Consider the following 57671-nt stretch of genomic DNA (forward strand, 5'->3'; position numbering starts at 1 on the left):
CTGAAGCAGGTAACGGAAAAGATAAAGTTCCTTACGATAGCGTAGAATTTATCTATGCAGATTTCTTTAAATTATTAGACGAAGCAAATGCAACATTAACTTCTACTTCTGCAACTTCAGTTGCTTCTCTTGCCCCAAATGATAGAGTTTATTCAGGAAGTGTTGACAAATGGAGAATCTTTGGAAACAGTATGAGATTGCGTTTGGCTTTAAGAATTTCTGACAAAGAACCTGCAAATGCAAAAACTCAGGCTGAAGCTGCAGTTGCTGCTGGAGTAATGCAAACAAACGATCAAAGTGCATACTTTAAAGCAAGTAACATTACGCCAAACAATTTAAACATGATTGTAAACAGCTGGGGTTATGTAATGACAGCTTCTATGGAAAGTATTTTAGTTGGTTACAACGATCCTCGTTTAGCAAAATGGTTTGCTCCGCTTGATGCAAATGCTACTGTAAAAGTGTATAGAGGTAATCCTGTAGGAGGTTTAGAAGATCAATTTGGAACGACTAAATTCTCTGCTTTCAACAATGACGTTTTAGGAAACGGTGCTGCTAACACACTTAGTGAAACTAAAAATATCGAAATCTTTATGGCTTCTGAAAACTATTTAAGTAGAGCAGAAGGAGCTTTAAATGGATGGAACATGGGCGGAGATGCTAAAACTTTGTATGAAACAGGTATTAGACTATCTCTTGCACAATGGGGAATCACAGATGCTGCTGCAATTAGTGCTTACATCAATGGTTCTACATTACCTACATTGCCAAACATTTTGACTTTATACCCAACTTTAGATTTACAAGATATTCCTGTTAAATTACCAGTTGCATGGTCTGCATCTACTTCTGATCAAAGAACTCAAATTGCGGTTCAAAAATACTTAGCAATTTTCCCAGAATCTTGGGAAGCTTGGGCAGATTTAAGAAGAAGCGATGCTAAAGTAATTTATCCAGTTTTAAATACGGATAACCCAGATGCTGGCGTTGGTAAATCTTTGATGAAAAGAATTATTTACACGACAAATGAGTACTCATCAAACAAAGCAGGCGTAGATGAAGGAATCTCTAAATTAGGAGGTCCAGATTCTGGTGGAACAAGACTTTGGTGGGACACAAAATAATTAATTTGGTAAAGTAAAAGATCAATCGATTTGTTACTTGAGCAGAAGGAGAGGTAACTCTCCTTTTGTTTTTTATGAAGAACAATGAATTTTTGCCCCAACTTTAATTCATAACATACAATTATTAATTTTCATCAAAATAAAATGATTTTAAAGACAAAATATACTGTTGCAGCGCTATTGGCTTTATTTCTTTTTTCTAGTGAAATAAAAGCACAAATTAAAGCTGTTAATATCGAAAGCAGTTATATTGCCGATCCGCCTGTGACAACAAATAGTCATGCCTCAACTTTGGTTGAGCATAAACCAAATGAGATTTTAGCAGCTTGGTTTGGTGGAAAATATGAAGGTGCAAAAGATGTCGGAATTTATATTTCGGCTTATAAAGGCAAGAAATGGTCTGCACCAAAAGAATTAATTCAGCCATTGATTAAAAATGGAGATACACTTCCTTGTTGGAATCCGGTTTTGTTTAAAAGCAAAAATCAGAATTTATATTTGTTTTATAAAATTGGAAAAAATCCAAGAGAATGGTTTGGCGCTATGATGATTTCGAAAGATAACGGAACAACATGGGGAGAACCAAAATATCTTCCAGAAGGAATTTTAGGTCCAATTCGGAACAAACCAATCGAAACTACTCCTGGTGTAATTTTATGCGGAAGCAGCACAGAAAGTGTGAGTACAGACGAATGGCGCGTGCATGTTGAAGAATATACAGAAACTACAGATTCTTGGAAGAAAATAGCGGTAGAAAACAATCAGAATTTCGATATCATTCAGCCCACATTTTTAATTCATAGTAAGAGCGATATTCAGATGCTGTCTCGAAGCAAACACAATAAAGTAGTTTCGAGCTGGTCAGGAGACAATGGTAAAAGCTGGATTAGAACCAATACGATAAATGTTGTTAATTCAAATTCGGGTATCGATGCTTTAACAGTAAACAAAAATCTGTTTTTATTAGTAAATAATCCGCTTCCAATTGGAAAAGACTGGTTTAACGGACGTAATATTTTAGACGTAGAATATTCTAAAGATGGTTTAAAATGGACGAAACTATTCGATCTCGAAAAACAGGAAAAAGGAGAATTTAGTTATCCAGCCATAATTCAAACCACAGACAAGAGAATACACATTTTGTATACTTATGATCGAAAATATATTAAACATACTTCTTTTGATTTATAAGATAATAGTACGCTGATAAAACGGATTCACTTCGTGAAAACGCTGATTTTTACGGATTTTTTTATTCTATTTTTTATATAATATCTGTGTTTATCCGCGTCTTTGCAAAGCAAATCCGTTTCATCCGCGTCCAATCTATAGAAAAACAATTATGAAATTAAAACTTCTTTTTACGACCGCATTTTTTTGCTGTACTTTCGTGAATGCACAAATGGCTAAGACCTTTTATAAACATGACAAATATCTTTCATCAGATAAATTAGAAGGTCGTTTTGTGGGAACTAAAGGGAATAACGATGCAGCTGCATATATCAAAAAATATTTTAAGAAATATGGTTTACAGCAATTCAAAGATAGTTACTATCAGCCTTTCAAAGTATTTGTTAAAGAAGGAATCAATAAAATGAAATCGGATACAGTGACAACGCAAAATGTTGTTGGTTATATTGAAGGTTCAGATCCTACTTTAAAAAACGAATACATAGTAATCGGAGCGCATTACGATCACTGGGGCTGGGGCGGACAAGGTTCTGGAAGTAAAAAGAAAGAGGCTTTTGCCATTCATAACGGAGCAGATGATAATGCGTCTGGAGTTTCAGCTTTGTTGTGCATTTTAGAAGAAATTTCGAAACAAAAAGTAAAACCAAAAAGAAGCATCATTTTTATTTCGTTTAGTGGAGAAGAAGAAGGGGTGCTTGGTTCAAAGTATTTTATTAATCATTCTCCGGTTCCCAAAGAAGCCATAAAAGTAATGCTGAATATGGATATGGTCGGAAGATTAAATGATAAAAAAGAGCTTTATATGGGCGGAGCAGGAACTTTTCCGAACGGTGTAGAATTAATGAAAAAACTGCAAGAAAACTCAGGATTAAATCCTGTTATTCATGCAGGAGATGTCGGCGGTTCAGATCATGTTTCTTTTTACAAAGAATCCACTTCGGTAGTTGGTTTTCATACAGGCGGACATCCGCAATACCATACGCCATATGATGATATTGAGCTGATTAATTCAAATGGAGGAGCGTTAGTTGCTAAATATATTTATAACGCACTCATACAAATTGCCAATTATGAAGAAGCTTTGGTTTTTATCAAACAGAATTAAATAAAGCATTATTCAATACAATAAATTAAGTCGACTAGTGAAATTAAAGCCTGTTCAGTTTCACATAAAAAGTTAAGTTAATTAGTTTTTGTTTGTTAGAAAAGACGGTGTCTATTAAATATTATAGACACCGTCTTTCATTTTGAAAGCCCATGAAGCCATAGCATCAATAACAGGAAGTAAACCAGTTCCTGCATTGCTTAATTTATAAGTTACAAATGGAGGTACAACGGGTTTTGCTTCACGAATGACCAATCCATCTGCTTCCAGTTGTTTTAAGTGCTGAATAAGCATTTTTTCTGTTACAGCCGGAATTGCTCTTTTCAATTCGCTGTAACGTTTATCTCCAGTCGATAAGTGATATAAAATAATAGGTTTCCAGTAGCCTCCAATTTTCTCCATAACAAAAGTTACAGGACATTTTTCCAACGCATACTGCTTGTTTTCCTGAATAGTAGACGATTCTTTAATTGCTGTCATGATACATACTTTAGGGTAAGTACTTGTATAAAAGTAAGTACAAAGATACCTTTGTCTTGTTAAATAAAAAAACATTTTAAGATGAAAATTATAATCTCAGGTTCATTAGGAAACATAGGAAAGCCACTAACGGCACAATTAGTACAATCAGGTCACGATGTAACCGTTATAAGCAGTAATGCAGATAGAAAATCTGCTATTGAAGATTTAGGTGCAAAAGCCGCAATAGGATCAGTTAGCGATGCTGATTTTCTTTCTAAAACTTTTGCTGGTGCAGATGCTCTTTTTGCTATGACTCCTCCAAATATGGGTGGAGTAAATATTATTAAAAATACTACAGATGCTGGTACTGCTTTCGGGAAAGCAATCCAAACAACAAACATTAAAAGAGTGGTAATGTTAAGCAGCATTGGAGCCGATTTGCCAGCAGGAAACGGACCAATTGCAGGTTTGTATAATATTGAGAAGATTTACGAGAAATTAGACGTTTCTGTCACATTTTTAAGAGCAGGATATTTCTACATTAATTTCTATAATGACATCCCAATGATAAAAGGAGCAGGGATTATGGGAGCAAATTTCCCAGCATCAAATCGTATTCCGTTAGTGCATCCAGAAGATATTGCAAATGCTGCTGCCGAAGAATTACAGAAAACTACAGAAGGCAAAAACGTCCGCTACATTATAAGTGATGTTAAAACACCTTCAGAAATTGTAAAAGCATTTGGAACCACAATTGGTAAACCAGAACTTCCTTGGATTGAATTTACAGATGAGCAATATTTTGGAGGAATGACTCAAGCTGGAGTTCCAGAAGAAATGGCTGGTTTATATACCGAAATGGGATCTGGATTAAGAAACGAAACCATCGCCGCAGATTTCTTAAATAATGATGGAATTGCAAGTGGAAAAATCAAATTAGAGGATTTTGCAAAAGAATTTGCTTCAAAATTTTAATTATAAGCTGTTGGTTAAAATGATTTAATACATAGAAACATAGTTTTTGTTATTTGAAAAAAGTCGGTGTCTATTAAATGTAATAGATGCCGTTTTTTGTTTTAAAAAATTGATGTAGATGTAGAATTAAAAGCATTGGTATTATTTTAGTATTTGCTTAAATAAACAAATTAGTTATTTTTGTCTTATGGACAATAATTCTTGTATTAGGCAAAAGGCAGACATTAAACAAATTAATCGTTGTAAGGAACGAATTTCGGAGCTGCATAATTCTTTTGATTATTTATCGAATGGACTTGAATTAGCAGGAAATAATGTAAGATTGAGAATCTTATTTCTGCTTTATGAAGAAAAACGGCTTTGTGTTTGTGATTTAAGCGATATTCTAAATATGACAATTTCTGCTGTTTCTCAACATCTTCGAAAACTCAAAGATCGAAAGCTTATCATAACTGAAAGAGAAGCACAAACTATTTTTTATTCATTGACAGAAGAGTATGAAAAAATGCTGAATCCATTTTTTAAAATACTTAACGATAACAAAATTTTCGAAACAAATGAAAATGAATAAGAAACTAATCGGCACTGGACTTTTGACCGCGTTTGCAGCTTCATTATGCTGCATTACACCAATACTAGCTCTTATAGCAGGAACTGGCGGACTTGCTTCAACTTTTTCTTCGCTTGAACCTTTTCGTCCGTATTTTATTGGCTTAACAATTTTAGTGCTAGCTTTTGCTTGGTATCAAAAACTAAAACCACAAAAGAAAATAGATTGTAATTGCGAAACCGATGAGAAAACAAATTTTACGCAGACCAAATCATTTTTAGCAATTATCACTGTAGTAGCAGTTTTGCTTTTAGCATTTCCATCGTATGCTCATATCTTCTTTACAGATTCTGAAAACAAAATAATTGCTGTGGATGCGTCCAAAATTCAGAAAGTTGAGTTTACGATTAAAGGAATGACTTGTTCGGGTTGCGAGCATCATATTACAACGGAAATAAACAAACTCGAAGGCATTATCGAAGTGTTGGTTTCTTATGAGAAAGGAAAAGCGATTGTTAGATTTGACAATACAGAAGTCAGCATTGAAGAGATAGAAAAAGCAATCAACGCTACAGGTTACACAGCATTAGAAAATAAAATTATAATAGGATGAAAATCGAATTACAATCCATACTAACTTGTCCTAACTGCGGATACAAAAAAGAAGAGACAATGCCAACAAATGCTTGCCAGTATTTTTACGAATGCGAAAAGTGCAAGACAATTCTAAAACCTTTAGAAGGTGATTGTTGCGTTTATTGCAGTTTCGGTTCTGTAAAATGTCCTCCGATTCAAGAAAACAAGAAATGCTGTTAATAATGAAATGAAACTATCATAAAAAAACATTCCGCTTACTATAAATAGAAGCGGAATGTTCGATTAAAAAAAAACTCAAGTGATGAATTTTTCACAGACTGTTTTCACAGTCGTATATTTTTAGAATACCCCAATGTAGTGGTTTCCTGCTTTGTTTACTAATTTAGCACCTTTAGTAACTTTTCCAGTAGGAATATCAATTACATAAATGTTACCATCTTTTCCAACTGGAGTAACAGCGATGTAGAATTCATTTCCGTCTACAACAAAACCTTGATATTGACCAAAATTTAAGTCAGCATCGTAATCAATACCTTCTACTTTTGTAGCTGTTCTAGCGTTTAAGTCTAATCTTGCTACGAAACCTTGTTCAGTTCCTTCATAAGTGTAAACCGCATAAGCAATTCCGTTTCCAGCATATCTCCAAGCATCGATATAAGAACCTTTAATTCCTAAAGCAGTATCTAAACTAAATACATAAGAATTGTCATATTCGTTGCTTTGGTTAATTTTAAGGATATAAGAACCTTTTTTAGTATCTCTTTGAGTAGCTTGGTAGATGTTTCCATCGGTAGCTACGAAACTGTTAAAACTTCTGTATCCGCTTGTGTCACCAAAACCAACAGTTGAAGTAATTACTTTTGGATTCTGTAAAGAAGGATAATCAACTATAACTGATTTTGAACCTAAACGGTCAAAAGAACTTTCGTTAGCACCTGTTAACGGATTTGTTTTACGCATCCAAGTTCCAATAATTAATTTATCGCCCGCTTTGTTTAATGTTGGTGCATCTAAACGGAAAATATGGTGTCCTTGGATTTCTTCAGCTGTTGTTAAGGGAATTTCATATTGTCTGTAATTAGAAATCAATGATTTTTGTAAATCTAAGCTCAAAACTGTAGAAGAACCTCTTGTGTATTTATAAGTTTTTCCATCTTCTTCTGTTATAATAACAGGTGCAGTTACGTTTACAGCAACTCCAGTTTTATCACCATCAAAAAGTTTTACCCATCTTGGAGATGTTCCTGCATATTGAGAAATGTTTGCAGTAATATCAGATTTAACAAAGTTTTTTGCTCCATTGACCTTGTATGTCATGAATTCACCTCCGTTTGTTCCAGTGTAAGTAATATTAAAAAGTGTATTTCCGTCTACAGAAGATTGCAAACGAGCAGTTCTGTTAGATTGTACACCTTCACCATTATCAAAAACATTAACAGAAATGTTAGGGTTTATAGCATCTTCCTTAGAAATAGAATAAATTCTAGTTCCACCGTTTCCATCTCCAGGATCCGTTTGCATCAAAGCTCCTGCAACTGTAATCCAACGCCCGTCAGTTATTGGATTTACAGGTTCTGTTTCTTTATTATTATCATCACTGCTGCAGCTTGCTGTAAGTGCAAATGTGGTCAAAACTAGCCCACAAGCAAGTAATTTTAAAGTACCTTTTTTCATAGTTGTATTTATTAAAAAATTAATTAATCAGTTACTAAAATTTATTGAGTGTATAATTTATTTTCAAAAAGAAAGCTCTTCCAGGTTTTTGAACTGCAAAATTGTCGTAAACCTGCTGGTTCGTAATGTTTTTAGCATCAAAACTGGCAATAAACTTTTTGTTAGGGAAAGTGTAACTCAATCCTAAATCATGTGGAAACTGGACAGGCGTTCTGTCGTCTTCATTGTCAAGCCAATTTGTATAAAAAGCTCCTACATATCCAAAATTGTAAAAGAGACTTAATTGCGAGTCCTTTTGCAATACATCCTTAAAATTGTATTGAGCATTACCATTTATTGTAAAAAAGGGCTCGTTAGGAAATTGTTTGTTGTAATTTTCCAATTGCACTCCATTTTTATCAAATTGGTCTTTAGATCTCGAAGTAAACTGTGACATATTCATTGACAGGAACAACCTGTTTTTGTGTGAATATTCTACCGAAGCTTCATAACCAAGAGATTGTGCTTTTCCTAAATTTATAGATGGCGCGACTTCTAATGCTTCATTTAAACGAGGGCTAAATCGTCTTACAATTTTATCTTTCGTATTTCTCCAGAAACCAGATCCATTAAATCCGAATTTGTGATTATTGATGATATATGGACCAAATTGCAAACCAACATTTAAATTATTACTCTGTTCAGGGATTAGCGAACTATTACCGCTTTGATTTTCACCTGGATTTCCAAAAATTTCAATTTCAGAAGGAAGTCGTATTGCTTTTTCTGCAGAAAGCGAAAACATTAATTTTGGCATTATAAAGTAAGAAGTAGCTAGACCGTATCCGTAAAAAGTAGTATTGTTACTCTCCAGTTTTTCTTCAATCGCTGTGTTATTATTAATAAGCACAGGGGTTCTCTGTTCTGTTTTTTGATTATAGCGTTTCCCGAAAAGATTAGTTCTTAATCGAGAATTAAAAGCTTCTAGTTCATATGCAAATGAAAAAATGCTTTTTTGAAGTTCTCTTTTTTGTTGAAAATCTCTTTCTAACTGCGATTTCTTTTCGTCATAATCATCTCTGTCAAAAGAATAAAGCATACTGCTAAAAACAAATCGGTGATTTTCATTTAACGTATAATTTAAGCCGCTTCGAGTACTGAAAATCTTATTATTCAATTGTAGAATCATAGGGCGATCTTGCTGAGCGCCATAAGGAGTTAGAACATATTCGCCGTGAAGACCAATTACTTTTTCTCCAAACCAGTTGTAATTATATTTAACGGTATCATTTACAACTTCACCTCTTTGGCTGAAAACAGAATTCACTGTAAATTCAAGACCTTTTACAATAAAGTCTTTTTTAGTATAATTAATACTTACCACCTGCGCATCAGATTCGGTAAATCTGCCTTTATAAGGTCTTGACATCGACTGTCCATGCTGGATTTCGTTATAGTCATCAGAAGCGTTAAAACCTATTAAAAAGGTATCTGCCCAATTTACATTTGTAAAACCTGCTTCAATTCTTCCACCAAATGAACGGTAAGCATCTTCAAAACGTTTTGCCTTGATATAAACTTTTTGTCCGTTAGGAAGAATGTTGTAAGCAAATTTTCCCCAGATTTCATAATCATTATCAGAATAATTATAGAAACCAGAACCTTTTAGAGTAAAGCCAGATTTATCTCTGTAAGTCGTATTAAAATTAGATTGAAATGTATTAAATGAACCATAAGAAGCAGAAGCATTTAAAGTGTTTTTTGCACCTTTTTTTAATATAACATTAATAGCGCCACCCAAAGCATCGTCGGCTAAATGAGCAGGAACGACTCCTTTGTAAACTTCGATTCGTTCTATTAACGCTGGAGGAATACTATTTAAGTTAAAAGAAGAACCGTAAGTTGAAATCGGAATTCCGTCTATAAACACTCTAATAGCATTCCCAGTCATTCCATTCAAATTATAAGTGACATTCGATCCTAATCCACCATTTTGTCTGATTCGAACACCAACAGATTGTCCTAACAATTCATTGGTCTGAATATTTCTTTTAGCGGCTTCCTGCGTGTCTATAACATTTACTGAAAATCCTTTTTCTGTAATCTCCTTCTTAACAGTTTTCTTTTGAAGCACAACTTCTTTTAGCGATCTTGCATCATTTCTTTCAATTGAAATATTTAGCTCAGTATTCGGTTTGTTGATCGTAATTTTTGTAGTTCTTGTTTGGCCTTCCATAGAAGAGGTTTCCAAGATATACTCTCCGTATTTTAAACCCTTAATATCGTAACGACCAAAATCATTAACAATAGCATATTTTTGAGTTCCTTTAATAATAATTGATGAACCATAAGCTAATTCATCGGTTCCAAAAGTCACTTTTCCTGTAAGATTTCCAGTTTGTGACCACGCTGAAATGGTAAATAAAAATAGTAGTAAAATTGTTCTCATATTGAGTCTGCGTGTAAAAGTGCTGCAAACTTATATGATAATTTAAATTTAATCTAAATAAAGTAATTAGAAGATTATTAGAATTGCAATGAAGGTTCTAATGTTATTTTAATATTGTTTTTTGAGTTATGAATTATGAGTTATGAATTATGAGTTGTGAGTTATGAGTTACGAATTGATGATTCGGTTGTCTTCCTGAGCGAAGTCGAAGGATATGCGCAAAGTATTTTTCTGATCATTGAAATGAAATAATCTCGCTAAATCGCGAAGACGAAAAGTTCATTTATGAGTTGCCTCCAGCTTTAGCTGGAGGTCATTTTTAAAAGAAATGAAAAAGGCTTTAGCCAAAATAAGTTTGACTAAAGCCTTTTATGTAGAATTTATTTATCCCCAACTAAAGCTAGAGGCAATTCATAACTCATACTTCATAACTTATAAGCGAAGTTCTTAGACTTAACAACTTTCCCTTTATCAGTAATCATTACACAACTATAATTAGGAAATTTTTGAAGTAAAAGCAAACCTTCTTTCTGTCCCAAAACCATCATAGAAGTGCTTAATCCGTTAGCGGTTTCTGCGTTCGGACCAAAAACCGTAACACTGCATAAACCAGTTGCAGGATAACCAGTTGCAGGATTTATAATGTGCGAGTAACGTTTTCCGTTAAAAACAACGAACTTTTCATAACTGCCAGAAGTAGTTACAGCACCGTCTATTAAAGGAACAGCTGCCAATATCTTCTCCGGTTTAAACGGATTTGTGATTCCGATTTTCCAATCTTTTCCGTTGGGTTGTTTTCCCCAAGTGCTCATGTCACCAGAACCGTTTACAATACCAGCTTGAACACCTTTTGCGATCATCATGGCGCGGCATTTATCAGTTGCATAACCCTCGCCTAAAGCACCAAAACCAATTTTCATTCCTTTTAGCTTTAAGAAAATAGTAGATGCTGTGCTGTCTAAAATGATGTTTTTATAGCCAACTTTCTCAACAGATTTTTTTATGGCTTCCGCCGAAGGCATTTCAGTCATCGAACCGTCAAATTTCCAAATACGGTCTAAAGCAGCAAAACTAACATCAAATCCGCCATTTGTAATTTCAGAAAGTTTAATCGCTCTTTGTGCTAGTTCAAAAACTTCGCGATCTACTTGTATGGGTTTTATTCCCGCATTCTGATTCACTTCAGAAACTTGAGAAGTGGGTTTCCAATCGGAGATTAAATTTTCAATTCGCGTAATTTCAGCGATAACTTCATCTATATTTTTTTCTGCAGAAAGAGAATCTTTGTCTACAATAGAAATATCAAAACGTCCGCCCATCAAAAGCGTAGTTCTTTTTCGTAATACTTGCGAATGTGCAGATACACAGCAAATAATTACAAAAAAGAATGAAATTTTATAGGATAATAATTTATGCATGAAAATGTATTAAAAAGTCGAAAGTCAAAAGTCGAAAGTCAAAAGTCAAAAGTCGAAAGTTGAAAATCAACAATCTAAAATCTAAAATTACTCTAATAACAATCCGTTAAAAATTGTTTATTCGCTTTATATTCTTCAAGTGTTTTTAGTCCTTTTGAAAGACACAATTCATTTAAAATTGATTCAACATCTTTCTGCATGGCAAGTGAACCACAAATCATAACGACACCACCTTTTTTAAATAGATTCGTAAAGAAAGAGGAATCTCTTTTAATCAAATCCATCACATAAATATGTTCTGCTTCACGCGATAAAGCGACATGAAAATTATCCAGATGTTCTTTCTGAATCATAATGTCAGCAAACTTTTTGTAAGCCATTAAAGTTGGCGTCTCCATTCTAAATCCGCTATACAAATGAAGTTCTTGTTTTGTTTTATTTTGTTCAATCATTCCTAAGAAAGGAGCAATTCCTGTTCCGTTAGAAATAAAAGCCACTTTTTGAACTTTTTTAGGAAGATGAAAAGCAGGATTTTTTACAATCTGTGCTTTTATTATATTTCCTGGTTCTAAAGCATTCAAAAAGCCAGACCCCAATCCGTTTGGATGTAATTTTACAACCAATTGAATATTTCCAGAATGATTTCCAATCGAGTAGAGGCGTTCTCTAGAATCGTTAGCAGGATAAATTGCCAATAAATCGCCCGAACTAAATTTAACTCTAGAACTAGCTCTTAAAGTCAGAATAAAAGTATGTTCGGTTTCAGAAATTGGTGTTTTATCCAAAACCATTAATTTTTGCAGACCTTTCGGAATATGGTTGTATAATGATGGAGTTGTAGCCAGCGGAATTCCTGTTTTCTCGCTCCATAATTTTATCCATTCTACAAACTCAACCGCCGATTTATCATTTACAGTTTGTAAATTCAAATAACGATCTGCCCATTTTTGTTTTTCTAAAAGTTGATCTATTTCAATAGCAAACTGGCAAAAATCTGGATATGATTTTGAGCCAAAACCAATCACAGAGAAATTAATATTTTGATCTTGATTTTGTTTCTCTAATAAAGTTTTGAATTGCGTTCCGTTAGAAGGAGCGTCTCCTAAACCATGAGTTGAAGTAAAAACAATAATGTGTTCTGCTTTCGGATATGCGGAAAATTTATTCAATTCACTGACAAAAACTTTCTGCCCGTGATCAATTAATTGTTTCTGAATTGAATTGGCGAATCGGAAAGTGCTTCCGTTTTCTGAGCCAACCAAAAGAATAAAAGTGCTTTCGCTAGCTTTAAATTTATTCTTAATTCGACTAGATCTTCTTTTTAAAGTAATTGCAAAACCAGAATAAATAAAGAAGAGAATGTTAATGCAGGCTATAGCCAAAATAATCGCCCAGATTCCGTTAATTCTTCCTGTATGAAGATCTAAGCTTAATGCCGCAAATTGAGTTCTCATTGGCGAAAGCTTTTCAGAAATTACAGCTCCTGTAACCTGATTGACTTCAATTTCTCGGTCTTTCAATTCAATAATATAAAATTCTTCAGGATCATCTGTAAAAGGAAATTCGATTTTCTTTACATCAGATAATAAAGTGGTATTAAAAATTGAACTTGTTTGGGTTTTCTCTGAGAGTTCTGTTTTTACAGGTTTTGATTTTTCTTCACCCATAAAAAAGTTGAATCTTTCTAGAGATAAATAAGTTCCTGTAAGCGAAATAATTAAAATCGGAATTAAAGCCAATCTTCCTAAAAGGACATGGTAATATTGTGCAAAATATTCTTTGATTATTTTAGAAAAGAAATTTCGGATGCCGCGCTGTCTTTTTAAAACCAGTACGAAACCCGAAATTGATATTAATAGCAAGCAAAAAGAAATTACGCCCACAAAAAAACGTCCTGTTTCATGAAGAAACAGTGAACGATGCAAACTCGTAATCCAATTTATGAATTCGCTTTTTTTTGCAGGAGTTCCTAATACTTTTCCAGTTTTTGGATCAATGTATGCTTTAACGTCATTTCCATCTGCGTCAATAGCTTGAAGCGTTACAAATTGATTGTAATCTACACTCAATTCTGTAATTTCAGAATACTTTTTCTTTAAAATTGGAAGCGTTTCGCCTAAAGTTATTTTATTAAAATCTTCTGCTTTGTACGGAAGTGTTTTTTCCTGAACCGCATCGACCGCCAGAATGATTCCTGTTACCGAAGCCAAAAGCAAAAAAATAGAAGAAAATAGGGCCAAAGCCAAGTGTGCGTAACGCCAAAAAGAAAGAGTCATTGAGTGTATTCTAGAAATGTAATGGTATTATATTTTACTTAATCTTACGTATTTGATGTAACCTTTACCATCTGTTTTTTCTGCAAGACCTTCAGTTGTAAGCGGAACTTCAAGATCGCTTACATAATATTTCTGATCTTCTACAGCAGATTCAAAACGTAATTTGTAACCTTTATTAATTTTAGAATTCTCAATTTCGATTGTAGTAACACTACGATCACCTCCCGTTACAGAAGCTCCAGTTTTAGCGCTTATGTCGTCTGATTTTTGAGCAGTGTGAAATTTATTCCATTCTTTTAAAGACTTGTACCATTTTTTATCATCGCCCATTACGTAAAGAGTTTTTTCGTATTCTCCTGCCGAATTCACTAGCGAAACAACGATATAAGCACCTTCTCCCATATAGTTATTCATTTGCAGCATAATCTTGTATTTGCTTGATTGCGCTTGAGATTGTAAAGAAACTAAAAAGATAAAAGCGCTTGTAAGAGCAATTTTTAATATTGATTTCATCTGAAATTATGTATTTGTGTGGATTTGTAATGTGAAATCCCAAATCCCAAATGTAAAGTTTGGAATTTGGAATTTCAAATATTGATTATTAATTAATTATTTATTTTAAGAATTCAACAGAAACATTGTTTTTGGTTAAAAGCTCATTCTCTTTCGCTAAAGCGTAAGCCGTTTCGTCAAATTCTGTACTGATATCTTTTTTAGCTCCAGCAGAAACTAAATATTTTAAAATAGCATCATCCTTAGAAGTCATTGCCGCTCTGTGTAAAGCCGTTAAACCATCTTTATTTTTAGCGTTGATGTCAACTTTTAAGTCAGTGATTTTTTTCAGAAGAGAAACATCATTTTTAGTAATAGCTAAATGATATAAAGTGTTTCCGTCTTTTTGTGGAGCTGCAAGATTTAAACCTTTTTCTTGAAGTAATTTTGCTTTTGCATCAAAAGGATCTGTTGCTGCTTTCTCTCTTCCTGCCGGACGATATGATTGTACTAAGTAAACACCTAAATTATTTCCGTCTTTATCTTTCACATTTACATCTGCACCTTTGGTCAAAAGTAAATTTACAGCTTCTGAAGTTCCATTTCTAACAGCAAAAGTCAAAGCAGATTCTCCTTTAAGATTTTGAGCATTTATGTTTTTAACAGAAGGAAGAAACAATTCTAAGACAGCAGTTTCTCTAGCCGCAGCAGCAACCATAACTGGCGTATTTCCTTCTTTATCAGCTTTGTTTACATCAACACCTTTACCTAAGAAATATTTAATGATTTCAGCCTGATTTGGTTTTCCAGCCAAAAAGTGCAATACATTTTGTCCTGCTTTATTTTGAGCAGTTGCTTTAATTTTTACTTCTTCAACCAAATATTTATAAGTTTCTAAAGTATTACTTTCTCTTCGACTTCCTTGTGCAGCAAATAAAAGCGCATCGCTAGTTGGTTTAATGCCTTTTTCTACAAGTTTTTTCAAAAGAGCAATATTTCCAGATCTTGCAGCATAAGTAAAAGCTGTGTTTCCGTCATTATCTACATCTTTTAAAGACATTCCTTTAGTAGAAAAATAGTCAGCAGCTTTTAAATCTTTATCAGATGCAATGGCCAAAAGCAAAAGGTTTGCTCCATTCGCATATTTTTTTGTCGGATTAAGTCCAGCTTTAAAGAAAGCATCGTACATCGCAGCATCTGACTGGCCGTTTGAAGCAGCGAAATCAGCAGGAGCGGTTCCGTGACTGTCTTCAAAATTTACGTCAGAACCTTTATCAATTAAATATTGAACCAATTCAGTATTTCCTCTATACGCTGCCCAATGCAGATAGATACGATTATCGTGAGTTAATTTTGTGATTGAATTTCCAGGTTGCTCAACCAAAAATTTGATTGTTGCAAAAGGCGCGTCATTATTAATGGCTAAGGTGGTAACATCAAATGCGTTTGCATTGGCTTCAGCTGGATTATTTCCTTTAGAGATTTCTGCCTGAACCGTTTCAACAGTTGGAGAAGTTTTCCAGAAAGCCGCATCTAGCAACGCATTTTTTTGCTGAGCACTTACAAATAGAGTAGCAGCAAATGCAAAAGAAACAAAAAGATTCTTTTTCATATTTCGATAATTTATGGTTATTGAATTGTACAAGATTAATTTATTTTTTTGGGAATATTTTATTCTATTTAGAATAAATAAAAATAAAAGCAAATGTAAAAATTAATATTCTTAAACCAAGAATAATTTACTGTAAAAAGGGAATTTGAAGGTATTTTTTCAAAAATTAAGAATCCCTTAAGTAAATTTTAATTTTGTTTTAATTCGACCTCTTTTTTGAAGTGGCACAATGATTTTTGAACGTTTTTTCTCTTTTATAGCTCTAATAAGATTAAATGGCAAGAATTGATGCAATAGTTCTTTTGTAAGGCGTTGATTTTAATAATATCTTTTGCTTTTTTACTATGGGTTTGAGTGTAAGTTTTTGTAATAAAGTATGTTATGATTTTTTTGTACGCGACAATTATTTGGAATTATTATAAATAACTGACGTTTTTTTTGCTGAAAAATTTACTTTCAAATTTCTCTTTCATCAAAACGAATGTTGATAACTGTTCTCGTTTTGACCTCAGAAAGTACTTTTTTTCATGTTAATAACTTAGTATTATTTTTAGGGAAACTGCTAGCTCATTGTAAATTACAGCGTATTATTTTCATGTTGATAAATTTGCTAAATCGTGATTTTTTGAAGTTTTAAAACTGTTGATAATTGAGCAGATTTTTAACATCAAAAATTGGACAATAGAATAACTGTGGGTTAAATTTGTAATTATAGAAATCACGCTAATACCTCCCCAAAATAAGCGCTCGGATTTCTATTTCAAAATAGTCACTTAAAACTCTATATATATGTCAATTTTTGATAAAAGAATCAATTATAAACCTTTTGAATATCCTGAGGTTCTGCAATTTACCGAAGCTATTAATAAGGCTTACTGGGTACACACTGAAGTAGATTTTACTGCCGATACGCAAGATTTTCATGCGCATTTGGATTTGGCAGAAAAAACAGCTATTAAAAATAGTTTATTGGCAATTGCGCAGATTGAGGTAGCTGTAAAAAGTTTTTGGGGTAATATATATGAGCATTTTCCAAAACCAGAATTCAACGGATTGGGAACTACTTTTGCAGAATGTGAATTTAGACATTCTGAAGCGTATTCTCGTTTGTTGGAAGTTTTAGGATATAATGATGAATTTGAAAGATTATTGGATGTTCCTGTAATTCGCAGACGTGTAGATTATCTTTCGAATGTATTAAAAGACACAAAATCTCAGGATAACAGAAAATACATGGTTTCCTTGATTTTGTTTAGTATTTTAATTGAAAACGTTTCTCTTTTCAGCCAGTTTGCTATTTTATTGTCATTCACAAGATTCAAAGGATATATGAAAAATGTGAGTAATATCATTGCTTGGACTTCAATCGATGAGCAGATTCATGCTAATGGCGGAATTTATATCATTAATAAAATCCGTGAAGAGTTTCCAGAATATTTCGACGCAGAAACTCTCGAATTAATTAGAGAAACTGTTAGAGAATCAATCACTGTGGAAGCCGATATTTTAGATTGGATTTTTGAAAATGGAGCGATTGAAACGATAAACAAGGAAGACTTGGTAAACTTCATGAAATTTAGAATTGATGAAAGTTTAAAGCAAATCAATATTGAAACGATTTTTAATGTTTCTCCAGAAGAGTATTCAAAAATGACTTGGTTTGAAGAAGAAGTTTTTGCAAATAGTTTAGATGATTTCTTTGCGAAACGTCCAGTAGAATATACAAAACACGATAAGAGTATCACAGCAAACGATCTTTTCTAATACAAGCCCATAATACATTATGAATACGATAGACACAAACCCAGCAAATAATAATTTTGAGCCACAAAATGATAGTAAAATGTGGTGGAAAAATTCTGAAAGTGAACAGATTTTAAACCGCGGTTATCTTTTAAAAGGAGAAACTGTAGAAGGAGCAATTGATAGAATTTGTACGGCTGCAGCAAAAAGGCTTTACAAACCAGAATTGAAAGAGTCTTTCATGGAAATGATCGAAAGAGGTTGGATGAGTATCAGTTCGCCAGTTTGGGCAAATATGGGAACAGAAAGAGGATTGCCAATTTCTTGTTTTAATGTGCACGTTCCAGATAAAATTGAGGGAATTACACATAAACTTGGAGAAGTAATTATGCAAACCAAAATTGGAGGTGGAACTTCTGGTTATTTTGGTGAATTACGCGAACGCGGAAGTGCTGTAACCGATAACGGAAAGAGTAGTGGAGCAGTGAGTTTTATGAAGCTTTTTGACACGGCTATGGATACCATTTCTCAAGGAGGAGTTCGTCGTGGTGCTTTTGCCGCTTATTTAGATGTAGATCATCCAGATATTGAAGAGTTCTTGAAAATTAAAAGTATTGGAAACCCAATTCAGAACTTGTTTACCGGAATCTGTGTGCCAGATTACTGGATGCAAGAAATGATTGATGGAGATGCTGAAAAAAGACAAGTTTGGGCAAAAGTATTAGAAAGCCGTCAGCAAAAAGGATTGCCTTATATTTTCTTTAGCGACAACGTAAATAAAAATAAACCGCAAGTTTATAAAGATCAGAATCTAAGAATCAACGCTAGTAATTTATGCAGCGAGATTATGCTTCCGTCTACGCATGACGAATCATTTATCTGCTGTTTATCTTCTATGAACTTAGAATTATATGAAGAATGGAAAGACACTGAAGCAGTAAAATTAGCGATCTTTTTCTTAGATGCTGTTTTACAAGAATTTATTGAAAAAACAGAAGGAAACTATTATCTTTCTGCAGCAAATAAATTTGCTAAAAGACACCGTGCACTTGGTTTAGGTGTTTTAGGATGGCATTCTTATTTACAGAAAAATATGATTCCGTTTGAAGGAATGGAAGCTAAAATGAAAACAACAGAGATTTTCAAACATATTAGTGATAAAGCAGATAAAGCTAGTCAGGAATTGGCTAGAATTTACGGTGAGCCAGAATTGTTAAAAGGTTACGGAAGACGTAATACTACAACAATGGCAATTGCTCCAACGACATCTTCTTCTGCAATTTTAGGACAGACTTCGCCAGGAATTGAACCTTTTAGCAGTAATTATTATAAAGCAGGATTAAGTAAAGGTAATTTTATGCGTAAAAATAAATACCTTAAAAAACTGCTTGAAGAAAAAGGCTTGGATAATGAAGAGGTTTGGAGAGGAATTATGCTGAACGGTGGTAGTGTGCAACATATGGAACAGTTGACACAAACTGAAAAAGATGTTTTCAAAACGTTTAAAGAAATTAGCCAATTAGAAATTGTACAGCAAGCAGGAATTCGTCAGAAATTTGTTGATCAAGGACAAAGTTTAAATCTTAATATTCCAGCAGAATTGGCGATTAAAGATGTAAACCGTTTGATGATTGAAGCTTGGCAGCAAGGAGTAAAAAGTTTATACTATCAAAGAAGCCAAAGCGTTTCTAAAGAACTAGTAACAAGTCTTGTTTCTTGCAGCAGCTGTGAATCATAAAAATTATAAAGCCGAATCTTTAGATTCGGCTTTTTTGTGAATTTTTACCGCTAAGATTTGTTAAGATTTACTCGTAAGAAACGCAAAGGGTTTCATGCAGATTTTAAAAGATTTAAGCTAATTAAGACAGATATGAATTGCCTCCAGCTTTAGCTGGAGGTTTTTGTTTTTATATTGTAAAAGGCTTTAGCCAAATTCAAAGTTTGGCTAAAGCCTTCTTACTTTCTTTTTTACCTCCAGCTAAAGCTGGAGGCAATTCATGTGAAAAAAAACTTAGAGTCTTAGCGTCTTAGTGGCAAAAAAAATAACTCTAAACCTTAGACTTCAACCTACTCAAAGTTTCCTGAGAAATATTAATATAAGAAGCCACAATTTTATTGGGCAATCTTTTCACAATCGCAGGATTTATCTTCAAAAGTTGATTATATCTCTCCAAAGCATCCATTGTGGTAAAAGACATTAACCGATTGGCATTATTCACATAAGCTTTTTCTAAATAATTGCTGTAGAACTCACGCCATTGAGGAATAATTTTCATTAAATGATTAAAATCTTCGTGTGAGATGCTTAGCAATTCGGATTTCTCTACAACTTGAATATTTTCTGCTGCTGGCATTTTGGTAATAAAACTAACTAAAGCTGTTGCAAATTGATTTTCGAAAGCAATATATCTTGTAACATCTTTTCCTTCTTCATTAATAAAAAAGATTCTCAAACAACCTTTTGCAACAAAAAATGTTTCTTGACTTATTTGTCCCTGAGCCAGCAAAATTTCATTTTTCCCTTTTTTGATAAATTTAAAATAGGAAAGAATGGTTTCTAAATCTTCATCAGAAACGTTAATGCTTTTTCGAATGGAATTACCAAGTTGTTCGTATATCATTTAATTATAATCTCTCACAAATTTGCGGTAATAAATAATATCTTCAATAGATAAAACCACCAAATCGTGTTCTTGTGCAAAGCTAACAATTTTGTCTAGTTTAGCCATGCTTCCGTCTTCGTTCATCAATTCGCAAAGAACGGCTTCGGGTTGTAAGCCAGCCAATTTCATTAAATCTACGCTTCCTTCTGTATGACCATTTCGTCCTAAAACACCATTTTCATTCGCTCTAAGCGGAAAAACATGCCCAGGTTTCGCTAAGTCTTCTGCCCTCGCATTCATTGCAATTGCAGTCTTTATAGTTGTAATTCTGTCTTTTGCAGAAACTCCTGTTGTTACTCCATTTTTAGCTTCAATCGTAATGGTAAATGGAGTTTGAAAACTGCTTGTGTTTTCTTTTACCATGTATGGAAGTTCCAATTCGTCTGCTTTATTGTTAGTCAAGCAAAGACAAACAATTCCGCTGCATTCACGAATCATTAAAGCCATATCTTGAGCACTCATATGATGTGCAGAAAATATAAGATCGCCTTCATTTTCTCGATTTTCATCATCGGTTACCAAAACACCTTTTCCGCTTTTAAGTTGCTCCAAGGCATTTTCAACACGTTCTTTACTCGAAATTCCAAATTGGGTTAACGGACTTAATTCTGTACTTATCATAAAAGTTTTTTTAGAAATAATAAGAGACAAATCTAAAATTGTTTGAAACTAAAAAGTTTGATATAAGTCAATAAATCGGCATTCTATTTTTTTAATGTTAATCTAATTAAGTTATCATAAAATCTTAATTTAGTACCCAGATTCCATAATCGAAAGTTTAATAAATACCATCTTAAATGGAGAATATCACCGTTATTATAATGCTGCTTTTCGGCGTTGCTTTTCTTAGTCTTGTTAGCAAAAGATATAACTTTCCCATTCCGATTGTTTTGGTTTTATGTGGCGTTGTTATTAGTATTGTTCCTGGACTTCCTGTAATTGCTTTAAGTCCTGAAATTGTATTTATTATATTTTTACCACCGCTTTTGTATCATGCTGCATGGCATACCAGCTGGTCAGACTTTAAGCAATCTATACGTCCAATAACTTTTGCTGCTGTTGGTTTGGTTTTCTTTACAACAGGATTAGTTGCTGTTTTTGCACATTGGCTTATAGATGATATGTCTTGGCCATTAGCTTTTTTACTTGGTGCAATTGTTTCGCCTCCCGATGCAGTTTCGGCAACTGCGATTACAAAAGGGTTAGGTCTTAATCCTAGATTGATTGCTATTCTAGAAGGAGAAAGTTTAGTAAATGATGCTAGTGGTCTTGTTGCATACAAATATGCCCTTACGGCAATTACAGCTGGAAATTTTGTTTTATGGCAAGCCGGATTAAATTTCGTCTTAATGTCAGCTTTGGGCATAGGAATTGGTTTGGCTGTTGGCTTTATCATGTATTATATCCATAAAAGATTTGTTTGCGACGATATTATCGAAGTAACGCTTACATTATTGACACCATTTGCTTCCTATCTTCTTGCCGAGCATTTTGAAGGATCGGGAGTTTTGGCTGTGGTAACAACAGGACTTTTTTTGGCAGCAAGATCAGGTACGATTTTTTCGCATGAAAGTCGAATAATGACCAATACCATTTGGGATGTGCTTAATAATATTTTGAATGGCTTGATTTTTATTTTAATCGGACTTCAGTTAAGACAAATTATTGCTGGAATTAGTAATTACTCTGGAAATTCATTATTTATCTGGGGAGCAGTTATTAGTATTGTAGTGATTCTAGTTCGTTTTTTATGGGTTATTCCAGCTACAATTTTACCAAGAATAATTAGTAAAAAGATTCGAGAAAAAGAACAATTTGATTATCGAAACATGATCATTTTTGGATGGTCAGGAATGCGTGGTGTGGTTTCTATGGCTGCGGCTTTGGCACTTCCGTTAATGTTGAATAAAACAGAAGAATTTCCGCTTCGAAATTTAATTATATACTTAGTTTTCTGTGTAATACTCTCAACTTTGGTTATACAAGGTCTTACGCTTCCGTGGTTGATTAAGAAGCTGAAAATTGAACGTTATTCGATACTTGCAGAAGAATATAATATTAGAAATGTAATTGTTTCAGAAACTATCGCTCATATTGAAGATAATTTCTCCTTGCTGAATGATGAATTGCTTCATAACATAAAAAGTAAATACGAAGTAAAATTTAATCGTCTGCAAAAGACTGAACTTCCTGCAAATTTCTTTGGAAATGGAAAACTTCTTGGAGGTGAAATTTTTAATGACTTTACTAAAATCCAAATTGATTTGCTAAATGTAGAAAGAGGAAAATTAGAATCAATGCATAAATTTGGCTCTGTAAACGAAGAAATCTTCCGCAAAATCGAAAAAGAACTAGATCTGGAAGAAACCCGTTTATGGATGGAAATGTATGAGGAAAACTAATTTCTAATTGTGAATTGTAAATGGTGAATTAAGTTTTTACGCAAAGAATAAATTAATAATTCACCATTTACAATTCACCATTAAATAACCCCCATTTTCTGCATTAAAAAGGTTGCACTTTTATTTTTGCAGATTCCGTTTCGGAGTTTGTAATCAAAATGTAAATCGTTGTTTTGGATCTCAACTTCGAAACATTGATTGGTTAAAATATCAGGATATTCATTTGTAGTCAAACAAACTTCTATGTCGTGCGTTGCGATGGCACCGATCGCTTTTTTAGAAATGATTTTCTTCACCACTTCAATTGTTCCGTTTCTTTTATCATCAGAGTTTGTACCTCTTAAAATCTCATCTAATAAAACAAAAGCAGGCTGATTTTCAAGTTCATCCATGATCTGTTTTAAACGTTTAATTTCAGCAAAAAAGTAAGATTCAGAATCAGATAAAGAATCTGATAATCGCATTGAAACTAATACTGGAAGTGGATGCACTTTAGCTTCTGATGCACAAATAACTGAACCAATTCCGCTAAGTACCATATTGATTCCTAAACTTCTTAAAAATGTACTTTTACCTGACATATTAGATCCAGTCAAAATCACAAAAGATTGTGGGTGAAATTGCGTATCGTTTCCAACTCTTGTTGCGGGGTTCAATAACGGATGACTTAGATTTTTGAACTCGATTTTATAATCAGAATTGATTTCGGGAAAAACGAAATCTTCATTGTTGTAAGCTAGATTAGCTAGACTATTTAACGCTTCAATTTCGCCAATAATAGAAACCCAATGATTCATTTCTGAAGCATAATCTTCTTTCCATTTTAAAAGTGCTTTTAAAACATGCAGATTGAATAAGAATGTTCCGTTAAATAAAGTGGCTGTTACAAAGTTATTTATTGTATCCATTCTTGAAAATAACTCAGAAAGCTGTTTTAAATGCTGGCTCGCTTTTGCATTTTTAAAGTTAAGCTGTTCTTGTAAGCGAATTAGTTTCTTAGATTGGAAAGATTCATGTTCAATTTTTTCAATCAATAAACTGTATTGCTTTATGATGTTAGCGACATTATCTGCTTTTGCTATTTCCGATTGAATTCTCTTTACGGCTCTTCCTAAAACAATTAAATTGGCAATAAAGACATACGTTAAATAAGAAAGCATAATGGTTTTTGATGTAATAAAGTACGCTGCCAGAAATCCAAAAAATGTTACTGGAAGAATGAATGATAATGCGACTAAAACTTTAGGTAAGGAGTTATTTGTAAAAGAAGTCCAAAGTTTTATTGCTTCATAAGATTGTTTGGAATCTTGACTTATGATTGCTAAAGCCTGAAATTCTTGCCTCCAATCAATTTTGTTTTTTAATTCATTTATAGCTTCCTGATTTTCTAAAATTTCAGCCTCAGGAAGAGTGTGAAGCAATAATTCTGCGAGTGTTTTTTTTCCGATAAAAGAAGCTGTTCTGTTTAGATTTTGAAATAAAGAATGTTCTCCAAAAATATCCAAATCGTAAGCATACGGATGATGGAAATCGATAAATTCAGCTCCATTTTCAAAAGGTGTTTTTTCCCTTTTCAGAAAAGCAATTTCGTTCTGATTAATTTTTAAAAGTGTTTCTGCAAGCAATCTTTGAAATGACACTCTCGAATGTATTCTCATAAAAAAAATAAAACCAGCAAAAGATAAAACAGCTAGAATGACATAAAGTATTTGATCTGTCTTGATGTAATAAAACATAAAAAACAAGAAAAGAAAAATACTTAATAGCCTCAAAAGACTTATGCTGTTGTATTTTTTGTTGGTTTTATTATAGAGTTCTGAGTATTTTGTAACGTTGTCTGGATATGCTTTCATTCTATTATTTTGGTTGAAATACAAATATAGCTTTTAAGTCACAAAATCATCACTATTGTTATTTAATCTTCATGCATAACCAAAATCGGAATGGTAACTTCTTTGGCTATTTTTTTTGAAAAACTAGAATCAAAAAGACTTTCAAAGAAAGAACGTTTATGTGTTATTGTGGTCAAAATATCGATGTCTTTGTAAAGTATAAAATCTAGAATAGTTTCTTTTACATCGTCACTTGGCAAAACTAGAAACTCCACATTTTCTTCAGAGAATTCTTTTTCCCATTCTTTTCGAACTTCTTCAGAAACATCAGAATTAGAAGTTTTAACGTATAAGCTTTTTACTTTAGCACCGGTTTTTTTAGCAATTTTCAGAATTTTTTTCAGTTCTTTTTTATCTTTTTCACGGTAGCGTGTCGTAAAACCAATCGTTTTTACTTTTTTGTATTTGGCATCGATAGGAATACACAAAACAGGAACTTCGACTCCAGAAATGACAGATTCGGTATTAGAACCTGTAAAGAATTTAGTCCAGTCAGAAGCACTGTTGGTTCCCATAATCACAAAATCGACTTGATCTTCTTCTACAGCGTTTTTTAAATTGTAGATAAGATCACCATCCATTAAACGGTGTTTGATTACAATATCTTCTAATTTACGTTCGGCAGCAATTTGGCGCAGTTTTGGAATTTCATCTTTAAACATTTCAAACTTTGCTAATTCAATTGAACTGTATATAGAAGCATAATTCTCTGGAAAGAACTGGCTGTCGTAAACAGGAATCTCGAATGTATGAAGTAAGATTAATTCGGCGTTTACAACTTTAGCAAATTCTAAAGCATGAACAAATGCATTGGTGGCAGCGTCAGAGAAATCGGTTGGAAATAATATCTTTTTCATAGTATTTAAGATTAAGGTTTGTCTCTCAAATTTACTCATTCTGCAAAGAAAACAACCTGATATTTATCAGTATTTTAACACTTAATGATTTATTAATCTCAATTAATTTGTAGATTTCTTGTTTGAATCGAGTTGTATTACCACAGAAAAGAATTTGAGCGTTTTTTTATACCTTTGCAGCATGATAAATCAAGATTCTATAGTTGCTTTGGCTACGCCTTCGGGAGCTGGAGCCATTGCCATAATTCGTATTTCTGGAGCCGAGGCCATCACAATTGGCAATTCGGTGTTTAAATCTATTAAAAACAAAGATTTAACGAAACAGAAAACACATACGCTTCACTTAGGGCATATTGTAGACGGAAGCAAAACATTAGACGAAGTTTTGGTTTCGGTATTTAAAGGTCCGAATTCTTATACGGGAGAAGATACGATTGAAATTTCTTGTCACGGATCAACGTATATTCAACAGCAGATTATTCAGTTATTGCTTCGAAATGGATGCAGAATGGCCGATGCTGGTGAATTTACATTGAGGGCTTTTTTAAATGGAAAATTAGATTTGTCGCAGGCAGAAGCAGTGGCAGATTTGATTTCGTCAGACAACGAAGCTTCTCATCAAATTGCGATGCAACAAATGCGTGGCGGATTCAGTAATGAAATTGCGAAACTAAGAGAAGAGCTTTTAAATTTTGCTTCTTTAATTGAATTGGAATTGGATTTTGCAGAAGAAGATGTAGAATTTGCAGACCGAACACAATTTCATGAATTATTAAATAGAATTGAATTTGTTTTAAAACGTTTAATTGATTCGTTTGCCGTTGGAAATGTAATTAAAAATGGAATTCCAGTTGCGATTGTAGGTGAACCGAATGTTGGAAAATCGACTTTATTGAATGCTTTATTGAACGAAGAACGCGCCATTGTATCTGACATTGCGGGAACAACGCGTGATACGATTGAAGACGAATTGGTAATTGGTGGCATCGGATTTAGATTTATTGATACTGCAGGAATTCGTGATACAAAAGACGTTGTAGAAAGTATCGGAATCAAGAAAACTTTCGAAAAAATAGAACAGGCTCAAGTTGTAATTTATTTGTTTGATGGATTAAAGTTTCAAACATCAAGTTCTGAATTTGTAAATGAAATTGAACAGATTAAGAATAAATATCCGCTAAAACCACTACTTATTGTGGTTAATAAAAAAGATATTTTATCTGCTGATGAAGTAGCGAATATTACCAATCAATTAGAGAATTTAAATGCAAAATTGCTATTAATTTCTGCAAAAGAAAAAATAGGAGTAGAGGATTTAAAAAATGAATTGTTGTCTTTTGTAAATACCGGAGCGCTTCGTAATAATGAAACTATTGTTACCAATACAAGACATTATGATTCGTTATTAAAAGCTTTAGATGAAATTCAGAAGGTAAAATTTGGTTTAGAATCTGGTCTTTCAAGCGATCTTATGGCGCTTGATATTCGCGAAGCTTTATATCAATTTGGCCTTATTACAGGTCAGGTTTCTAATGACGAATTATTGGGGAATATTTTTGCAAATTTCTGCATCGGGAAATAGGAGACGGAAAGATACGAAGCAAGAAAGAATAAAAGAGTTAAGGTGTTGAAAAAACATCTTAACTCTTTTTTTTATGGAATTGCTATTGGAATGAAATATCTGATTTTAGATAGATATTTAATGGTAAAATTAACGGTTATGCTTGGAGATATTCCTTGAAGGAGTCGGTTTTGATTAGGATTTTGGTTTTTAAAATTATTTAGGCGTTAAGGAAACTTACATGTACTTTTTTGTTGTTTTGTTCTTTTTATTTTAAAGTGAAAAAATTTTCTTACATTTATATTTACTATATGTATTTCAAGGATATTCAACACCTTATGAATTATACTGATATGTTGCACGAACCTTTACATAAACTTATTTATCTCGCAGAGGACGATGAGGATGACAGAATTTTATTTTTGGAAGTCCTTAAGGAAATCCATCCTGAGATTAGCGTTAAGGTATTTGAAGACGGGCAGCGACTTTTAGATAGTCTTCATGAGGCAGAAAATGACAAACCTGAAATCCTATTCCTAGACATAAATATGCCCTGCAAAAATGGTTTTGAATGTCTAAAGGAGATAAAATGTAGAGTAGGATGTTTGAGTGGGGTAAAAATTATTATGTTTTCTACCAGCAGCAGTACATTACATATTGAACTTTCCTATAAACTAGGAGCTGATGGCTATGCTATTAAGCCAGGCTCAATTAACGAACTTAAGGATTTGCTTCAAGAAATTATAGCAATAGACTGGAGCAAAGCCTCAAGAAATAGAACAGAATTCGTTTTGGATAGTAAAAAGTAAAAAACAAATGAAAAGTTAGCTGCGCTTAGTGATTCTTTGAAGCTAATTTTTTATACAAGATTATCTGATGCAAATTAATTTATACCGCAACTTCTTTTTCAACGGAAGCTAAATGGGCAGATTCTTCAATAGAAGTTTTCAAAGAAGCCTCTTCTGCTTGGGTTTCTTCAGTAGGACTCTGTAGAGCGCTTTTTTTCATAAGAATATAAAAATCCCTCAGATGCCACCATGCCGGACAACGATCGATAGGACCGTTAAAGTTTCGAATACCAATGTAACAGCTTTTTAGGAATAACCGAGTATCGGTAATCTTTGCCCATCCTGTCCATTCCACGATTTCAGGCGGTGGATTATTCTCAAAATGGCGTTTTATCTCTTCGTAATTCATGCTGCAAAATTAGATAAAAACTATGCATGAGGCAAGGTATACGATTGGGTTTATGCTTTATTAGCTATGGGGTTGTACTGTTTTTTAGTTCACTGTTTTGAAAACTAGATTATTGAGGACAAAGTTTTTTTTTACTTTATTTTTATTAAACTTAATTTTTGGCTGTCTGCAATGCCAAGCTTAGAATGATGTAATATTATTAGCAGATTCTGTAAGCTTTTATATTCATATTGCAATAAATTTGTTTCTATACTGGTAATGATACTTTATTAATCATTCAGAAAAAGGAACAGGGGACCGGCGGGTTCGTCTGAAGGTTCTGTACAATGATTTAGTTAGTTACCGCATACCATTTCAGGCACCCGCCGGCTGCCGAATAACTCCTTAAATATTTAAGGAGTTTTTTCTTTTATTTTAGCAGATAATCTTCTATAGAAATAGGCACTTTTTTATGTTGGCATATTTTTTTCTTTTTTAAAATTTTTTAAGTTCAATTGGTCTTTCAAAGGTTTTGGTTCTGAAATCATTACAGTAGGTATCTGCATTTATTCAATAATGTTAAAGAAAAAAAACAGCCTTTATAGCTGTTTTTAAATTGAAAGAAAATTTTATCTATTTGGTTTTCGTTGGACGGACCTCTATTTTGCTTGGTAGAACATTAGGGTTCATTTTTAGGAGGTCTACTACCATCTGTCCGATATCTGAGGGTTGGATTTTCCAATTGTCATCTTCATTTGGTGTATGGCCGTTAAAATTTGAAGTAACCGATCCTGGCATAATGGTGGTACACTTTACATCATAATCACGTAGATCTAACATCGCTGCTTGCGTAAAACCCACCAGTCCGAATTTTGAAGCGTTGTAGGCAGCACCTTTTGCAAAGAAATTGGTTCCTGCGAGCGATGCTATTGATATGTAATAGCCTTTGTTTGTTTTTAGTTGTTTGCTAGTTGCTTTCAGGGTATGGAAAGCTCCGGTCAGATTAGTATCAATCATTGCGTTCCAGTCCTCTAAGGACATTTCGTCTACGGGAGCAAATTTACCTACTCCTGCATTAGCAATAACAATATCGAGTTTTCCAAATTCAGATATAATCTGTTCAACAGCTTTGAGCTGGTCATTATAATTTCTGACATCAGATTCTAGAATAAGGACATTCTGGCTTCCCAATGCCTGTTGCGCCTTTTCAAGCGCTTTTATATCCCTTCCTGAGATCGCTACTTTTAGCCCGTTCTGAACTAAAGCTTCTGCAATGCCAAAACCAATGCCTTTTGTCGCGCCGGTTATGTAGGCAACTTTGTTTTCTATGTTCTGCATTTTTATAAGATTAATTTAAGTTCTTTTTATTGCCTTTTCTATGGCAGCTATTTTGTATGTACTTTTAAAAAAACATACAGTTTATAAAAATACGATAAATTTCTAGTATAGTAGTAATAAGGCTGGTATCTAAAAATATAAATATACACTGTTTGAAGTGGCTAGGACATAAACAAGTGCTCATGTTAATCAACATCTAACTGTCTTTTATTAATGAGCCTTTAAGGGCAGTTTTTACATATGCTAGTAACACTATTATGGTTTTAAATGTGATTTTAAAACAATTGTATATTTGTAAGAAAATAGGTGTAAATACGTGAAATTAACCCGATGTAAAATTTTACATTTGGCTTTTGAAAGAGAATTTACAGATACAGAATATACAAATATTTAGGTTTTAATTTTTTAAGGTTTTATGACAGATAGATATCATGAGATTATAGCAGGAGAGAAAGCGGCTTTAAAACTAAAGCTCTCAGAGATTAGGCGCCGCCACAATAAAGAACTCTGTATTTTATTTGCAGCATATGTCTTGATTTTGCTGTGTATGATCTTCTTTTTACTTCCGCTCTCATAATGCGTTTGTTTGATAATAGCATATTAAGAAGTTTTCGTGGTTTTGCTAAGAAGAAAGGAATTTTGCTGAGCAATCTACTTTATTTAGAGGGAAACAAAAAAGGAAACATCCGCAGGGATATTTCCTTTTTTTATTGTTTAATGGAAGATATTTGAATTTATCTACCGCTAGATGCTGTAATTTTTCCTAACTGCAATCTGAAGTCTGGTCTCTTTGCATTGCTTATGTCAACAAAAGTTTCTTTATTGTCGGTTTGCGAATATACATTTTGGAATAGGTTATTGCCGTACCAGTTTTCTAGATCAGAATTGTCTGTTTTATTTTCTGTAAAGATGTTACCCGTACATTGGTTGAAAAACATTTCTTCAAATTTGATCTTCTTTAAGTTATCTGCATTTACTGCCATTTGGCTATCTAATAATACAGCTGGATTAAAACCTGAAATCACACTTCTTTTAAGCTCAAGAGAAGCATTGTCAGCTACATAAACAGCTTCTTTTATAAGACCAGCCTGAATATCAGCTTTGATATTATCACTGTCATTTAAAAGTGTAAGGTTTGAAGCAGAAACGAAAGTTGATTTTCTAGTAAAATCAGTTTCGCTCTTCTTTTCGTATGCTTTTACCTCAAGACATCTTGAACCGTCTCTGTTACTTGAAAGATAAGAAGATCTAACCGCTAGAGAATTAAACAAACGGCATTGAGCACCTTGTGTGATTTTAAAATCGTCGTTTATAGATTTATATGAAACCAGTTGTGAAGCATTTACATCTCCACCATAAAAAGCAAATGAATCGCCTCCTGAGAAGCTCACCATAATGTTTTCTAAAACAGTTTTGTTTCCAGCTCCAGCAACAGTTAATCCATTAAAGCTATCTGCTCCTTTTACTTTTCGGCCCGCAAATTCAATTCGAACAAATTTGAATATTCCAGAGTTGCCAGCTGCATTGTCTCCTCCGTATGCGGTAAGTGAAGGATCAAGATCCATAGTGTATGAGCCAGCTCCACCAAATTTATTGATAGGGGCATCACCAAGGATTACTACGCCACCCCAGTCGCCTGCTTTTTTCATGCTCGCGTTTGAAGTGAAAATAATAGGATCAGTTTCCTGTCCTTCTGCTATGATTTTTGCTCCTTTTGTTATGATAAGAGTTCCTTTGCTTGCTGCATCTCCAATAATTACAGTACCAGGATCAATTGTTAGAACTGCGTTATTAGTAACATATACATTTCCTTGAAGGATGTATACATTTTTTTTCATCAGCTTAGTGTTCTGAGTGATATTTCCAGCCAGTATCTGGTTGGCATCTTTAGACTCCGTCTTTTGCGGTTTGAATTCTGTCCAGTTGTCCAGCCAGTTCGCATATCCGATAATTCCTTTTTCCTGCTGCGCGTTCACGCCTACGGCAATCAGCAGGCACATCATTAAAGTAATTTTTTTCATAGTCTTGGGGCTATTTGTAGTGGTATTTTTTTTGGCTCTTTTTAAACAGATTATAAAGTTTTTAGCTTTTGTGGTCGCTGGGAAGAAAATGTCTGACTAACAACTACAAGAAAATTTAAATCTTTTTTCTGAAGAACATCTAACAAAAATACGTAAAATCATGAGACTTTACAGGGCTTTACTTATATTTAACATTTGTTGAAGCTAAGTTTAACAATGAGTGACATCTTTCTTTCTTTTAAATTTTTTAAATCATGATTTTAGCGCTGAAGGATAGGTAGTTAGGATGATTTATTAGTTTTCATTGAATTTTAGCTTTCTTGCTAGCGTTTAAAAACTTTTATCATATTATTTTCATTTCTATTCCAACCTTTTAGGCCAAGTAACAATCTATTATAGTAAGGGAAACAAAAAATATTCTTTTTTGTAAAAATTCTGCCTTTCTTTAATCAAAAAATATATTTCTAATGAAACTTAGATTATGCCTGTTGTATTGCCTTATATGCATTTTTGCATCTTGTAGAACGCAAAAAGATTCAAAATCAGATATTAAAATTGCTAAAACAGTTAGCGGAATTGTAATGGATGAAAATGGTCCGTTGCCTGGAGCTACTATCACTGTGAAAAACCAGAAAAAGGGAACATATGCAGACTTGGATGGAAAATTTGAAATGAGCTTAAATGAAAATGATGTATTAATTGTAGGCTTTATAGGTTTAGAATCAAAAGAAGTCACCATTACTGCTAAAGATTATTATGAAGTAAATTTAGAAGCTTATAAGCCTTTTGTAAGTCGTAAGGAAAAAAGAAGAATAAAACGGGAGATGCGAAGAAACGGATTTTATATTTATCCAGATTAATGCCCTTGATGTTTCTTAAGTTGAGATTTTGATGAGGTTTTATTTTTATCGACAACAATATGCCTCGATTCTGTTGCAATACTTTTATGCAGTTTTACATATAGTGAAAAATATCTTAAGAAAAAGCAACCTAAAAATTGTCTGGCCTTGCTTTGGTTATCCTTTGCTTTTTTGTGTAACGCAATAATAGTTAACTTTGTTTTACTGCAATAGAGACAAATGCATATGAAGATAAAGCCGATACCAGTAAATACATTACCACCTGATTTTAATGAGGGCATCATTATTGGAAGAAGGTTCTTGAATGGCGCACCGGATTCTAAAGAAACGGAAAGATCTCATCGAGATTCTGGATTTACCTTTATTGTGCAAGAAAAAGGGAGTACTCATATGGAAATTGATTTTCAGAAGATGGAAATCAAAGCGCCTTCGGTTATTTTTATCCATCCAAACCAAGTGCATCGTCTGATCTTATTTGAAGAAGCTATAATTACGAGTTGGATAATGACAGTAGAAAATCTTCGTCCTGAATATTTAAAGATTTTAGAAGATCTTGTTCCTGTAAATGTACTTCCTGTCGAAGAAGATGTTCTATCGATAGTAACTGAAACGGCTTTACTCTGTGTTAAAATGTCTGACAGAAAAGGGGAAAAACTATATGGTTCAATTGTAAACGAATTTGGCAATGTATTGGTCGCATTAGTCGTATCACAATATTTAGCCGAATCAAAAAGAAATGAGAACTATTCAAGGTTTGAAATTATCACTAAGGCATTTATGACCGCTTTAGAATTGAATTTCACGGTCGAAAAAAGTCCAAGCTCTTATGCTGAGAAATTAAATATCTCAACGCCTTATTTAAATGAATGTGTTAAAGCTAAAACAGGCTACTCGGTTTCACATCATATACAACAGCGTATTGTGCTAGAAGCAAAGCGCTTGCTTCATCATTCTGATCAGTCTATTAAAGAAATTGCAACAGAATTAGGCTATGATGATTATTCTTATTTTACCCGTTTGTTTTCTAAAATAACCAAAATGACTCCATTGGCATTTCGAAATCAAAACCGCGATTAGTCCTGTATTTGCTTCTTTCTGACATTGCCCGTTCCTACGAAACGCGATTTCTTTGCACCAATAAAAAGTATGATAAGATGGAAAGAAAAGCAAGCAGTCTGTTAGAAAATAAAAAAATAGCTATTCTAGGCGCTGGACCAGGTGGATTAACATTGGCTCGTCTGTTGCAATTGAAGGGAGTAGAGGTTAAAGTTTATGAAAGAGATTTTAATCAGGATTCTCGCGTTCAAGGTGCAATTGTGGATCTGCATTTTGATTCTGGTTTAAAAGTAATGCAAGCAGCGAACTTATTGGAAGCTTTTAAAGCTAATTACATGAAAGATGCCGATAGATATCGTTTGGTTGACAAAGATTTAAATATACTTCTTGATGAAATTAATGAGGGCAATCAAGATAATTTTGACGATGAGCATTTTAGGCCTGAAATTGATAGAGGAGTATTAAGAAATATGATAATTGAAGGCCTTTTGCCTAACACTGTAGTATGGGATAGCCAATTTCTGAGTATGGAACAGGTTAATGACGCGTGGGAATTGAAATTCAAAAATGGTATGACAGCTAATGCAGATATTGTAATCGGCGCCGATGGCTATCGTTCAAAAGTTCGTTCCTACGTGACAGATATTAAAGCATTGTATTCTGGTGCAACAATTATTCAAGGGGAAATTGAAAATCCGAAAAATGACTGTTCTGATATATATGAGCTAGTCAATAATGCAAATCTTAGTGCAATGGATATAGGAAAAACTATTGCGGTACAGCCAATGGGAAATGGCGGTTTGACATTTTACGCGGCTTCTCTGTATGCTGAAGATTGGATTAAAACAAGTGGTATCGATTTTAATAATGCTGATGAAGTTTATGCTTATTTGGTTGGATTTTACGCCGACTGGAACCCAAAGTTTTTTACTTTATTTAAAGCTTGCAAGAAATTTCTAGTTCGACCGCTAAATTATTTTCCAACGGACCAGCACTGGGAAGCAAAAGAAAATGTAACGCTTCTTGGTGATGCTGCACATCTGATGCCACCTTCTGGAGAAGGAGTTAACACTGCTATGCTAGATGCTTTAGATTTGAGCGAATGCTTAACTAATGGAGAATTCAGCGATCTAAAATCTGCTGTTGCGGCTTATGAAACAAAAATGAAGGCAAGAGCTTCAGTTTTAGGAAAAGAAGCTATTGAAGGAATAAAGGATTTTGCTTCTCCAAGCAGGGATTCTATAGAAGATTTAGTAGGAATGTTTCTAAATCGGAAAGAATAAAATACAGATTTTTTTTTGATTATGCGGGACAATTGTTAAATTAAATTTATATGTTAATTTTTTTTTAAAATAAAATTTATATTTTTTTATTTTAGCGAACTCAATTAGCCCCCTTTTCCAAAATGATGTTCTGTACAAAAAAAATTAGATTCTTTTTTGTGTTATATGCTTTTGTTTTTTTTACCAAATTACAATCTCAAAAGCTATTCTCTTCATCCAAAGATTTAACAACTCATATTGAGTCTATTATAATCAAAGAAAATAATCAAAAGAAAGACACTTTAGAACTAAAAAAAAGACTGTCTTTTTTGAAGGAATCATCCAATAAAAAATACCATATTCTTTATGATGCTTTATTAGCAAACGGCTATTCTGTATTCTTTGACAAAACAAATCCCCAAAGCGAGTATCATTATTTAAAATCTATTCAGGAAGCCCAAAAAAGTAAAGATTTAAGTCTTATTATTTGGACACAGCTAAATTATTCAAAGTACCTGTATTTTTACTGTCAGATTGATAGGCTTACTCCGATCGTTCTTAAAGCAATGGAAGAAAGCAATCAGATTGATAGTTCGGAGATGATTTTACCAGGCGAAACTTTTAAATTTTTTGGATGGATAATGTTTACTATAGAGGATGATTCTGCTGTAGATTTTTTAAAAAAATCAATGCTTTACATGAAAGGAACTTCTTCAGAATCTGCAGATGTTTTAAATGCAATTGGTAACTGTTATTTCAGAAAGAAAGATCTCGTAAATGCAATGCATTATTTTGATAAATCTGAGGCTGTGGCATTAAAAACTAATGATAGTGTAAGATATGCAAAAGTCTTAGGTGATAAAGCGCTTATTTACAACAAAAAAGGAGACGTAGATACAGCTGTGAATCTTTTAAAGCAGGATATAGCTTATTCTCAAAAGTTCAAAATTGAAAAAAATGAGATGTATGCTTCGATACTATTGGCAAGAATTCTGCTGAAATTAAACAATAAAATAGAGGCTGAAAAAATTCTAGAAAGAGCTGGTAAAATTGCAGGAACTAAATCTTATTACAGAAGTTCTTTAAAAGAAGTAATCGAATTAAAACTACTGCTTTTAAACGGTGAAGACTCTCAAAAAGAACTGATATTAAGACGACAGCTTAAACAGGTTGAAGAGTATTTACTTCAAACCAATGGCAATACTGTATTGAAAAGAACTAATTGGCTTATTCAGAAAAAAAAGTATGAAGATGAAACCCAAAAAATCTTATTGGAATTAGAAAAAAGCGAAAGAATAAGAAACATTGGTCTCTTAATCTTAATTTCAACGATACTTTCGAGTGCAATTGCTTATGGTTTTTTTACTAAAAGACTGGAAAATAAAAGATTAAAAGAGGAAGAATATGAAAATGATCTTTTAATGTATGAAGAAAAACTTAAAGATGTAAGTTCTAATATAGATAGCTATGCTGAAAATCTTCAAAATAAAGACAAACAAATATCATTTTTAGAAGAAGAACTCGAGGAAATTAAAAGTTTTACTTCAAAGCATTCAGAACAAGAAAAAAACAAATTGCAGCAAATGTTAAGTTCTCACATTATGACTGATGAAAATTGGAGTGCTTTTAAAAGAGAATTTATAAATCAGTACAGTGATTTTTATTATGCGATAATAGAGAATTTTCCTGAAGTAAAAGAGTCAAATCTTAAAATAATAATGCTCCAAAAATTAAATCTTAACAATTATGAGATGTCTAATTTACTTGGTGTAACAATTGATGCAGTCAAAAAAAGCAAACAACGACTTAAGAAAAAATTAGGCGATAAATATGACCTTTTGTTTGAAATGGTAGAGTATAAAACATAAAAAGTTAGCACCACATAAAAACAGTATTTAGAACAAAAAATGGAAACAAGCTTCGGCTTGTTTTTTTTATAATTTTTTTAAATCTGTCTTTTTTTAAGGTAAGTTATTTCTTTACATGTAATGGAGCTAGTTGAGTGAGCTACAAAAACAAAAAATTACTACGCACGTACTTTTTTTTCTGAAAATGAAGTTTGTGGGGCAAAAATATAACATCACTTTAAAATGTCTTTTTTTTGTCCACCCCAATAAATAGGCTTAGTAGGGAAGATGTTTTTAATTTTGAAGCTTAATTGAGACTTTATTTTTGATCTCATTTCTGTAAACACTTAAAATAATTACGCTGCTTGAAAAAAATCTACTTACAGTTATTTAGGATGTTCTCTTGTTCATCTATCATTTTTAGAAACCCAAATATTTCATGTCTTGAAAAGATTGGTGCATTTGCAAAAATCTCAATATCTAAAATTGCAACGGTAACGTTATTTTTTGAATTTTTCCCCTTATTCAGTAACAAACAAAAAATGTCAATCTTATGAAAGAAATGACTTTTTTATTAAATGTCTCCAAAATATACAGTTAAACTAACCCAGAATTATATCAATCAATTTTACTACTTACTTTTTTATGGAAAAAAACTACTTATTAATTTTGAAGTTTCTAGTCTTTGTATGGCATCTCTATTTACAGAAGATTAAAACTTTTAAGCTTTTAAAAAAACAACCCAATTTGTTAAGATACTCGTTTGTAACTTGTTTCTTTTTATTTACTGTTTTATTGCAATCTCAAACAATAAAATATGTTACTGTAAATGGTTCAGGAAGTAAAGACGGAAGTTCTTGGAGTAATGCTTCTGAGAACTTACAGAAAATGATTAGTTCATCTGACAGTGGTACTCAAATATGGATTGCCAGAGGAACATATACTCCTAAAGTAGCTTTGGCGCCTAACGGCAGTGCACAGGACAGGAATAACACTTTTGGACTAAAAAAAGGTGTACAATTATATGGTGGTTTTATTGGTAATGAAAACAGTCTTTCACAGAGAAATATTACAGCAAATGAAACTATTCTTAGCGGAAATTTGGGTGGCGGAAATTTTGCACACCATGTGATACTTATTTATGCTCTTGAAGAAAATGAGAATTACTACTTAAACGGACTAACCATTAGTGATGGTAAGGCTGATTCATTAGAGTATTATAAAATATCTACAGAAACTAAGAAGAATTCTATTAACGATAATATCAAAGATAAATATCCGGATTGGTTTGTTTCGATGACGGAAAGCCCTTATTATAGTTATGCTTCATTAGGTTTGCAACTTGCAGGATTTAGTGGCTTGCCTAGTATAGCTTCAATTCCGGGAGGTGACATGGTAACAACGGAAATACTTAATACATCCTATCCTAAAAGTAATGGTGGAGCTATATACAACATAAAAGGGGTTTTAACATTAGAAAACGTAACCTTTAAAAATAATCAAGGTATAATTGGTGGGGCAATATGTTTACAGGAAGGTGCTCGCGCCAATTTTACTAACTGTATCTTTTCTAATAATACGGCCACAGATAATGGAGGTGCAATTAGCAACAGCGACAGTTATTTGACTATTACAGGAGGAAATTTTAATGCTAACAGTGCGCCTCTGGGAGGAGTTATTTCTGATTTAGATGGAAAACTTTTAAATCTAAGTAATGTAACATTTAGTAATAACCTGGCGAATAAAATTAAGACTGGTACAGGTTATGGCGGGGCTATTTATATTGAAAAAGTGAGTCAGGATAATTCATCATCAAGGATTGTCAATAATTGTACTTTTGATAACAATAGCGCAGATGTTGCAGGTGCTATTTATGCTGACGAAAATATACGTAATCTTAAAATTACGAATAGTGCATTTACCGGTAACAATGCTTTGATGGAGGCTTCTACTACAATTGCTGGAGGTGGAGGAGCTATTTTGCTTCGCAGAGTTATAAATGCAGAAATAACATCAAACAATTTTAGCAACAATAAAGCTTTAAAAAGTATAGGAGGAGGAACCTTTGCAGTTGAAACAAATGGTATTACATTTTCTGGAAATACATTTTCTGGAAATGCTTCTTTGTTAGGAGGTGCTGCATGTTTCATTGAAAATAAAAATACAACGACCTTAACCGGAAATACTTTTACCGGAAATAGTGTTACGGATACAAGTAGTTATTCTGTTTCTGGATTTGGAGGTGCTATAGTATCTGCAAATGATAATAATATTAAAATCTCTGATAATATATTTACAGGAAATACGGCTACTAAATTTGGAGGAGCCATTAATTTCGAAACAATCACAGTTAATTCTGTCATTAATAATAATATTTTCAAGACCAATAGTGCTTCTGAATTTGGAGGAGCAATCTATGCCAATGTAGTTAGCAATAATATTACTACTAAGCTAACAATAAACAATAATAATTTTGAAAGTAACAACTCTGTAAAAAGAGGAGGAGGAATATTTTTAGCTAATTATAGTACAACTGACATTCGTGATAATTCATTCGTAGGAAACAAATCTTATTTTGGAGCTGTTTTAGATATTGAAAGTTATACAAAAAACCAGTTTTTCAATAATACTGTAAAGAATAATGTTGGTGTCGCAGACAGCGCAGGGTATTCTGGTTGTATAATTGCTGTCTTTGAAGGTGTAAATAAACTGTATAATAATGTTTTTACAGGAAATGAAAGTTTTACGACTATTTTTCAACCTAATTCTACAGTCGATTTTGTAAATAATACTGTTTGGAATGAAAGTCCGGGGTATGGTATTTATACCTTCAGTAAAAAGGTTAAGCTGTATAATAATATTCTTGAAGAACTTACTGTTTCAAGTACTTCGGCTGATGTTCAAAGTAATTCTTTTAGGTATGATAGTCAGAATAATTTTGTAAATAAAAACAATAATATTCGCGAAACTAACCCATATTTTGCTGATGCTGCTAATTATAATTTTAATCTAACAGGTTGTAGTTCCATAATAAATAAAGGAAACAATTCTTTATATTCAAGTGAGTATCCAAACACTGATTTTTTGGGTAAGAACAGAAAAGTAAATACGATTGATATTGGTGCTTATGAAAATGAATTAGGTGCTTCTGGTAAAACAGCACCAACTGCTGTTGCAGCACAATCTTTTTGTAATGAAGCGATTGTTAATGATTTAAAAGCAACTGGCACAAATGTAAAATGGTACAGTCAAGCGTCAGGAGGAAGTTCGTTAGCCAGTAATACAGCTTTAGTTTCTGGTAATACGTATTATGCAAGTCAAACCGTTAATGGCTGCGAAAGCGATAGAACAAGTGTTAGTGTATCGATAAGTTCTACTCAGGCACCAACTGCACAATCTCCACAAAATTTTATTATTGATCAAGCAGGAGCTAAAATCGTAGTAAATGGAAGCAATTTAAAATGGTATACACAAGAAAAAGATGGTACAGCATTAACAGCAACACCTTCTTTAAATATGTCATCTGAAAATTCTGCTACTTATTGGGTAAGTCAAACTAACGCTAACAATTGCGAAAGTATCAGGACTAAAATAGTTGTTAATGTAACTAAAATACCTCTTACAATTAAAGCTGTCAATAAGGTAAAAGTATTTGATGGAAGTGTTTATGGAAATAGTAATTATACTGTAACTTATTCTGGTTTTGAATCTGGTGATAGTCAATCAAATAGTACCTCTGGAACTCTTGCTTTTTCAGGTGACGCTGCTACTGCAACTGAACCAGGTATTTATAAAATTATTCCTCAGGGTATTACTTCTACTAAATACACTGTTTTGTATGAAGAAGGAACTTTAGAAATAAAATCAAACTTAATTCTAACAGACAACATCTTATATGTAAAACAAAACGGAAGTGGCGACGGTTCTTCATGGAATAGTCCTTTAAGTAATTTAGAACTTGCTTTAACAAGAGCTTCTAATATTAACTCCGTACATACAGATGATACTGATCCTAAAAAAGTTAAAAAAATATTTGTAGCAAAAGGGACTTATCAAGTGACTTCAGGAAAGTCATATATAATGCCTAAAAATATAGAAATATATGGTGGATTTGATCCTGATAATGCTATTACAAATCTAACACATCAACGTATCACAGGTAATTTAAACGATGGAAGTATTTTAAAAGGAAATAATGCATCGGTTATTAAAAATGATGATAATAGTTTAACTAGCAGTGCTCTTTTAAACGGTTTTACAATAACAAGCGGTAGTGCAACTAATGGTGGAGGTATATACAATAAAAAAGTTGCAGCAAGATTTGAAAACTGTATCATCAGAGCCAATAATGCTACTACAAACGGTGGTGCTATATATAATGAGAACGCCAATACAACATGGGTTAACTGCTTAATTGTTAATAACACAGCACCAAATGGAGCATCTATTTATAACAATGCATCGTTGCCTACACTTCTTAATCTTACTATAGCAGATAATACAGGTGCGCAAGGAGCAGCATTGTATAATGCAAGTGGTTCTTCTGCAAGAATTGTAAATACAGTTAGTGTAAAAAATAATTCAGACATTGTTAATAATGCCAGCACTCCTAGTTATGAAAACAGTTTGATACAAGGTATAGGTGGTGTTACAAGCACAACTACAGTTTTTGATGCAAATTATTCGTTATTAACTACCAGTCCTGCTCTAAATGCTGGTAAAAACAATCCAGCTAGTATTGCTTTTCCAACCAAAGATTTAAAAGGCAAATCGCGTATTATTGATACTAATGTAGATATAGGGGCTTTTGAGAGAAATAAAACCCAAACCATAACAGTGGCTGCTCTTACAAAAAAATACGGAGATGAGTCATTTACACATGGTACTGCAACAAGCGGATTACCATTAGAATATACGTCTAGTAATACTTCTATTGCTATAATAGAAAACGGCAAAATTAAGCCCGTAGGTGCCGGAACAGCAACTATAACCCTAAAACAATCAGGAAATGACAGCGAATATGATGCTGCATCTCCAACAGATTTCATATTAACTGTAAATAAAGCAGCATTAACTGTAACAGCGGATAATAAATTATTTTTTGAAAATGGTTCTGTATTTAAAGACTTTTCTGTGAATTATACAGGGTTTGTTCTAGGAGATACTCCAAGTACAGCTTTTGGGGGTGCAATAGCTTATAGTGGTACAGCTGTAACTGCAACCACTATAGGTAACTACGTTATAACTCCTTCTGGATTAACATCTTTAAATTATAATATTACTTACAATAATGGTAAGCTAACAATTGAGTCTGATGTTCAATTAACAGATGGTACAATATACGTTAAAAAAGGAAGTGCAGGAAAAGGAACCTCTTGGGATGATGCACTAGGAGAAGTTGCTGAGGGATTAAAATTAGCACACTCACTTAACACTAGTGCTAGACCAGATGTTACTAAGGCTAATAAAATATATGTGGCTAAAGGGACTTATGCTCCAAAATACAGTCCTAAAGACAGTTCTAACTTTGCGGATGAAGATACAGACAATAGTTTTTTATTAGTTGATGGTGTAAAAATTTATGGAGGTTTTGATGGATCTATTGCTAATGAAAGCATATCCAACAGACAAATTCAAAAGAATAAAACTATTTTAGATAGTTATAATCCAGTAACAGGACAAAAAGTACATCACATTGTTATTGTTTCTAACTCTACAGGAGACAACGAAATAGATGGATTTACCATTATGAATGGTGCAGGAGGCTTTGGATCATGGATGGGGGCTGGTGCGACAATGACCATAAAGGGTAAGCCAATTACCCAAGCATTTGGTTCAGGTATTCGTGTACACAGTTCTAACCTTAATATAAAAAACTGTACTATTACTGGAAATTCCTCTGGTAACCAAGCTGGTGCTATGTATATAACGGATGTGTCAAATGTATCTGTTTTTAATACGCTTTTTTATAATAATAGCGCAGATCATTATGGGGCTTCAGGTACCTCTATGGTGATATCAGAAGCTAATGTGAAAATTTATAATTCTACTTTTGGAGATTCGCAGAATTCATTTCAAATTGTTACTGATCATGCAAATGCTAATTTGGAAGTATATAACTCAATATTTAGATATTTCGCTGATCCTACTCATAATGATATAAATAAATCGAGAGGAACAATTACCGTTAAGAACTCTTTTCTGCCTAATGCAGAAACTTTTTATAGTAGTAAAGGCTTTGTGTTAGCAAATAACATCTATAATGTAGACCCTGGTTTTATTGATGTTAACGCTAATAACTTTGCTTTAAAAACAAGCTCTGTAGTTGTCGATAAAGGAGAGAATTCTTTTTATAACACGGCTATTTATCATGATAAAGATATTGCAGATGATAAACGTGTTCAGAATAATACAATAGATATGGGATGCTTTGAATCTAAGCTACCTCAAACTATTACAGCATCTGATTTAACCAAAAATTATGGAGATTCAGATTTTGTTAATGAAGCTGTAACAGTAAATACTGGCTTAGCGTTAACTTATACCAAAAGTAGTAACACTACTGTTGCTGCTATTGTAGATGGTAAAATTCATACACAAAATGCTGGTACAACTACAATTACTGTTGCTGTAGCAGGTAATGAAACTTATGCTCCAACAGAAAAAACCTTTGTTTTAACTATAGCAAAAGCAAACTTAACTGTAAAAGCAAATGATAAGACCAAACTTGCCAATAATTTAGCAATGTCAAATGCAGATTATGATGTAAGTTATACAGGTTTTGTTAACGGTGATGATCGTTCTAAGCTAACTGGATCATTAGTATATTCAGGTAATGCTATAGGTAAAACCGAAGTTGGCATTTATACAGATGGGATAATGCCAGGTGGTTTATCTTCCAATAACTATAATTTTATTTATAATGCAGGAACTTTAAAAATACTACCTAATGCTGCATTAACAAATAATACGCTATATGTAAAACAAGGTGCAGTTGGTGGCGATGGTTCTACATGGCAATTAGCACTAAGTGATTTGTCATTAGCTTTACGCTATGCTACTATTCTTAATAGTAATGCATCAAATACTGTAAATAAAATCTATGTAGCTCAAGGTACGTATACACCAAAATACAGCTCAAGAGATAACTCTAACTTTATTAATGAAGGAAAAGATAACAGCTTTTTATTACCAGATGGTGTAAAACTATATGGAGGTTTTGATGGAAATATTGCCAATGAGAGTTTAACCGACAGAAATATTAAGGAGAATAAAACGATTCTAGATGGACAATCTACAATTAACCATATTATTACAGTTTCTAATTCAGCAGGTAATAATGAAATAGATGGTTTCAGTATTGTAAAAGGTAAAGCGGCAAGCGCAACACTTGGAACAGAAGGAACTGTAACAATAAACGGAAAAGCTATTACCAGAGAGTATGGAGGAGGAATACGTGTACACAGTTCCAACCTTACTGTAAAAAACTGTATTTTTTCAGAAAACTCTTCAGGCCATCGAGGCGGCGGTATGTATATTACAGATAATTCTAATGTTTCAATATATAATACACTGTTTTACGGTAATTCAGTTTCTAACACTGGAGCACAAGGAACTTCAGTAGCACTAAATGATGCCACTGTAAAAATTGTGAATACTACTTTTGGAGATAATATTAGTAATTCAGCTCATATTTTTACTAATGGTACTTCAAATTTAGAAGTGTTTAATACTGTTTTTAGAGATAATCCAGGCAATAATGATATATATAGAGTAACAGGAACAGTTACGGTTAAGAACTCTTTGCTGTCTAAAGCTCAATCTTTATACGCACCAATGGCATTAGCCAATAATTTCTATGAGCAACCTGCTGATTTTGTTGATGCAAATGCATTTAACTTTGCTTTAAAAACAACATCTCCAGCAATTAACAAAGGAGATAATGCACTGTATAATGTATCAATTGCAGGTAATAAAGATATTGCGAATAACAGTCGTTTTCAAAGTACGACAATTGACATGGGATGTTATGAGTCCAAAATATTGCAAACTATTGATGTCGATGATATTACTAAAAAATATACAGATGCTGATTTTGTAATAGGAACTGCATCAAGCGGGCTGTTACCACTTACTTATAGTAGTGATAACAAAAATATAGCTTACATTACAAAAGATAACAAAATTCATATTGTAGGAGTTGGACAAGCTATAATTACAGTTGTTCAAAGTGGAGATGAGATTTATGCTCCAGCAACTAAAACCTTTAAACTTACGGTTGGAAAAGGAGACTTCTCTGCCACTTTGCAACCAGAGACATATACTTATGATGGTGCTGCAAAATATCTGAATGTTACAGCTTTACCAGCAGGAGTTAGTGTATCTTATGAAGGTAATGGACAAATAAATGCAGGAGACTATATTGTTAAAGCAATTATTAACGGAGGTGAATATTATAATGATATTACATTATCTAATACACTTAAAATTGATAAAAAAGATCTCTCTGGTATTTTATTTCCATCAAATACATTTACTTATGATGGTTTTGATAAGCACCCTGAAATATCAGGAACTTTACCTGAAGGAGTAAGTGTGGTTTACTCAAATACACAAAAGAATGCGGGAGCCTATAACAACGTAAAAGCAACGATTTCAGGTTCAAATTACAACACGTTTGAGTTAACTACTTCTATGACAATTAATAAAGCAGATCTTCCGAGTGGAATATTTTTATTAGAAAAAGAAGAAGTTTATGATGGCACTCCTAAAAGCTTATCACTTGGTGGAATGCTTCCTGATGGAACAACAGTAACTTATATCAATAATGATAATATCAATGTGGGCTCTTATAATGTTACAGTTAATATCAATGGAGGAATAAATTACAATGACAAACAGCTTATTGCCAAATTAACAATTGTAAAAGGCAATCTAACAGATAATTTCGTTCTAGCATCCAATACCTTTACTTATGATGGAAGCGAAAAATCATTAACGATTCAAGGCGGTCTTCCTAATCAAGTTTCTGTCAGTTATACTAATAACAACAAAATAGAGGTTGGTACTTATAGGGTTTATGCAGTATTAAGCAAAACAAATTATAATGATAAAGTAGTTGAAGCCGATTTAATTATAGAACCAAAAACTATAAATGCTATAGCACAAGGTAAAGTATCAAAAGTTTATAATGCGACTGCTGTCATAGCATTAAATGCTGATAACTTTGCTTTAGAAGGTGTTGTTGATGGCGATGATGTACAATTGGATAATCCTGCAGCTGGTGATTTAGATGATAAAAATGTAGGAGAAAATAAGCAAGTTACTGTTAACAATTTAAAATTATCTGGAACTGCTTCTAAAAACTACGTTTTAAGCCCAACTTCTTTAGTGGCTAATATAGCAAAAGTTACACCTAAAGAAGTAGAGGTTTCATTAAAAGGAAATGTATCCAAAGTTTTTGATGGAACAACTCAAGCAGTTTTATCAAGTAATAATTTTGAACTTATCGGAATTTTAGAAAATGAAACAGTAACGTTAAACAATGCGTTATCAGGAACATATGATACAAAGAACATTGGAGATAATAAAACTGTAACAATTAGCAGCTTAACAATTGGCGGAGCCAATGCTTCAAATTATGTGTTAAGTGCTGAAACGAAGTCGGGACAAATAGGTGAGATTACACCAAAAGAAATCACTGTAACTGCTGATGCTTCTCAGGCAAAAGTATATGGAGATGTTGAACGATCTTTAAGCTACACTATTACTCCTAATTTAGTAAGTGGTGATTCATTTACAGGAACTTTGGAAAGAGCAGTAGGAGAGAACATAGGAACTTATGCAATTGCACAAGGAACGTTGAGCGCAGGAACCAATTACAATCTTACCTACGTTGCTGATGATTTTGAAATTACAGCAAAACCAATTACTGTAACGGCAGATGCTTCTCAAAGAAAAGTATACGGAACAGCAGATCCAGTTTTCACTTATGCGGTTTCACCAAGTTTAGTTGGAAATGATGCTTTCTCTGGTACTTTAGAAAGAATATCGGGAGAGAATGTCGGGAATTATGCAATAGAACAAGGAACACTGACAGCAGGCGGAAATTATGCCATTACGTATGCTGGAAAAGACTTTGAAATTACGGCAAAAACAATTGAAGTCACTGCCGATTCGAAAACAAAAGTATATGGAGAGACAGATTCAGCATTAACCTATTCGTTCGCACCAAGTTTAGAAAGCGGAGATTCATTCACAGGAGATCTATCTAGAGTTGCGGGAGAAAATATTGGAGATTATGCTATTAACCAAGGAACTTTAAGTGCAGGATCTAATTACAGCATTGATTACGTAAGCAAAGATTATACAATCACAGCAAAACCTATTACGGTAACTGTTGATGCTTCTCAAAAGAAAATCTATGGTTCAGCAGAACCTATTCTGACATCAACTGTTTCGCCAAGTTTGGTAGGAAGTGATGCTTTTACAGGAGCTTTATCTAGAATAATTGGAGAGAATGTTGGCTCTTATGCTATTGAGCAGGGAGATTTGAGCGCAGGATCAAACTATACCATTACTTTTGAAAGTAAAGATTTTGAAATTACACCAAAAGGAATCTCAGTAAGCGCTAATGCTTCTCAAAGCAAATATTATGGAGATGCCGATCCGATTTTCACTTATACTGCAAGCGAAGCTTTGATATCTGGAAATGCTTTTAGCGGAAGCTTAAGCAGAGCAAATGGAGAGAATACTGGAACTTATGATTATACTATTGGAAGTCTATCAGCAGGATCAAACTATGTTCTAACTTTAGTTGCCTCAGACGCCTTTACTATTGCAGCAAAACCAATCACTGTAACGGCAGACGCTTCTCAAACAAAAGTATACGGAACAGCAGATCCAGTTTTCACTTATGCGGTTTCACCAAGTTTAGTCGGAAACGATGCTTTCTCTGGTGCTTTAGAAAGAATATCGGGAGAAAATGTCGGAAATTATGCAATAGGACAGGGAACATTGACAGCAGGCGACAATTATGCCGTTACGTATGTTGGAAAAGACTTTGAAATTACGGCCAAAATAATTGAAGTCACTGCCGATTCGAAAACAAAAGTATATGGAGAGACAGATTCAGCTTTGACCTATTCATTCACACCAAGTTTAGAAAGCGGAGATTCATTCACAGGAGAGCTATCTAGAGCTATGGGAGAAAATATTGGAAATTATGCTATTAGCCAAGGAACGTTGAGTGCAGGATCTAATTACAGCATTGATTACGTAAGCAAAGATTATACGATCACAGCAAAACCTATCACGGTAACTGTTGATGCTTCTCAAACAAAAGTATACGGAACAGCAGATCCAGTTTTCACTTATGCGGTTTCACCAAGTTTAGTCGGAAATGATGCTTTCTCTGGTACTTTAGAAAGAATATCGGGAGAGAATGTCGGAACTTATGCAATAGGACAAGGAACGCTTACAGCAGGCGGCAATTATGCCATTACGTATGTTGGAAAAGGGTTTGAAATTACACCAAAAGAAATCTCAGTAAGCGTTAATGCTTCCCAAAGCAAATATTATGGAGAAGCCGATCCGATTTTCACTTATACTGCAAGCGAAGCTTTACTATCTGGAAATGCTTTTAGCGGAAGCTTAAGCAGAGCAAATGGAGAGAATGCTGGAACTTACAATTATACTATCGGAAGTTTATCAGCAGGATCAAACTATGTTCTAATTTTAGTTGCCTCAGACGCTTTTGCTATTGCAGCAAAACCAATCACTGTAACGGCAGACGCTTCTCAAACAAAAGTGTACGGAACAGCAGATCCAGCTTTTACTTATGAAGTTTCACCAAGTTTAGTCGGAAATGATGCTTTCTCTGGTACTTTAGAAAGACTAACAGGAGAGAATGTCGGAACTTATGCAATTTCACAAGGAACGCTGACAGCAGGTGGCAATTACGTCATTACATATACTGGAAACGATTTTGAAATTACCAAAGCAGATCAGGTAATTACTTGGAACCAAACTTTAGTTTCAAATTGTGATGGAGTAAGTGAAAGTGTTTTAACTGCCAGTTCAAATAGCGGTTTGCCTGTAATGTATACTTCTTCGAATACAGATGTGGTAACGATTTCAAATGACGAACTAGTTTATAACAATTCCGGTTCGGCGACTATTACAGCATCTCAAGCGGGCAATAATAATTACAATGCAGCTGAAACGGTGTCATTGCCAGTAATAAATAGCCAGCCGAATTTAATCAGACAACAGTTTGAAAATGTTATTTTCTTTGACAATAGTTCAAAAGAATTTAAATCTTATGCCTGGTACAAAGACGGAATTTTAGTTGCAGACCAAACTTTGCAATATTATAAAGAAACAGGAGGTTTAAACGGAACATATTATGCTGTTGCAACAAAATTAGACGGAACATTAATTACTTCTTGTCCATTAACGCTGTCTTCAACCAAAACAGTTGAAACGGTTAGAATTTATCCTAACCCTGTCAGAAAAAATGAGAGCTATCAATTGATTACCAATATAGATCCAGCTAAAATGCTAAACGCTCGCATTGAGGTGTTTGCTGTAAATGGATCGCTGATAGACCAGAGAACAACTAATGATAACGAGACTACTTTGCAAGCTCCAAATGTTGAAGCTGTTTATATCGTGAGAATGACTTTATCAAATGGCAAGACGTTTACAAAAAACCTTTTAGTGAAAAACTAAATAACGGAAGAATATGAAATCCCCATTATTTATAAATGGGGATGGATTGTTCTGAAAAAAAATAACAGACATGAAATTTAATAGTAAACATATACTAGGAATAATATTAATTCTATTCTCTACAGTTGCCAATGCCCAATTTTATGTAGGCTTGCAAACAGGAGTGGCCAATCTAGAAAGTAACGTACAAGGAATAGTAGCCGAAACAAAAATGGGAGGAGCTGTAAAAGCAGGATACATCTATTCCTTTACAAAAAACATCGGAATTGGATCAGGATTGGAATTTTCGCAATACAAGCAAAACATATCTTTGGTTTCCCCTTCAAGCACACTAACTAATTATGAAGTAGATGCTTCAGGTTCTGCATTTATTTATACGGTTACTACAAGCAATTATAAAGAAAAACAAACATTGCAATCTATTCAAATCCCGCTTTTTGTGCAATTTAAAACGAACATCAATACAGGAATTGATTTTAATTTTAGAGCAGGAGTAAAGTATTTTTTGCCTGTTAGCTACAAAATAAAAGCGACCGCAGATAATGTAAATGGTACGGCTTATTATCCTGATGTAAATTTAACGATCGATAATCTGCCTGAATACGGAATAGGACAGCAAAGTAGCTATTCAGCAGAAGGGGAATATGACACCAAAGGAATTTTTATGAGTTCTTTCGAGTTAGGATTTACATTCGACATCAATAAAAAGAATGCTTTATATGTGGCAATGTTTTTCGAGAACGGATACGGAACGATACTTGACCAAAAAAATAATCAGTCTTATGTAGGGTTTAATCCAAAATCAAGCACCGACAGAAAAGCGAACGGTTTATACAGTACTGAGAAAAATGCTGAAATAAAACCAGTGGCATTTGGTTTGACATTAGGATGGAATTTTAAATAATTTTATTCTTTAAAAAGAATGATGTTTTAGACTTTATGTTTTGCCAATTATTTGTATTTGCTTCTTTTTAATAAGATGAAATCAATTGTTGCATAAGGAAATTATAAAGTGCCAAAGAAAACAAAACAAGAAATAACAAAAAGAGTTAAGATGTTCATGAAATTATCTTAGCTCTTTTTTTTGTGTTTATTTTTTGTTGAGGTTTTAGTTGGTCTGCATCTAATTTAAATTTTCTATTGAATAGCGATTTCAAATACCAATAAAATTTATAATTGTTATTTTTGAGTTAATATCGTAATCAAGATTTTTTCTTGGCCTTTAAATCTATATTTTTAAAACCTTAAAACGATATCTTTAGAAAAAAATGACAAGGAAGTTCTTAAAGAAAACTGCAATTACCATTACAACCCTATTTCTACTTTTCATAATTGTACTAACAATTGTTCCGTATGTCTTCAAAGATGAAATAACAAATAAATTAGAAAATTTAGCCAATGAAAAACTGGATGCAACAGTACGTTTTGACCAGATTGGATTGTCAGTTTTTAAACATTTTCCGGCATTAACCATTTATGCTAAAAATGTCAGTATAGACAGCAAAAAGAAACACTTTAATACCGCAAGAATTGTAAAAGCAGGAAGAGTGTCAGCTGGATTGAATTTTTACAGCTTATTAAAAGGAAAGATCGTTTTGGATGCAGTGTATCTCGACGAGGCCGATCTTAACCTTGAAATAGATTCTAAAGGAAATGCCAATTTTAATATTGTAAAACCTTCTAATTCTGCAGATACCACCCAAACAGAATTTAATATCAAACGGGTTGTAATAAAACAAACCAACATATCCTACAATGATAAAAGTGCATTGTTAAAGTTTAAGGTTCAGGATCTTAGTTATAAAGGAACAGGAGATTTAAGTGCAGAATTATTTGATCTTGATTCTAACGTAAAAATAAAATCATTCGATTTTAGCTTAAATGGCGTTGATTATGTGCGCAGTAAACCGGTTAATGCCGAAATTACAACTTACATTGATGCTAAAGCACTTAAATTTAAGTTTGAGCGAAATGTTATTCGCATTAAAAATTTTCCATTTTCATTTAATGGCTATTTTGCATTTATAAAAGGAGGATATGATTTTGATCTGCGCATGCAGTCTAAAAATTCTACATTAGAAGAAATGCTATCGCTCGTGCCTCCAGTTTATGATAAGTGGCGCGAACAAATGACAATTACTGGCAATATAGATTTTAGAATATTTGCCAAAGGAAAATACATGCAGGATCAATCAGAAAAACCAATCGTTTCAGCTGATTTGCAAATTAATAATGGCGCCATAGCATATAAAAAAATTAAAGAGCCATTAAAAGATATCAATATAGCAGCAAAAGCTGAGGTTAAGGATTTAGATATTAATAAATTAAAATTCGATTTAGATAACCTATCCTTTAATTTGGATAAAAAGAAAACGACAGTTAATTTTCATTCGGAAGGTTTCAAAAAGCTGAAAATTAAAACCCTTATAAAAGCCGATTTAGATTTGGCAAAATTAAAAGATGCCCTAAATCTGAATGATAATGATATTCGCGGCGATATTGCTTTGGATTTAAAAGCCGATGGCGTGTTTTTAAGAGATTTAGGTTTTAGCCCGCGTTTAAACAAGATAGATACTATAATTAAAAGTATTCCAAAGTTTGAATTTAATGCAAGCTTAAAAAACGGATATATTAAAAATATAAAGAAACCAGATGCAATCAAAAATATAAATCTAAATCTTATTTTAACTGCCAAAGACAGTATTTTGCGTAATGTTTCGGGTAAAATAACCAATTTGAATGCAGAAGCTCTCGATAATTTTGTCCGAGGACGTTTTGAACTTCATAAATTATATCCTTTTACAGTAGATACAGAATTAGAATCTAAAATTGATTTAGCGCAAATACATAAATTCTATCCTTTAGACAGTTTAGAAGTCAAAGGAGATTTAAATTTAAAAGTGAGTATGCACGGAGTTTTAAACCGTAAGCAGAAAAAATATCCATCATCAAAAACAGTGATAAATATTAAAAATGGATATTTAAAATCACTTAAATTCCCAAAAATACCTGTCGAAAATATAAACATAAGCGCAGCTGTAACAAGTGAAAAAGGAACTGGAGAAGACTTAAATGTGAAATTACAGCCTGCCGAATTTGTATTAGCAGGATCACCTTTTAAAGTTCAGGGTGAGGTAACTAATCTATATGATTTGGTTTATAACATCAAAACTCAAGGAACATTAGATGTTGGTAAATTAACGCAGATTTTTCCTGTAAAAGATATGAGCATTTCAGGAATTATCCAGACCAATCTTATTGCCAAAGGTTCTAAAAAAGATATAGATGCCAAAAATTACGACAATATTAAAAATGGAGGCAAGCTAGAAGCTAAAAATTTGGTAATTAAAAGCACCCTGTTTCCAGAACCTTTTGAGATCTCTAAAGGAACATTTAAGTTCTTTAAGGATAAAATGCGTTTTGAAGAATTCAATCTTACGTATGGTAAATCTGATGTGGTATTAAATGGTTATATCCACAACGTATTGCGATATCTTTTTAATAGAAAATATTTACGTCAAGCTAACGAAAAGCTTAAAGCAGATATTAATTTATCAAGCGAACAGATTAATGCTAACGAGTTTTTTGATATGATTGCCAAATATACAGACCAGAAAGCGGAAGAAGAAACAATGCAGAAAACAGATTCTACAGCTGTAAATGCAAATAGTAAAACCAGTACTGATAAAAACAAAAACTACGTAATTAGAATTCCAAGCACTGCCGATTTGAAAATCTCAGCAAAAGTTAATAATCTTCAATTTGATACATATAAAATTAAAGATTTTGTTGGAACACTTGTGGTTAATGATCGAAAAGTTCAGGTAACAGAAGCCGCTTTTAATATGGCTGGAACCAAAATCGCAATGACAGGAGATTATAAAGCGCAACATAGACGTTTAGCAAAATATAATGCAAATTTTAAAGCCAGTAATTTTGATATTCAGCGTGCTTATGCAGAAATTCCAATCTTTGCCGAATTGGTCAGTATGGCTAAAGATGCCTACGGATTAGTATCAGTCGATTATCAGCTTGGAGGAAGTATAGATCAGAATATGGATATTGATTTTAAATCTATTGAAGGTGAAGGAACTTTGACTTTGGAAGACATTAAATTCAAAAATTTTAAACTTTTAAATCATGTAGCTAAAAAAGCTGATGCGGCAGATTTAGAAAAAGCGTCATTTAATAAAATTGCCATTCATTCGGCCATAAAAAATAATGTAATGACGATTACGCCTACAACTATGAAAATGGCAGGTTTTAGAGGAAAACTCGAAGGGCAAGTTACAATGGATGGTAAAATTAATGTTGGATTCCGTTTAGGTCTTCCGCCAATGGGGCTTATTAACATTCCGATGAAAATTACGGGAACTGCAGATGATTTTGAAATTTCTACAGGTAAATTTAAAGAAGATACAACTTTTGCAGAAGAAAGCGAATTAAACAATTTACAGCCAGAAACAAGACGATCAAGAGAAAGTGATAGTACAAGATTACCTCGTCGTGAAGGGGGTAGAGTAAAAGATACGCTTAAATCAAAATAGTGGTAAAATAAATAAAAATTATGGTAAACGACTATAAAAAACACGATTTGTACGGCAAGACATTGATTCAGAAAATTGAATTAGCACCACCGTTTCATTTTGATTTTCCTGTTACAGAACAGGCCTGTTTTTTATATGTAAAAGGCGGAGATGTTGAATATCAAATTGATGACCAACAAATAAACATTACCGCCAATTATTCATTATTACTGAACTGTATAAATTCTGGAAAGCAGATTCATAATTCAAAGTCAAAAAATAATTGTGAAATTGTAATTGTCACTTTTTATCCAGAGATATTAAAAAAGATATACGACAGAGATCTTCCGCAGCTTTTACAGAGGCCTCTAAACGTAATCTCGAATAAATCTAGTGAAAAAATAAACAATGATTTTCTAATCCAGAAATACATCGAAGGATTACTGTTTTATTTTGAAAATCCTTCTCTTATCAATGAAGATATTCTGATTTTAAAATTAAAAGAGATTATTCTGCTGTTATCACAAACACAAAATTCAGAATCAATACAAGTGATATTGTCGCAACTTTTTTCTCCTACAACTTATACTTTCAAACAAATTATAGAAGCAAATTTGTTTTCGCAGCTAACTATTGAGGAATTAGCACAATTGAACAATTTGAGCGTTTCATCATTCAAACGTGAATTTGCAAAAATATACAACGATACGCCGGCAAATTACATTAAGGTTAAAAAGCTCGAGAAAGCAGCTCAGTTACTGCAAGTTTCAGATCAGCGTATTACAGAAATAGCGTTTGATTGCGGTTTTAATGATCTGGCCAATTTTACCAAAAGCTTTACAAGTAAATACAATATAAGTCCAACAAATTTCCGCCAGAAAAAGGACAATGAATAATTAAAAAATGGTTTTACATATTCTTTTAAGCATCCTTAAGATACATTCTTTTGGATGCTTTTTTGTGAACTAAATTGACAAATAATTGAACAAATCGACAAAACCATTTTCTTTGATTTATCCGAAGTTTGCTGTGTATTTTCAAACAATCTAAATCAATAAAAAATGGGATTATCAAGCTTAGGAATTTTTCATACAATTATAGGTGTTGCAGCGATCATTGCAGCAATAGCAGATTTTATCAAATATGGTAAAATCAATATAAACAAATCATCTGGTAAAATATATTTTTACGGGACAATTGTTACTTCACTGACATCATTAGGCATATCAAAACATGGTGGATTTAATCCTGGACATGTCTTTTCTATTTTTATAATTATTCTTGTTTTAGCAGCTTATTTTCTGAATTCTAAGAGAAAAAATAGTAGAAGAGCTCGCTATTTTGAAAACTTTTGGTTGTCTTTTAGTTTTTTTCTGTCTCTAGTTCCTACAGTTAATGAAACTTTTACAAGAATTCCATTAAGTCATCCATTGGCTAAGGATATAAAAGACCCAATAATAAGCAATACGCTTCTTGTTTTATTAGTACTATTTGTTGCAGGTTCAATTTATCAGTTTAAAAAGCAAAAGCTAATCAATGAAAAGCAGGATTTTAATTCGTGAAACCTTTGTCTTAAAATAGAACAGACCTTCAATTTAATTGAAGGTCTGTTTATTGTTTGAAGATTAGATTGTTTTCAAAAAAAAGTTTAATCTTCTTTTTCAATAGATGCTTGTAGCATCAAATAATGAAGATCTATGTTTTGCACAAAAGGCTTTAATAATTCGCTACCTGGGCCAAACATTGCCAATTCGACATAATCTCCCGAATGGTCCATACTAATCCATCCCACATTATTATGCTTTTTCTGAATTTCAGAGTAAGCTTTAAAAGGCAGTTTTTTGTAATTGTATAAGCCATCTTCCTGCTTTTCTAATCCAGAATAGAAATTCAATAAATGTTTAGCTTCATCATCTGTAAGACTGATTTTATTAGTTTCTTTTATCCAATCTTTAACTTGCTGCAAATTAAAATCTGCATGAATAGCGTTTAAAATATATTCGTTGGTGTATTTATAATCTGCAATACTATTGAAATTTTTGGTTGCATCAGCGCCATATATAAGACCTGGATTTGCATTTCCGTGATCGGTTGTTATAATTACAAGCGTTTCTTTATCTTTTTCAGCAAAATCAATTGCAGTTTTAACTGCTTCATCAAAAGCAAGCTGATCATGAATTAAAGCTGCAATATCATTTGCATGTGCAGCCCAATCTACTTTTCCGCCTTCAATCATCAATACAAAACCATTTTTATGATCTTTCATTTGGTCAATAGCTGCCGCACTCATTTCGGCAAGAGTAGGCGTTTGTTGTAGAGCCTCAATATTATTTCTGTCAATCGTGTACGGAAGTGCACCAGAATTAAAAACGCCTAATGTTTTTTCACCTTTTTTAATATTCTCTAAATCTGATTTTTGTTTTAATACCTGATATCCTTTTTGTTCGTAAATTTTATAAACATCTTTTTTATCAGCTCTTTTAGAAGGATTAAAAAACTCATCGCCGCCTCCCATCATTACATCCAGTCCAAGATTGGCATACATTTCTGCAATTTCATTTTCAGCATTTCTGCTATCAGAATTCACACAAAAACCAGCAGGAGTTGCATGAGTAATGGTAACTGTAGTAACGCAGCCTGCTTTTTTTCCAGCATTCTTAAATTTCTGCCAGATTGGAAGATACTTCTCTCCATTCGGACCAATATTCAGCACACCGTTTTTAACGCGATGTCCACCTCCAAAAGATGAACTTGCAGCAGCAGAATCGGTTACTGCAGAACTTGCAGATGCGGTATCCATTAAAGCTCTCGAAACTTTATTCTCTTTATAAAGGTTCATCCAATTTCCATTTTTCCCCAAAATATTTTGAGAGTAAAGATTGGCCATTTGTAACGTTCCGGTGCTCATTCCGTCACTTATAAGAAAAATGATGTTTTTTGCTTTTTTTCCTTTTTTATTTATCGCTCCTAAATCATTTGATAAGATAACGGAAGGACTAAGAGTAAATAGTCCTGCCAAAACTGATGAGCCTTTTAAAAATTTGCGTCTGTTCATTGTGCTTTAATTAGAAGAAGTAAATTAAAAGTATTTCTTTATTTAATGCAACTTTGATGCGTTAAATAATTGTTTTGTTTTGATAAACATAATTTTTAACATGCGAGTTTTATTGTTAAATGTTTTGATGTTTAGTTGTTTACGGGTTTTTGATTATAAATAATTAGTGTAATTTGTCAAGATGAAATAAAAGTTTAATTTTACTTTTTTATAATATCCTTCTTGTTTGCCACCTAATATATTTCCTTCCTAACTATATTGGCAAGCTGTTGGTTCAGAAGGCTATTTTCAAAACTTACACTATTTACAAAACCTCATTACCACATGTATCAATTTATAAAATATATTGTACTGGCTTTTGCAGTATCATTAAGTTTAATTTCTTGTAAAGAAAAACAAGGAAATAAGATTAAAGTTGGTTTTTCGCAGGCCATGACAACCGATGATTGGCGAAAACAAATGAATAGTTCTATTAAAATTGAAGCGTCGCTGAGACCAGAAGTCGATTTGACAATTAAAGATGCCAATAACAATGTCAATAAACAGATAGAAGACATTGAAAAATTTATTTCTAATAAAGTTGATGTTATAATTGTTTCTCCTATTCAATCTAAACCATTGACAGCTGTTGTAGAAAAATCAATCAAAGCTGGAATTCCCGTTTTGGTTGTCGACCGAAAAATTGAGGGAGAAAATTATACAGCTTATTTAGGTGCCGATAATATAGAAATTGGTCGAATTGGCGCTCGTTATATTATTTCGCACAGCAAAGGTAC

The 57671-nt window shown here is 33.0% G+C and carries 37 protein-coding genes (2 of these 37 cut by a window edge); 22 read left to right on the top strand and 15 right to left on the bottom strand.

Annotated features, from left to right (window positions below; all coding sequences use genetic code 11):
• The 3 genes from AC1Q5Z_RS15130 to AC1Q5Z_RS15140 form a co-directional block, all read left to right on the top strand.
• Nucleotides 1–1124 carry the 3' portion of a SusD/RagB family nutrient-binding outer membrane lipoprotein gene (locus AC1Q5Z_RS15130; RefSeq protein ID WP_492445685.1) on the top strand. Its footprint begins 475 nt before the window's first position, so the window shows 1124 of its 1599 coding nt (coding positions 476–1599); its start codon lies off the left edge, out of view; its stop codon occupies nucleotides 1122–1124.
• A 144-nt stretch (nucleotides 1125–1268) separates the two neighbouring features.
• Nucleotides 1269–2315 (top strand): sialidase family protein, encoded by a 1047-nt coding sequence (locus AC1Q5Z_RS15135; protein WP_492445687.1) that lies wholly within the window; start codon nucleotides 1269–1271, stop codon nucleotides 2313–2315.
• A 151-nt stretch (nucleotides 2316–2466) separates the two neighbouring features.
• Nucleotides 2467–3420 (top strand): M20/M25/M40 family metallo-hydrolase, encoded by a 954-nt coding sequence (locus AC1Q5Z_RS15140; RefSeq protein WP_492445689.1) that lies wholly within the window; start codon nucleotides 2467–2469, stop codon nucleotides 3418–3420.
• Between the two features lie 114 nt (nucleotides 3421–3534).
• Here AC1Q5Z_RS15140 and AC1Q5Z_RS15145 read toward each other — a convergent pair whose 3' ends face one another.
• Nucleotides 3535–3900 (bottom strand): winged helix-turn-helix transcriptional regulator, encoded by a 366-nt coding sequence (locus AC1Q5Z_RS15145; protein WP_343706850.1) that lies wholly within the window; start codon nucleotides 3898–3900, stop codon nucleotides 3535–3537.
• A gap of 81 nt (nucleotides 3901–3981) precedes the next feature.
• Between AC1Q5Z_RS15145 and AC1Q5Z_RS15150 the strand changes: the two genes are divergently transcribed.
• The 4 genes from AC1Q5Z_RS15150 (at nucleotide 3982) to AC1Q5Z_RS15165 (ending at nucleotide 6223) form a co-directional block, all read left to right on the top strand.
• Nucleotides 3982–4857, top strand: a complete 876-nt coding sequence (locus tag AC1Q5Z_RS15150) for an NmrA family NAD(P)-binding protein (RefSeq protein WP_492445691.1) — start codon at nucleotides 3982–3984, stop codon at nucleotides 4855–4857.
• A 187-nt stretch (nucleotides 4858–5044) separates the two neighbouring features.
• A complete protein-coding gene (locus AC1Q5Z_RS15155; RefSeq protein ID WP_198857333.1) occupies nucleotides 5045–5428 on the top strand; it encodes an ArsR/SmtB family transcription factor in 384 nt (127 codons plus the stop codon).
• Nucleotides 5415–6020 carry a mercuric transport protein MerTP gene (gene merTP, locus AC1Q5Z_RS15160; RefSeq protein WP_343587172.1) on the top strand — a complete coding sequence of 202 codons (606 nt, stop codon included), beginning with the start codon at nucleotides 5415–5417 and terminating at the stop codon, nucleotides 6018–6020. The genes AC1Q5Z_RS15155 and merTP overlap by 14 nt, the downstream gene beginning before the upstream one ends.
• Nucleotides 6017–6223, top strand: coding sequence for a GDCCVxC domain-containing (seleno)protein (locus tag AC1Q5Z_RS15165; RefSeq protein ID WP_492445693.1), 207 nt, complete (start codon nucleotides 6017–6019; stop codon nucleotides 6221–6223). Before merTP ends, AC1Q5Z_RS15165 begins: the two co-directional genes overlap by 4 nt.
• A 120-nt stretch (nucleotides 6224–6343) precedes the next feature.
• Here the strand turns inward: AC1Q5Z_RS15165 and AC1Q5Z_RS15170 are convergent, their stop codons facing one another.
• From AC1Q5Z_RS15170 to AC1Q5Z_RS15195, 6 genes are all read right to left on the bottom strand, one after another.
• Complete coding sequence (locus AC1Q5Z_RS15170; RefSeq protein WP_343587170.1) at nucleotides 6344–7678, bottom strand: DUF4374 domain-containing protein; 1335 nt, start codon at nucleotides 7676–7678, stop codon at nucleotides 6344–6346.
• 34 nt (nucleotides 7679–7712) lie between these two features.
• Nucleotides 7713–10106 carry a TonB-dependent receptor gene (locus AC1Q5Z_RS15175; RefSeq protein ID WP_492445695.1) on the bottom strand — a complete coding sequence of 798 codons (2394 nt, stop codon included), beginning with the start codon at nucleotides 10104–10106 and terminating at the stop codon, nucleotides 7713–7715.
• Between the two features lie 425 nt (nucleotides 10107–10531).
• Entirely contained in the window at nucleotides 10532–11524 is a 993-nt protein-coding gene (locus tag AC1Q5Z_RS15180) for an FAD:protein FMN transferase (RefSeq protein ID WP_492445697.1), read from the bottom strand.
• A gap of 92 nt (nucleotides 11525–11616) precedes the next feature.
• Complete coding sequence (locus AC1Q5Z_RS15185) at nucleotides 11617–13800, bottom strand: PepSY domain-containing protein (protein WP_492445699.1); 2184 nt, start codon at nucleotides 13798–13800, stop codon at nucleotides 11617–11619.
• A gap of 27 nt (nucleotides 13801–13827) precedes the next feature.
• Entirely contained in the window at nucleotides 13828–14313 is a 486-nt protein-coding gene (locus tag AC1Q5Z_RS15190; RefSeq protein ID WP_492445701.1) for a DUF2271 domain-containing protein, read from the bottom strand.
• A 100-nt stretch (nucleotides 14314–14413) separates the two neighbouring features.
• On the bottom strand, nucleotides 14414–15904 hold the full coding sequence (locus AC1Q5Z_RS15195; protein WP_492445702.1) for an ankyrin repeat domain-containing protein: 1491 nt from the start codon (nucleotides 15902–15904) through the stop codon (nucleotides 14414–14416).
• A gap of 789 nt (nucleotides 15905–16693) precedes the next feature.
• On the opposite strand from AC1Q5Z_RS15195, the gene AC1Q5Z_RS15200 reads away from it, so the two are divergent.
• Together AC1Q5Z_RS15200 and AC1Q5Z_RS15205 are read left to right on the top strand one after the other, a co-directional pair.
• A complete protein-coding gene (locus AC1Q5Z_RS15200) occupies nucleotides 16694–17668 on the top strand; it encodes a ribonucleotide-diphosphate reductase subunit beta (RefSeq protein WP_198857324.1) in 975 nt (324 codons plus the stop codon).
• 19 nt (nucleotides 17669–17687) lie between these two features.
• Nucleotides 17688–19385: a ribonucleoside-diphosphate reductase subunit alpha gene (locus tag AC1Q5Z_RS15205; protein WP_343587157.1), complete on the top strand. Its 1698-nt coding sequence runs from the start codon at nucleotides 17688–17690 to the stop codon at nucleotides 19383–19385.
• 310 nt (nucleotides 19386–19695) lie between these two features.
• Here AC1Q5Z_RS15205 and AC1Q5Z_RS15210 read toward each other — a convergent pair whose 3' ends face one another.
• Nucleotides 19696–20268 carry a Crp/Fnr family transcriptional regulator gene (locus AC1Q5Z_RS15210; RefSeq protein WP_343587155.1) on the bottom strand — a complete coding sequence of 191 codons (573 nt, stop codon included), beginning with the start codon at nucleotides 20266–20268 and terminating at the stop codon, nucleotides 19696–19698.
• Complete coding sequence (gene ribB / locus AC1Q5Z_RS15215; RefSeq protein WP_343587151.1) at nucleotides 20269–20931, bottom strand: 3,4-dihydroxy-2-butanone-4-phosphate synthase; 663 nt, start codon at nucleotides 20929–20931, stop codon at nucleotides 20269–20271.
• Between the two features lie 176 nt (nucleotides 20932–21107).
• On the opposite strand from ribB, the gene AC1Q5Z_RS15220 reads away from it, so the two are divergent.
• Complete coding sequence (locus AC1Q5Z_RS15220; RefSeq protein ID WP_198857320.1) at nucleotides 21108–22712, top strand: Na+/H+ antiporter; 1605 nt, start codon at nucleotides 21108–21110, stop codon at nucleotides 22710–22712.
• An 80-nt stretch (nucleotides 22713–22792) separates the two neighbouring features.
• On the opposite strand, the gene AC1Q5Z_RS15225 is transcribed toward AC1Q5Z_RS15220, so the two are convergent.
• Both AC1Q5Z_RS15225 and AC1Q5Z_RS15230 read right to left on the bottom strand, forming a co-directional pair.
• Complete coding sequence (locus tag AC1Q5Z_RS15225) at nucleotides 22793–24565, bottom strand: MutS-related protein (protein ID WP_492445706.1); 1773 nt, start codon at nucleotides 24563–24565, stop codon at nucleotides 22793–22795.
• A gap of 62 nt (nucleotides 24566–24627) precedes the next feature.
• Entirely contained in the window at nucleotides 24628–25461 is an 834-nt protein-coding gene (locus AC1Q5Z_RS15230; protein WP_198857318.1) for a universal stress protein, read from the bottom strand.
• A gap of 181 nt (nucleotides 25462–25642) precedes the next feature.
• On the opposite strand from AC1Q5Z_RS15230, the gene mnmE reads away from it, so the two are divergent.
• Both mnmE and AC1Q5Z_RS15240 read left to right on the top strand, forming a co-directional pair.
• The gene (gene mnmE, locus AC1Q5Z_RS15235) at nucleotides 25643–27043 is read left to right on the top strand and encodes a tRNA uridine-5-carboxymethylaminomethyl(34) synthesis GTPase MnmE (RefSeq protein WP_281632900.1); all 1401 of its coding nucleotides are present in this window, start codon (nucleotides 25643–25645) and stop codon (nucleotides 27041–27043) included.
• A gap of 317 nt (nucleotides 27044–27360) precedes the next feature.
• The gene (locus tag AC1Q5Z_RS15240) at nucleotides 27361–27831 is read left to right on the top strand and encodes a response regulator (RefSeq protein ID WP_492445709.1); all 471 of its coding nucleotides are present in this window, start codon (nucleotides 27361–27363) and stop codon (nucleotides 27829–27831) included.
• 79 nt (nucleotides 27832–27910) lie between these two features.
• On the opposite strand, the gene AC1Q5Z_RS15245 is transcribed toward AC1Q5Z_RS15240, so the two are convergent.
• The 3 genes from AC1Q5Z_RS15245 to AC1Q5Z_RS15255 form a co-directional block, all read right to left on the bottom strand.
• A complete protein-coding gene (locus AC1Q5Z_RS15245; RefSeq protein WP_492445711.1) occupies nucleotides 27911–28219 on the bottom strand; it encodes a DUF6965 family protein in 309 nt (102 codons plus the stop codon).
• A gap of 612 nt (nucleotides 28220–28831) precedes the next feature.
• Nucleotides 28832–29536 (bottom strand): SDR family oxidoreductase, encoded by a 705-nt coding sequence (locus AC1Q5Z_RS15250; protein WP_343587114.1) that lies wholly within the window; start codon nucleotides 29534–29536, stop codon nucleotides 28832–28834.
• Nucleotides 29537–30270: 734 nt separating this feature from the next.
• Nucleotides 30271–31557, bottom strand: coding sequence for a beta-helix domain-containing protein (locus AC1Q5Z_RS15255; protein WP_289057513.1), 1287 nt, complete (start codon nucleotides 31555–31557; stop codon nucleotides 30271–30273).
• 467 nt (nucleotides 31558–32024) lie between these two features.
• On the opposite strand from AC1Q5Z_RS15255, the gene AC1Q5Z_RS15260 reads away from it, so the two are divergent.
• The 9 genes from AC1Q5Z_RS15260 to AC1Q5Z_RS15300 all read left to right on the top strand — a co-directional run bounded on the left by AC1Q5Z_RS15260 (nucleotide 32025) and on the right by AC1Q5Z_RS15300 (nucleotide 55402).
• The gene (locus AC1Q5Z_RS15260) at nucleotides 32025–32417 is read left to right on the top strand and encodes a carboxypeptidase-like regulatory domain-containing protein (protein WP_492445714.1); all 393 of its coding nucleotides are present in this window, start codon (nucleotides 32025–32027) and stop codon (nucleotides 32415–32417) included.
• A gap of 225 nt (nucleotides 32418–32642) precedes the next feature.
• On the top strand, nucleotides 32643–33494 hold the full coding sequence (locus AC1Q5Z_RS15265; RefSeq protein ID WP_492445715.1) for an AraC family transcriptional regulator: 852 nt from the start codon (nucleotides 32643–32645) through the stop codon (nucleotides 33492–33494).
• Nucleotides 33495–33571: 77 nt separating this feature from the next.
• Nucleotides 33572–34756, top strand: a complete 1185-nt coding sequence (locus tag AC1Q5Z_RS15270) for an FAD-dependent oxidoreductase (RefSeq protein WP_492445717.1) — start codon at nucleotides 33572–33574, stop codon at nucleotides 34754–34756.
• 308 nt (nucleotides 34757–35064) lie between these two features.
• Nucleotides 35065–36603, top strand: a complete 1539-nt coding sequence (locus AC1Q5Z_RS15275) for a tetratricopeptide repeat protein (protein WP_492445719.1) — start codon at nucleotides 35065–35067, stop codon at nucleotides 36601–36603.
• A gap of 726 nt (nucleotides 36604–37329) precedes the next feature.
• Nucleotides 37330–49314: an MBG domain-containing protein gene (locus tag AC1Q5Z_RS15280; protein WP_492445721.1), complete on the top strand. Its 11985-nt coding sequence runs from the start codon at nucleotides 37330–37332 to the stop codon at nucleotides 49312–49314.
• Nucleotides 49315–49384: 70 nt separating this feature from the next.
• Nucleotides 49385–50218 (top strand): hypothetical protein, encoded by an 834-nt coding sequence (locus AC1Q5Z_RS15285; RefSeq protein ID WP_343587101.1) that lies wholly within the window; start codon nucleotides 49385–49387, stop codon nucleotides 50216–50218.
• 364 nt (nucleotides 50219–50582) lie between these two features.
• Nucleotides 50583–53861, top strand: a complete 3279-nt coding sequence (locus AC1Q5Z_RS15290) for an AsmA family protein (RefSeq protein WP_492445722.1) — start codon at nucleotides 50583–50585, stop codon at nucleotides 53859–53861.
• Nucleotides 53862–53881: 20 nt separating this feature from the next.
• The gene (locus AC1Q5Z_RS15295) at nucleotides 53882–54736 is read left to right on the top strand and encodes an AraC family transcriptional regulator (protein ID WP_289057502.1); all 855 of its coding nucleotides are present in this window, start codon (nucleotides 53882–53884) and stop codon (nucleotides 54734–54736) included.
• A gap of 165 nt (nucleotides 54737–54901) precedes the next feature.
• Entirely contained in the window at nucleotides 54902–55402 is a 501-nt protein-coding gene (locus AC1Q5Z_RS15300) for a hypothetical protein (protein ID WP_343587096.1), read from the top strand.
• An 86-nt stretch (nucleotides 55403–55488) separates the two neighbouring features.
• On the opposite strand, the gene AC1Q5Z_RS15305 is transcribed toward AC1Q5Z_RS15300, so the two are convergent.
• Entirely contained in the window at nucleotides 55489–56895 is a 1407-nt protein-coding gene (locus AC1Q5Z_RS15305) for an alkaline phosphatase (protein WP_343587093.1), read from the bottom strand.
• Between the two features lie 324 nt (nucleotides 56896–57219).
• Here AC1Q5Z_RS15305 and AC1Q5Z_RS15310 point away from each other — a divergent pair, with 324 nt between their 5' ends.
• On the top strand, nucleotides 57220–57671 hold the start of the coding sequence (locus AC1Q5Z_RS15310) for a substrate-binding domain-containing protein (protein ID WP_343587091.1). It continues 2287 nt past the right edge of the window; the window shows 452 of its 2739 coding nt (coding positions 1–452); the start codon lies at nucleotides 57220–57222; the stop codon falls past the right edge of the window.

It is taken from the genome of Flavobacterium sp. GW823-FHT06G12 (assembly GCF_058794775.1).

Coding starts and splice junctions, on each gene's coding strand:
- AC1Q5Z_RS15135 (WP_492445687.1), top strand. CDS start 1,269: ATGATTTTAAAGACAAAATATACTGTTGCAGCGCTATTGGCTTTATTT.
- AC1Q5Z_RS15140 (WP_492445689.1), top strand. CDS start 2,467: ATGAAATTAAAACTTCTTTTTACGACCGCATTTTTTTGCTGTACTTTC.
- AC1Q5Z_RS15145 (WP_343706850.1), bottom strand. CDS start 3,900: ATGACAGCAATTAAAGAATCGTCTACTATTCAGGAAAACAAGCAGTAT.
- AC1Q5Z_RS15150 (WP_492445691.1), top strand. CDS start 3,982: ATGAAAATTATAATCTCAGGTTCATTAGGAAACATAGGAAAGCCACTA.
- AC1Q5Z_RS15155 (WP_198857333.1), top strand. CDS start 5,045: ATGGACAATAATTCTTGTATTAGGCAAAAGGCAGACATTAAACAAATT.
- merTP (WP_343587172.1), top strand. CDS start 5,415: ATGAAAATGAATAAGAAACTAATCGGCACTGGACTTTTGACCGCGTTT.
- AC1Q5Z_RS15165 (WP_492445693.1), top strand. CDS start 6,017: ATGAAAATCGAATTACAATCCATACTAACTTGTCCTAACTGCGGATAC.
- AC1Q5Z_RS15170 (WP_343587170.1), bottom strand. CDS start 7,678: ATGAAAAAAGGTACTTTAAAATTACTTGCTTGTGGGCTAGTTTTGACC.
- AC1Q5Z_RS15175 (WP_492445695.1), bottom strand. CDS start 10,106: ATGAGAACAATTTTACTACTATTTTTATTTACCATTTCAGCGTGGTCA.
- AC1Q5Z_RS15180 (WP_492445697.1), bottom strand. CDS start 11,524: ATGCATAAATTATTATCCTATAAAATTTCATTCTTTTTTGTAATTATT.
- AC1Q5Z_RS15185 (WP_492445699.1), bottom strand. CDS start 13,800: ATGACTCTTTCTTTTTGGCGTTACGCACACTTGGCTTTGGCCCTATTT.
- AC1Q5Z_RS15190 (WP_492445701.1), bottom strand. CDS start 14,313: ATGAAATCAATATTAAAAATTGCTCTTACAAGCGCTTTTATCTTTTTA.
- AC1Q5Z_RS15195 (WP_492445702.1), bottom strand. CDS start 15,904: ATGAAAAAGAATCTTTTTGTTTCTTTTGCATTTGCTGCTACTCTATTT.
- AC1Q5Z_RS15200 (WP_198857324.1), top strand. CDS start 16,694: ATGTCAATTTTTGATAAAAGAATCAATTATAAACCTTTTGAATATCCT.
- AC1Q5Z_RS15205 (WP_343587157.1), top strand. CDS start 17,688: ATGAATACGATAGACACAAACCCAGCAAATAATAATTTTGAGCCACAA.
- AC1Q5Z_RS15210 (WP_343587155.1), bottom strand. CDS start 20,268: ATGATATACGAACAACTTGGTAATTCCATTCGAAAAAGCATTAACGTT.
- ribB (WP_343587151.1), bottom strand. CDS start 20,931: ATGATAAGTACAGAATTAAGTCCGTTAACCCAATTTGGAATTTCGAGT.
- AC1Q5Z_RS15220 (WP_198857320.1), top strand. CDS start 21,108: ATGGAGAATATCACCGTTATTATAATGCTGCTTTTCGGCGTTGCTTTT.
- AC1Q5Z_RS15225 (WP_492445706.1), bottom strand. CDS start 24,565: ATGAAAGCATATCCAGACAACGTTACAAAATACTCAGAACTCTATAAT.
- AC1Q5Z_RS15230 (WP_198857318.1), bottom strand. CDS start 25,461: ATGAAAAAGATATTATTTCCAACCGATTTCTCTGACGCTGCCACCAAT.
- mnmE (WP_281632900.1), top strand. CDS start 25,643: ATGATAAATCAAGATTCTATAGTTGCTTTGGCTACGCCTTCGGGAGCT.
- AC1Q5Z_RS15240 (WP_492445709.1), top strand. CDS start 27,361: ATGAATTATACTGATATGTTGCACGAACCTTTACATAAACTTATTTAT.
- AC1Q5Z_RS15245 (WP_492445711.1), bottom strand. CDS start 28,219: ATGAATTACGAAGAGATAAAACGCCATTTTGAGAATAATCCACCGCCT.
- AC1Q5Z_RS15250 (WP_343587114.1), bottom strand. CDS start 29,536: ATGCAGAACATAGAAAACAAAGTTGCCTACATAACCGGCGCGACAAAA.
- AC1Q5Z_RS15255 (WP_289057513.1), bottom strand. CDS start 31,557: ATGAAAAAAATTACTTTAATGATGTGCCTGCTGATTGCCGTAGGCGTG.
- AC1Q5Z_RS15260 (WP_492445714.1), top strand. CDS start 32,025: ATGAAACTTAGATTATGCCTGTTGTATTGCCTTATATGCATTTTTGCA.
- AC1Q5Z_RS15265 (WP_492445715.1), top strand. CDS start 32,643: ATGAAGATAAAGCCGATACCAGTAAATACATTACCACCTGATTTTAAT.
- AC1Q5Z_RS15270 (WP_492445717.1), top strand. CDS start 33,572: ATGGAAAGAAAAGCAAGCAGTCTGTTAGAAAATAAAAAAATAGCTATT.
- AC1Q5Z_RS15285 (WP_343587101.1), top strand. CDS start 49,385: ATGAAATTTAATAGTAAACATATACTAGGAATAATATTAATTCTATTC.
- AC1Q5Z_RS15290 (WP_492445722.1), top strand. CDS start 50,583: ATGACAAGGAAGTTCTTAAAGAAAACTGCAATTACCATTACAACCCTA.
- AC1Q5Z_RS15295 (WP_289057502.1), top strand. CDS start 53,882: ATGGTAAACGACTATAAAAAACACGATTTGTACGGCAAGACATTGATT.
- AC1Q5Z_RS15300 (WP_343587096.1), top strand. CDS start 54,902: ATGGGATTATCAAGCTTAGGAATTTTTCATACAATTATAGGTGTTGCA.
- AC1Q5Z_RS15305 (WP_343587093.1), bottom strand. CDS start 56,895: ATGAACAGACGCAAATTTTTAAAAGGCTCATCAGTTTTGGCAGGACTA.